Raw genomic sequence first — 54665 nt, 5'->3', positions numbered from 1 at the left:
GCCTCCCCGCAGGCCCTCGCCGCCCAGATCGTGCCGGCGGACCAGCTCGCCTCGTTCAGCCAGATCATCTCCCACGAGTCCGGCTGGAACGTGACCGCGACCAACCCGAGCTCGGGCTCGTACGGACTGGGCCAGGCGCTGCCGGCCTCCAAGATGGCCTCCGCCGGTGCCGACTGGAAGACCAACCCGTCCACCCAGATCAAGTGGGCGCTGGACTACATGAACACCCGCTACGGCAGCCCGAACGCCGCCTGGAACTTCTGGCAGTCCCACCACTGGTACTAAGCCGACCCGTCGGCCGTCGGCAACGCCCGCGACCTTGACCATCCTCCCCCTCACCCCGGGGGCCGGACAGGGACCACTGGGATGATCCGAGAGGGCCCGTGCCCGCGCGATCCGCGTGGCACGGGCCCTCTCGCGGTCGTACGGACCCTCCGAGTGGATCCCCGAGGCCGGCTTCCCTCACTGCTGATCGCCCCGCGAAGCGCGGGGAGATCAGCTTCCTTCACTGGAAGGAAGATCTGCCACCGCGGCAATAGTCCAATGATCGGACTTTAACGGGTGTGGCATGTCGACCGGCAGAAATGGCGCCGTGCTCCATATCGCGCGCATACCATTCGGGCGTGATCAAGGATGCCGATCCTCTGAAGAATTCGCAGGCTGCTGATGTCGCCGAGAATTCTCTGCCGAGTCGACGCAAGCTGCTCGGAACCGCGGTCGCGGCAGTCGGTGCCGTGGGTTTTGCCGGCGCACTTGCGAACGGGCGTGCCTACGCGGTCAATTCTCCGTCCGGTCCGGGTGCTCTTCGAGTCGGTCGGCACCATCCGCATCCTTCGCGGCCGTCGGGAGGCGCGCTCGATCCGTCGTCCGTACCCAAGTACCGGACCCCGCTGTTCCTTCTTGGTGAAATGCCCAGCGAGGGCCGGGACTCCTACCGCATCGCGATCCGTCAGTTCCGACAGCAAATGCTGCCGAGCGGGATGCCGGTCACCACGGTCTGGGGTTACGGAGCCGTGGGCCACCAGCGGTCATTCCACACGCCGGGCCTGACCGTCGAAGCCCGTGTGGATCGGCCGATCTCCGTGACATGGGTCAACGACCTCGTCACCTCGCGCGGCCTCTATCTGCCCCATCTGTGCGCTGTGGACCCCACGTTGCACTGGGCGAACCCTCCCGGCGGAAGGGCCGGACGTGATTCGCGGCCCACCTTCTCGACCACTCCCGGGCCGTACACGGGACCGGTGCCCATCGTGACCCATCTGCACGGTGGGTACAGCCGAGAAGAGAGTGACGGATATCCCGAAGCCTGGTACCTGCCGGCATCTCGTGACATCCCTCGCGACCATGCCCGCGTAGGCACCTATTACGACCGGTTCGCCGAGCAGTTCCGCGACCGTTGCGGCGTCCGCTGGCGCCCCGGGTCGGCGACATTCGCGTACAACAATGACCAGCGCCCCGCAACTCTCTGGTACCACGACCACACTCTGGGCATGACCCGGGTGAACGTCTATGCGGGCCTTGCCGGTTTCTACCTGCTGCGAGGCGGACCTGCCGATCTCCCCTCGGGAGTACTTCCCGGGCCGGCCCCGGGGCAAGGCGGTGCGCACGGTGCTCGCCCCTACGAAATCCCCCTGGTGGTTCAGGACAAGTCCTTCAATGCGGACGGGTCGATTTTCTTCCCCAGCAGTCGCGGATACTTCGGGGACACCCCGCCGGATGGCCCCTGGATCCCCGGCACCGATATTCCGCCGATCTGGAACCCGGAGTTCTTCGGCACCACGATGGTCGTCAACGGGAACACCTGGCCGGTACTCGACGTGGAACCGCGGCGGTACCGCCTGCGCATCCTCAACGCGAGCAACGCCCGTACTCTCATCCTGAAGATCGCGGCTGACGCCACAGCCCCCCGCCCCGTCAGCCCCGCATTGCCCTTCTGGCAGATCGGAAACGACCAGGGATTCCTGCCGGCCCCGGTCCAGTCGGATCGACTCCTGTTGGCCCCCGCGGAACGCGCCGACGTGGTGGTCGACTTCACCGGCACCCCGGTCGGCACCGGGCTCTACCTGATCAATGAAGGCCCGGACGAGGCGTACGGCGGCGGCGTGCCGGTCACCGACTTCACGCCGGCGGATGTCACGACCACGGGGCAGGTCATGAAATTCACTGTCCTCCCCCTTGCCTCCACCGACACCAGTGTCCCGCCGTCACGGATCGTGCTCCCTCCGATCCCGGCGCTTCCCGAGAGCCAGGCGGTCCGGAAGCTGTCACTCAACGAAGAGGACTCCGCGTACTTCACCGGCGCGCCCACGATGGCCACGCTCGGAACAGTCACGCCAAGTGGCTCGGCCACCCCGCTCCTGTGGTCGGACCCGGTCACCGAGACGCCGGTGAAGGACGACACCGAAATCTGGGAACTGCACAACTTCACCCCCGACGCGCACCCCGTCCACATCCATCAGAGCGGATTCCAGGTCCTCGACCGCCAAGCCATCACGGGCGGCGCACTGTCACCCCCGCAGCCGGGGGAAGGCGGATACAAGGACACCGTGATCGCATTGCCGGGCAATATCACCCGCGTCAAGGTTCGCTTCGGCCTTGCGGGACGGTACGTCTGGCACTGTCACATCATCGACCATGAGGACAATGAAATGATGCGGCCGTTGCAAGTACGTGATCAGAGCGGCCGTTGAGGCCCTTTCAGCGGCGGCGGGGTGAAGGAAGCGGGAGCCTGACCCACGGAAGAGGAACGCACCGCCGTCGAGGACTGCCGGAGTGCCCTCGACCGCCTGCCCGAGCGCCTCGCCGAAGTGGCCACCCAGCCGGCCGGACCCCCGCGCGAGTTCCCGCCGCCGAATCCGGTCACCCCCTGCCGACCACCCCGATCGGCAGCAGGGTGACCGCGCCGGCGGGGCGATGCCCTTGGAGTTGACGAAGGGATCGTCACCGACGTCGTGCCCGGTGGGCACCCACCGGTACAGCGGGCCGCCCTCGGCGTAGTAGGCGGCGTTGTCCAGCCGGACCGTGTACCTGATGTGCGGCTTGAGGCCGCCGTCCACGTTCGAGCTCCAGCGCGCTGAAGTCAGGCCGGCACGAAGGTCGTCGTCGCCCCATTGGCGTCGGTCAGCGCCAGCACGGTGACACCGGTGACATCAGGTCCGATCTGCCAGCTGTAGGTGCGCGGTGGTCCGGGATCCACGAACTGGGCACCGGCGTTCTCGACCCGCTGCTCTTTGATCTTGGGAACCAGCGTGATCTGGTTCTGTCCGCCTTGGACGATGCCCTTCTCGTAGGTGATGTGGCGGTCTCCGCTCTGGCCGATCGACTCCTGGAGCTCGTAGGTGCCATCCGAGCTGAATGAGTAGTGAACCGCGCTGATGCCATCCGACTGGTATCCCCAGCCGCCCACCAGCTGGTCCGGCGTGGAGCCGCCCGACAGGTCAGGAGAGGCTGGCGAAGACGGGTTGCCCCCCACGGTGCTGTTGCCCGCACTCGGCTGTTCCGTGGCGGACGCTCCCTGACCAGCAGGGGTCGAGGTTGCTGCTGTGGGTGAGCCGGCCGGGACGGTCCGAGTGGTCGGTGACGCACCTGAGGCCCCGCCCTTGCCACCACCGCAGCCGGTCAGCACGAGCGCCGCGGCGCCCAGGCCCAGCACGGAAGCGGCACGCCTGCCGGAGGTCTTCGGACGGCCGGTCACCTGCGCTCCTTCACCGGGGGTGGACCTGATCTCTCCGACCGTCTCATCCGGGCCGGGAATCGGCACGCCGCGCGGGTCTGTTCGCCGGACGGGAGCATTCGGCTGCGGTGCACAGGAATCGTCGTACGGGCAGGTCACGACTGTCCGATCGGCCACCGTCAGATCGGCCAAGTCAATGCGGAATCCGGCGGGTCGGCGCAAGCCGCCCCGCTGTGCTGCTGTGCAGGGTCAGCGGCCCCCGCCCGGCCTTGCCGGGGGCCTGGGGCCGACTTGCCGTCGTCCTGGCTGTGCTGCCCTGCCCCGCCCTGCTCGGGCTAACTGACGGTTTCAAAATGATCTGCAGCTGCAGTCAAGGAAGATCATGATGTGAGAGCACGCTGATCCTCGCAAGCGAACGGAGCCGCATGGATGGCAGGGTCCCCTGGGGCATTTCAGTCGATCACGTTCGCGGCCTGGCGTGACCGGCCTCCTGGGCAGGACCGCGCCTCCAATCGGTACTACGTCACGCTGGCGGAACTCCTCGTGCGCCTCGGGAGCTTTGGGCTCGGCCTCGCTTGGAAGGTGCGGATCGACGATGCTCGACTGGTCACCAGGTTTGCCGAGATCGAGAAGGCTTCTTCCGGTGCCGGGATCGGCACCCTGGAGCTACTGGCCCTGGTCGCGCCGGATGTTCAGTTTGTCGACGGTGACTTCGCGGGGTATGCAGGGGACGAGCTGAGAGTGGTGCTGCGGGAGTTCGACAGCACGAGTTGGGACCTCTGCACCGCGGATGCCTCGGTACTCCGGGAGATCCGCCAGCACTACCCGGACGCGGTGCCGACTCCTGAGGATGTTCTCCAGGAGATCCCCTGGCCGACCACCCGGCGGGAGACGTGATCCAACGCTCCCACCGATCGTTTCTGGGCGAGTTGAACTGTGGGTCTTGCGCTCGGCGATCTTGATCTGCAGGGTGTCCAGCTGCGCGCTGATCTTGTTCCGAACGACCTGGGGGAGCGGGTGGCTCCGCTGCTGCCACCTTCTCCCGAACGACGCCACCGCCATCCCGGACGACTTCGCATCCCGGACAGGGCGGCTCTCGCCGGCATCATGTACGTGCTGCGGACCGGCGTTGCCTGGCCGCGACGTCCCTACCGAGACCGTGGGAGTAGCCCCTCGCCCCATCGACACCACCCACTCTTCGACAGCCCGACGGGAGCCGTTCGATTCCGACCTCGTCAGGGTGCTGGGGGAGTTGGTTCGTTTCGTGTCCACCGGGTGGTGTGATGGTGGATGATCGCGGTGTGAGTATGTGGTGGGAGACGCGCCGTACGGCCAGGTTGGCGGAGGTGGCGTACGCGCTGGAGTTCTTCGGCGCAGAGCCGGTGGAGGACCCCGGTGCCGGTGAACTCGCCGCCGTAGCCGAGGTCTTGGCGGGGGAGTACCGCGCCAGCGACCGTGGCTACGCGATACACCGTGCCGGCGACCTGTTGGACCGGGCCGCCACCGCCCTCCACGCCGCCGACCGCCTGCGCGGCACCGCCGTCCCGGTGGTCAGCCACCACCTGCGGCGCGCGGCCGTGGCCCTGGACGACGCCCGCGCTCGCCTGCTCGAGCGCCCCACCCCCTCCACATCGCCCCTGCCACCCCCCTGACCCACAACGGAGTCCGCGATGCCGTCCGCAGCCGCTGGCTGCGCCGGGCCGTCGGGATGCTGTTCGCCGGCGCCTGCTTCCGCTCGCCGGCGTCGTGGGCCGGGCAGGCTGGCCTGTGCCGTCCGGGACGGTGTCCGCCGCGCCCGGCCGGCCCGGTCACTCCGCCGACCGTTCGAGGGCGGGTACAGACGACAGGCGGGCGGCCTCGGCGGCAGCACCTTCTTCGGCCTACCGCTGATGGGAGGCCACCTCGATGACCACCACCTCGCTCGCCGCGCCCGGCCCGGACGACGGCGACCAGGCCGCCGACCACCCGACCGACCGCCAGGCGAAGGCCTCGCCCGGCCAGGGCAAGGAGCCCGGCAGTGGCACCCGCCAGGGCCGGGAGACCAGCGAGGCCACCAGCTCGCGTTTGGTCGGGACCGGCAGCATCAACGGGCCCAAGTCCTCTGCGGTGCGGGCCTGTACGCACTCGGGGCACTCCAGCCGGTCCGGCCGCGTCGGCGGCGTGGCTGATGCTGACTGACCAACGCCCCTCAACGAACACACGGCGGCGTTCGTCCAGATCGGGTTCATGCGGCGGCGTCGACGAGGGCTTGGAGCAGGCGCTGGGGGTCTTCGGCGAGTCGGTTGCAGACGTAGAGCCACCATTCCGTGCCGAAGACGACGTACTCGCGGGTGGGGTGGCCCCGCTCGGCCATGGCGTCGAGGCGGTCGGGCCCGAGGCCGAGGAGGGTTTCGAACTCCCAGGGGGCGCAGTCCTGGTCCTTCCGGCCGACGTAGTGGTCGATACGGTCGATCAGATCCCAGTCGTGGGTGGCGTAGGAGCACAGGTGGCCCGAGTCGGCCAGCTGCTCCGCGTACTTCAGGTAGGCCGCGGTCAGAGCCGGGGCTTCCCGCCGGTGGGCGATGGTCTCGGGTTCGAGGAAGGCGCCCTTGACCAGGCGGATGCGGCCGGGACGGGTGAGCAGTTCCGGTAGATCGTCCGCGGTGCGGTGCAGGCGTGCCTGGACGGTGATGCCCACGTGGTCGAAGCGCTCGCACAGCGTGCGGTGCAGGGCCAGCACCGCGTCGGTACGGTCGGAGCCTTCGGCTGAGATCATCATCTCCCGCCCGGTGGCGGCGGTGGCCTGGGCGATGCGGGAGGCGTTGGCGAGGGCGAGCTCTGCGTCGACGGCGAGGCCGATGTGGGACAGGTCGAGGGAGATTGAGCACTCGGGCGGCAGGAGCCGGGCGGCGGCGAGGAACGCGTCGGTCTCTTCGATAGCGCGCTGCGGGTCGCGGCAGCTCTCGCCCATGTACTCGACGTTCACGCGGTGGCCGGCGGCCAGGATCTGCTGCGCGCGGTCCAGGGCGTCGGGGAGGGTTTCGCCGGCCACGTACCGCCGGGCGACTTTGCGGGCCAAGGGGCCCAAAACGGGGTCGCCGGGGATGCGCCACTTCAGCTCCTCGTCGAGCGCCAGTGCGCGCAGGGCCTGGGCCGCCTGTGACGAGAGGGCGGCGTTGGTGGTGTGCGTGTGCCTGGTCATCCGGTGCCTAGCTGTTCGCGTGGTGGGGGGAAACGCCTGCGAGCCTTCCAGGACGGGGCACCCGCTGGGAGTGGCAGAAACGACGGATAGGCTGAAGTTCCTGCCACCGTCGTGAGAGGAGATCGGGAGCCCGTGCTTCGCGATGTCGCCGTCCTGGCCCTCCAAGGCGCCCACGCCTTCGAGTTGGGTGTGTTCTGCGAGGTCTTCGGCATCGACCGCGGCGACGATGCGCTCCCCGTCTACGACTTCGCTCTTGTCTCAGGAACCGGCGACAACGTGCCGATGCGGCACGGCTTCGAGGTGCGGACCCGGCACGGCCTGGAGCGACTGGCCTCGGCGGACCTCATCTGCATTCCGGCCTACGACCTGCACGTGCGGCAGCCGGACCACCTGGCCGAGGAGCTACGGGCCGCCGTCGAGCGCGGCGCCCGCGTCCTGAGTATCTGCACCGGGGCCTTCCTGCTCGGCGAGGCCGGGCTGTTGGACGGGCGGCGCTGTACCACCCACTGGCGCTACACCGACGAACTCGCCCGCCGCCACCCGCGCGCCCGGGTCGAGTCGGACGTGCTCTACATCGACGAGGACCCGGTCATCACCGGCGCTGGCACAGCTGCCGGCGTCGACACCTGCCTCCATCTGATCCGCAAGGAACACGGCAGCGCCGTCGCCAACGCGATCGCCCGCCGCATGGTCGCGCCCCCGCACCGCGATGGTGGCCAGCGCCAGTACCGCGAACGCCCCCTTCCTCGGCACGGGACAGGCTCCCTCGCCCCCGTCCTGGCCTGGATCGAAGCCAACCTCGACCAGGACCTGACCGTCGGGGCAATGGCCCGCCACGCCCATCTCTCCCCGCGGACCTTCGCCCGCCGCTTCCGGCAGGAGACCGGGACCACCCCGTTGCAGTGGCTCACCGGGCAACGCGTCCTGCTCGCCCAGCACCACCTGGAGACCACGAACGAGTCGATCACCGCCGTCGCCCACCGCACGGGCTTCGGCACCATCGACACCCTCCGCCACCACTTCGCCCGGCGCCTCGGCACGACGCCGCAGGCCTACCGGCGCACCTTCGGAGCCCCACCCACCAGCGGATGACCGCCCAAGTCCACAGCTCCACAAGGCCCGCGCAGTGCTGTCGGCTCTCGTGAACACCGAACAGCGCACTCGCCCAGCGCCTCGCGGAGTGCTGAACACTCAACCGTCCAGATTCGTGAACAGAGCCACGTGGGACAGTTCGGAGCCGGCCTGGCGGGCGACGACGTCCCCGATCGCTGCGGCCGCGGCCGCGGCCGCCAGGTCGAGCAGCCGGTAGGCGGTCGAGCGGCTCACCCCGAACTCGGCGCCCGCGTACGCGGCCCAGCCGCCGTCCCGAGCGCGGTCCACACGCGCGCCTGGTGCGCGGCGCGCACCCGTGCGGCCAGGACCAGGACGGCGGAGCGGACCTCCTCGATCGCGGCGCGCAGTTCCCCGGTCAGCCGCCGGGCCGCGGCCTGCGAAGCAGGGCCGGCGGGCTCCCGGTTTCGTTCGCGGCGCTCGCCCACACCCGACCCCTTCCCCGGACCGGGCGCCGGAACCGCGCGAAGGCCAGGCCGTCGGTTGTTGCGCGGTGCCCGGGCGCCCGGCCTGCTTGGGTTTCATCTCGGCCTCGTGCCGGTTGCCGGCCTCCGCCCAGTGGGAGTGGGCGTGCAGCTCAGCGGAGACCGCGCCGCTGACGGCGGACCCGCCCGCGGTCAAACTTCGCTGAGACGGGACACCGACCGCTGTCCCCTGACAGGTGATCTTGACCGCTTGCCGGCGAGCGGCGAGGCCCCTACGCGGCCCGGCCGCCCGGCACAGTCTCCGTCTTGGGCGCGGTGAGTCGGCTGCCCGTGGCGGATGGGACAGGCTCAGGTCACCCATTAAGCCCGATCAACAGGCTTCGATGTAGCGGATGCCCGTCCAGTCGCCGTGGGGGTCGCCGTAGGGGGCGCCCGGGGTCGTGAAGACGAGCTTCTTGTCGATGTTGTACATCTTGGCTTTGGTGCTGGTGGACTGGTTGTTGTACCAGGACCCGCCGGTCCTGGCCGCGACCGGCTGCATGTAGCAGTCCTTGAACTTGAAGGCCGGGCTGGTGTAGTTCGCACCCGCGTAGCCGCAGAAGTAGCCCTTCGGGCAGTCGGCCGGCGCCGCCGTGATGCGCGGGCCCGAACCCTGCTGCCCGGCGGCCGAGGTGGTGGCCTGGGCGGTGCCGGCCGCCGAGGCGGCGACGAGCAGGGCGCCCGCCACGAGGGCGGTGTGACGGAGCCGGGCGCGGCTGGTGGTGTGCCTCATCCGTTTTCTCCCTTTCTGGTCATCCGGTGCACTCCCTGTATGTCACCGGACGTAACCCACCGTAGAAGCGATGCTCGAGGCTTGTGAGCAGGTCCAAAGAAGAATGACCATCTGACAAAAGCTGCGTGACGTCTGTCCGCTCCGCCGTGGGGCGCGGGGCTGGTTCGCATGCTGATGCTGAGTACCGTCCGAGGGGCACCCGCGTGAAGCCGACCAGTTCGCGGATTCCTGGCGGGCTATGAAGGGGAACTGGATGGCCACTCGGGGTTGGGCGGGGCTGTGCACGACGCGTTCGCTCGGTCGAAGCCGTCGCCGACCGCGCCCGCGAACGCCTCGGCCCCGGCAGCATCGGCCGCGCCGCCCTATACGGAGCCGCATGACCGATCCGGTCGAGCGAGCTGGGGGAGACAGCGCTCGTGCCGGACCGACGCTCGATCTATCGGGAGTCTGGTGGCAGCGGACCGGCCGCGGCCACCCGCTGGAGGGCGTCCCGGCAGGCCAGGATCGCGGGGTGTCGGCTATGGCCGTGCCGTACGACCGTGAAGATGCGGCGAGAGTGCTGGCCGCGAGAGAGCTTGCGCAGGGTGACGGTGGGGGGTTGACCGCTCCAGACGAGGTCGGGGAGGAAGGCAGCGGCGTGCTTCTGCTCGACGAGGCGGAGGTGGAGCAGGAGGTCGGTCGTCTCGAACCGGACGTCGGGTTCGAAGCCGGCGTCGCGGCAAAGCGTCATGGCCCAGTACCGGGCGGGGGTGCCTGCGGGCTCCATCACCCAGGGGTGGTCGGCCAGCGAGCGCAGCGCCGCCAGGGGGCCGTCGCTGTCCGAGCTCGTGCCGGGGCTTGGCAGGGCGAGGTGCAGCGGATCGTCCAGGAGGTGTTCCTGGTGGAGTTCCGCGGACCGGGGGTTGGGATTGCCGGGGTACTCCTCGGCGAGGACGAGGTCGAAATCGCGGGCCTGTAGAGCGGCAAGCGCTTGTTCGGGTTCCATATGGGTGAGGTGGACCCGGAGGTGGGGGTGCTGGTCGCGGAGCAGGCCGAGCGCGGCGGGGACCAGGGCGAGGGCGGCCGTCTGGAACGAGGCGATGCGCAGGGTGCCCGTCAGTTCGGTCAGGGAGGCGGCGATGTCCGCCTCCGCGCGCTCCAGGCGTTCGAGGACCGCTTCGGTGTGGGCGACAAGGATCTCGGCCTGCTCGGTGAGGCGCACCCGGCGTCCGACCGGTTCCAGGAGCGGGACGCCGACCTCGGCTTCCAGCTGGGAGAGCTGCTGGGAGACGGAGGAAGGGGCGTAGGACAGGGCCGCGGCGACGGCTGCCAGGGTGCCGCGGTGCTTGAGTTCCCGCAGCAGGCGCAGCCGGTGCAGGTCGAACACGGGCATCCCCTCTCCGGCGCCGGCGCAGCTGGTGGCCGAATGGTCAGTTTTCCTGATGAGTATAGGTCGGAAAGATCTGCTGGACCGATGAGAGGAGGCGGCTGATCATGGACTCATGTCTGAGCACTTCCTCTTCCCGCCCGCCGTTCCGTGGTTCACGCGGCCCGGCGCCCGTGCCTGGCGGTGCGATCCCGCCCCCGCCGAGGTGCGGGGCTTCCACGCCTCGCTGCCCGACTACGCGCCCACCCAGTTGACCGAAATTCCCTCACTGGCCCATGAGTTCGCGGTCGGCCGGGTGTTCGTCAAGGATGAGTCGCACCGGCTCGGCCTTCCTGCGTTCAAGGCGCTCGGAGCGTCCTGGGCGATCCACCGGGTCCTCGCCGCGCGCGCAGCGAGCGGCGTGCAGCCAGGAGCGGTCACCTTGGTGACCGCAACCGACGGCAACCACGGCCGGGCGGTGGCCCGCACGGCGCGACTGCTCGGGCAGGACGCCCACGTCTTCGTCGCGCAGGGCGTTCATCCGCAGGCCGTCGCCGCCATCGTCGCCGAACAAGCCAAGGTCACTGAGGTCCCGGGCACCTACGACGAGGCCGTGCGGATGGCGGCCGAGGCGGCTGCGGGGCCCGACGCGGTCCTGGTCCAGGACACCGCCTGGCCGGGCTACGAACAGATCCCGGGGTGGATCGTCGAGGGCTACTCCACCCTCTGCGCCGAGATCGACGAACAACTGGCGGGGCAGGGAATCGCCGAAGGCCCCGACCTGGTGTCCATCCCGGTGGGGGTGGGGGCCCTGGCGCAGGCCGTGATCACCCACTACCGCAGCCGCCCGTCCGGGCAGGCGCCGGCGCTGCTGTCGGTGGAGCCCGAGGCCGCGGCCTGCGTGCTGGAGAGCCTCACCCGCGGTGAACCCGTCAGCGTCACCACCGGGGACACCACCATGGCCGGGTTGAACTGCGGTACCCCGTCCAGCATCGCGTGGCCCTACCTCCACGGCGGGCTGGACGCCGCTGTCGCTGTCGCGGACCGCGACAGTGCCCGCGCGGCAGCCGATCTCGCAGCGGGTGGCGTCGCCTCGGGTCCTTGCGGCGCCGCCGCCCTCGCCGGTCTGCGCACCGCGCTCACCGGGGCGGGCGCCGAGGCACGCCGCACCGCGCTGGGGCTGGGCCCGTCCTCAGTGGTCGTGCTGCTCAGCACCGAGGGCACTGCAGCCAATCCGCGCACCGTTACCGGCCACTGAGCCCGCAGGACCTCAACTCCCCGCCCACGCCACCGTTTCCGACCAGCCCCAGGAGAAGGCACATGAACAGCCCCGCCCCCGACAGTCCCTGATGGATCTCGCCGAGTTCGGCGCCTACAGCGACGAGCGCACGGGCCATCTTCGTGCGCGGCGAGTGCGACGGCATCAGCCACAACCCCCGCGAATACTCGGCCCCGAGGCATGCGCCCACGGCGTGGACGTCCTGGCCACCACCCTCCTGCGCCTGGCGAACCAGGACCGACCGCCGCACGGCCGGCAGACGACCAGGGGGAGGACACGGTGCTCGGCAAGCACCGGGACACCCTCCACTCTCAAGGCCTCGGTGCGCACCCCAGGCAGCCTCGCCACGCCCGGAAGGACATCATGTTGCCCGAGACACCCTCCACTCCGGCAGGCCTGCTGGCCCGACTGGTCGCCATCGACTCCGTCAACCCCGACCTCGTCCCCGGCGGGGCAGGCGAGGGCATCATCGCTGACTACTGCGGCCAGTGGCTGGCCGCCCGCGGCTTCCAGGTGCATCGGCTGGAGAAGGGCCCGGGCCGGCCCTCGCTCGTGGCGGTCGTCCGCGGCACGGGCGGGGGCCGGTCCCTCATGCTCAACGGCCACCTCGACACCGTCAGTCTCGCCGACTACGACGGCGACCCGCTCGACCCGCTGGTCCGTGACGGCCAGATGCACGGCCGCGGCACCTTCGACATGAAAGGCGGCATCGCCGCCATGATGGTCGCCGCCGCCCGCGCCACCGTCCGCAGTCCGCTGCGCGGCGACGTCATCCTCGCCCTGGTCGCCGACGAGGAGCACGCCAGCTCCGGCACCGAGGAAGTCCTTCGATCGTTCACCGCCGACGCGGCCATCGTCACCGAGCCGAGCCACCTCGAAGTCACCCTCGCTCACAAGGGCTTCGCCTGGTTCGACATCGAGATCGCCGGGCGCGCGGCCCACGGCTCACGGCCCGAGCTCGGCATCGACGCCATCGCCAAGGCCGGCCACTTCTTGGTCGCCCTGGAGGAGCTGGGACAGCGCCTCGCCCGCGGCCCGGCACACCCACTCATGGGCACCGGCACCGTGCACGCCTCCATGATCCACGGCGGCGAGGAACCCTCCACCTACCCCGCACACTGCCGCATCACCCTGGAACGGCGCACTGTCCCCGGCGAGACCGCGGACAGCGTCGAACAGGAACTCACCACCGTTCTCGACCACCTGACCGCAACGGTCCCCGACTTCGGCTACCGAATTCAGCGCGGACTGCACCGCGAGCCGTTCGAGGCCGACCCCGAGGCACTCATCGTCCGGACCTTCACCCGCCACGCCGAAGCCGTGCTCGGACGCCCGCCAGTCGTGCGTGCCGAGCCGTACTGGACCGACTGCGCCCTGCTGGACCGCGCGGGCATCCCCTGCCTGCTCTTCGGGGTCGACGGCGAAGGCGCGCACGCGGCCACGGAGTACGTCGACCTCGCCTCGCTCGACCGCCTCAGCGAGATCCTCACCGCCACCATCACGGACTTCTGCTCCTGAGCCCGCCGCCGGGCCCGGGAGAACGAGCCGGCAGGCCACGTAACGCCGCGGTTTGTGCGGGACTGCGGGACCCGGACAGGCGCCGCCACCGCCACCGCCGTCTCGCAGTACGCGTACGACGAGCGGGCCGGCTGCGCGAGGTCTGGGACCCGCGGACCCTCCGGCTTCCCCCGGGCACCGTCCAGTACCTCGGCGCCGCCCTCACGCCTGCCGCAGCGATCGTGCGCATTCGACGAAGGCACGCCCTGATGCCGGGGAAGCCGGGCATCACGCGGGGGGATCACGGCGGGTCGAGTGGTGTGACGCGGGGCCGGCCCGGAAGGTGGCCCGGTAGTCCGCGGGGGAGGTGCCGACGTAGCGGTGGAAGGCCGCGCGGAAGGCGGCGGGGCTGCCCAGACCGCTGAGGTGGGCGACCTGTTCGACGGGACTGGTGGTCGTCTCCAGGAGTTCGCGGGCCCAGTCGATGCGGGCGGCGCTCAGCCAGGCCATCGGCGCGGTGCCGGTCTCCTGCTGGAAGCGGCGGATGAACGTGCGGCGGGACATGTGCGCACGCTGGGCCAGCTCGTCCACGCTCTGGCGGCGGGCGAGGTTGTCGAGCATCCAGGCGCGAAGGGGCGCGAGGCTCTCTCCGCGGGAGGCGGGCCGGAAACGCTCGATGAACTGCGCCTGGCCGCCGGAACGTTGGGGCGGCGCGACGAGCGCGCGGGCGCGGGCGTTGGCGGCCGCGGCGCCGTGGTCCCTGCGGATGACGTGCAGGCACAGGTCGACGCCCGCGGTGACCCCAGCGGAGGTGAGGACGTCACCGTCGTCGACGTAGAGCTGGTTCGGCCGGACATCGATCCTCGGGTACAGGCGTTGCAGCTCAGCGGCATCTTGCCAGTGGGTCGTCGCCGGGCGCCCGTCCAGCAGCCCGGCTGCCGCCAGGGCGAACGCCCCGGTACAGATCGACACCAGCCGCGCTCCGCGCTCGTGCGCCGACCGGATTGCCGACAGCGCGGCAGCGGGAACCGGGCCGTCCGGACCCTCGTAGCCGGGGACGACGACGGTATCGGCGTCCCGCAGCGCCTCCAGCCCGGTGGACGTGCCCACCGTGAACCCGCCGCTGCACACCGGTCCGGCCGACGGATCGGTGCAGACGGTGACCCGGTAGTGCGGGTCCGACCCGAAGATCTGCACCGGAATTCCGAGGTCGAGTGGGAGGACCCCGGGCAGGGCCAGCACCGCGACCCGGTGCCCGTCATCCGCCAACATGGCACGATCCTAGCGGTGATCGGCCTCCGTGCCACTGTCGGAGGGGAAGCGCGCTTCGTAGCCTGCGCTCATGGAACTCTCACTCGACCTGCCCACCGGCCCCCTGGCCGAGGCCGTCCTCTCCACCGCGCGTGCTTCCGAGACCGCGCCGATCGTCAACCACAGCGTGCGCAGCTTCCTCTTCGCTCAACTCCTCGCCGACCACGAAGGATGCCTGACGGACGCCGCCTACGACCGCGATCTGCTGTTCGCCGCGACCGTCCTGCACGATCTGGGCACGGGCAGCCTCGCCAAGGGCGGTGCCCGGTTCGAGGTGGAAGGCGCGGACCTCGCGGCGGACCTGCTGCGGCGACACGAGGTCCCCGAGGCGGACGTCGACCGGGTCTGGGAGGCCATCGCCCTGCACACCTCGCCCGGCATCGCCGAGCGCCGCGGCCTGCTGTGCCACCTCACGCGCGCGGGCGTGTGTGCCGACTTCGGCCGTGACGCGGAGATCACCGCCCGGTGGGAGAAGCAGATCCACGCGGCCTACCCCCGCCTGGCCATGGTCCGCTCACTCGTCGACGCGATCGTCGAGCGAGCCGCCCGGTCGGACGCCGCCGCTCCCCGCTACTCGTTCGGCGGGGAACTCCTCCGCGAACGCCGGGCCGACGGCGTGACCGGCCTGGAACTCGCCAGCACTGCCGCCTCCTGGGGAGAGTGAGCGGCCCCAGTGGGCATGCCGGCTCAGTCGGGGATGACCCCGCTGAACCGGCTCCTCCGTGGCGGGGACACGCCGGCCGTGCAGGACCCGGTCAGGGGGCTCGGCCCGGTTGGCAGTCGACCGAGCTACGACACGCTGACCGTGCACATGCTCGACAAGGTCCTTCGCGAGGAGACCGCACGCCTCGGCCTCTGGATCGACACCTCGCTCCAGACTCCCGCCGAGACCGTGGACGAGATCGTTGCCCGCGCTTGGACTGAGGCCCGCATCGGAGAACCACCAGCGTGAGGTTCCACGAACGGCTGGAGCTGGCCCTGTACAGCAGCCGACCCGCGCGACCTGGGCCGCCCGGTCCTGGACTCCCCCCTGGTGCGCGGCTCGATGTGGCTGCGCTGGAGCGGCCACGACGGTATCCGCACCCTCCATCACGGGGCAGGCCTGGCCCGGGGCTGGGTGGAGAAGGACGTGGACGGCCTGGACGGCTGGGTGGCCCTGGTCGAAAGCAGGATCGTGCGCAGTGCCCGCCAGGGCCTCGCCGTGCCGGAGCCCGTCGTGCACGCCGAGGTGTGGGAGGCCGGCACCTCCGCGTCCGTGGGCTCCGTCGCCGATTCGTACGACAACGCGATGGCAGAGGCCCTGAACGGCACGTTCAAGGCCGAACTGATCGAGCATCAAGGTACTTGGCGGGACTTCGACGAGGTCGAACGGGCCGTCTTCCGGTGGGTCGCGAGTCGCAGGGGGTGGGCGCCCATACAGGCGCCCACCCCCTGTCGTTTCCCACACCGCGGCGGCCGGCACCAACAGCCTCACGGACCGTCGGGCCGCGTTCAACGAGTTCAAGGCCCGTACCGGCCAGGACGGCGAGGAGTGCGGCATCCTCTGCAACGCCCGGCTCCTGTCGGAAGGGACCATACTGTCAGTCCGGTGATCTGCTCGACGAAGGTCGGCCCGCCCACACAACGTCGGCGCGGTGGTGGTCGGCCATCGCGTATCCGACGACCTCACGGCCGGAAGGAGCGCTACAAGGTCGAGCCGGGATCGAGGGCACGATCTCGCAGGCCGTCCAACGTTGAGGCCTGCGCAGATCCCGCTACCAGGGCCGGGCGAAGACCAGCCTCCAGCACCAGCTCACCGACGCCGCCATCAACCTCGCTCGCATCGACGCCCACCTCACCCAAACACCCCGGGCCTGCACCCGCACCAGCCACTTCGCAGCACTTCGCCCCGCCGACCAACCGGTCGGCGGGGCGAAGCAGGGCCCGAATTAATCAACAGTGTCCTGACCATCCCTTCGGGCCCCGGCTCTCTCAAGATCCGTCCCAAATTCCCAGACGCTTGAGCCGACGCTGCCGGAGCCGCTCTGAGACGGCCGTGAGACCAAAGACAAGCCCCATGAGCAGCCCGCATATCACAGCAATCAGGGGATCATCCGGCTCCTCCTCGCGCGACAGCGACAAGCCGAGAAGGGTGAAGGGCACAGCGGCACAGAGGCCGGTGCCGATCGGGTGTCGGGCCACCCACTTCTGGATCCGCGTCGGATGCCGCTGCCCACCCAGGGCCCGGTCCCAAGCCCAAAAGCCGTCCGCCAGAGACCGCCGCCAGTTCGCCACGGAAGAAGGATATGGCAGCCGATCGGCTGCCCGCTGGGCGCGCTTGCGGTGTTCAGTCTGACGTTCCGCCGTCACGCCGAGAGGGTGCCCGACGCTCCTCTGGCCTTTCGGCCCACCGGCTTTCGCTTCTTGGATCATCCTTCTCCCGCCGGGGAGTTCAGCCCTCCTTGTGGTCGGCCTACCAGGCTCATCGGCCTGGACCTCGACGGGGTTTCCACGTTCCGCACCAGTAAGACGCGACTGGGGTGGGCGCCCCCTCTACCCCGGGTCCAGCGGTGTCCTCCCTCCGGGCTCAGCTACCCGAAGGTCGCTTGGCGCCTTCCAGCACCGGGTCCTGTGACCGCCGCCAACACGCCATCGACGCGGTCTTAAAGTCACGAGGCATCATCAAGGGTTCACTTGCGTTCGCCCGTCCAGCCTTCCCCTCACCTGTTGCACCCCGATGGCCAGGACACTCTTGGGCTTGAACGCTCCGCTTCACACCCCGCCGTTGCCAGCGACGCATGGGAGCGCGGGGACGGGCCTTGGACACTGGCCCGAAGTTCAGCCGATCGATACCTCCTTCACGTGGCTGGACTTACTTACCTGGAGCGACTTCGTGTCGCACACTGAGCACTTCAGTTGGCGAGTGAGCGCATGAGCTGGCGGGGAGGGCGCTCAGTTTCCCCCTGGCACGAGCAGAGGAGACGGTGAGGGGGGTGGGATCGGGCGTTTACTCCGCTCCCTGAGGCGCACCCGAGGGACCGTCCAGCCACCCCCCTTTGCCCCGGGCCGCCCATGGCGGACACTCCGAGTCGAAGCCGGAGCGGGCGTTCCCACCTTAGCCCTCCCCACTGCCAGCACACTGCGCCCCGACCTGCGGACTGACAATCCTCCGCCCGCCAACAACAACGCTTAGTTCCGCCGGTGATCCCGGCCGCGCGCCTCGCCGGGCTGCTGACGTCGTGCCTCCGCCGTCCGGGGCCGCTCGCGCGCCGCCGCTGTTCCGGCCGCCGCCGCTGCGCTGCTGTCCGGGTGTCGACCGCTGTCTCAGTCCTCCGGGCCTGATGGCGGGTGCAACGCTGGGGTGCAACCCGGTGTTGCGCTGGGGTGCAATACGGGACCGTGTTGCGGGTCTGACCAGGCGCCATGTGGCCGGAGGCCTGGAGGGGTGGGCGTGTTGCATCCCCCGCGTTCTACGCACCCGCGACAGACCGAACCTGGGCGATCAGCTGTTCTTGAGCTTGTCCTGGAACGCCGAGTAGTCGATGACGCTGTCCGCCGGGGGCGCCGTCACGGTGACCGGCTTGTTGAAGTCGCTGAAGTCCATGCGGCCGGGGTCGCTTGCGGAGTAGCGAGTGACCCAGATCACGTACGGCTGACCCTCGGTGGCAACGTTGAGGTCGGTGTACCCGGTCCCGCTCTCGTCCGCGACCCTGATACCGAAGGTCTCGATCTTGGCCTCGTGGAGGACCCCGCCCTTGGTGACCTTGGTCGGCTTGCTGTCACCCTGGGTGAACATATCCATCAAGCCACACACGCGATTGACCATCCCCTTGAGGGCCTCATCATCCTGCGCCGCCAGATAGCGGCCCTTGAAAAGCTGAGCCATCACCGGACCGGCCTTCGGGTTGCCCGCCTTGGCGGCGATGGTCTTCCAGTAGGCGCTGTCCGGCTTGATCCAGAGCCCAGTCGTGCTGCGCAGGATCTCGACCTCCCCCTGCATGGCTATGGTCACAGAGCCGGCACAGTTCTCCTTCCTGTCCACCGCGAGGTGCTGGGGTGCCACCGTCATGCCGTCGATCACTACCTTGCCGTCGAGCTTCACCGAGGTGAGCCCGGCCATCGCACCCCTCGCCTTCTCCAGGATCTGCTCCCCGCTGAGCGCGCCGATCGCGCCCGAGGACTCGGCACCGGCGGACGGCGCAGTGGAGACGGACGGCGCAGTGGAGGCGGACGGCGCAGTGGAGGCGGGGGCCGCTGGAGCGGCGGACTTGCCCGTGCTACTGCCGCAGGCAGTGGCCCCGACGGCCAGGACCACGCAGGCGACGGCGGACTGGACAAGACGCTTGGAGAGCATGGGACTTCCCTCTTGCTGAAGTAATCAGGCACACCGGCACGCCGAGGTGTGCGGCAATGAGAGAAGTATGCAGCCAAACAGATCATAAAGTCAGACCCAACTTATAAGCATGAACCTGACCGGCCCGGGGATCGGACAACCAAAGGCTTACCCGAAACCGATGTCAAAACAATGGAATGCCACTGTTTTGAATCGACATAAGGCGATATTTACCAATGCAGGCGATCCCGATCCTGTTCCCCACCCTGGAGCTCCTGGTCCAGCGCGGCACCCCTGGGGGTTCCCACGCGGGGACTGCCCACGGCGAGGACGGCGGCGGCCAGCATGCTGGTGCTGGTCCCGGGTGGAACTGCTGATGGCGGTCACCGCCGGGCCCACGATGGCGCTGTGGGTCCTGGCCCCGGCCACCTGGCTCACCAACCTGGGCTCACTGGTGGCCTCGGCCTCGGTGGCCGAGACCATCCTCTCCCACGCCCCGCCCGGTCGGTCCGGTGCCGTCGCCTCCGTCCAGCCGGCGTTCGGAATGACCGGCTACGCCCTCGGCCCCGCCGTCTACCTCCTGCTGTTCAAGCTCTTCTTCCGACGGCAGTGGCTCAACGACCCCGATGCGCGCGGCCTGTCGGAGACTCAGGCCGCCCAGGCCGTGGACGCGACCCGAAGTGCGGTGGCCCACGCCGTAGCAGCCGGCCGACCGCGGGCGGCCCGCGCACAGGGTGACCCCACGGACGGACGGGGGCGGCCCTGGGGCGGTGCGGTGAGGGGGCCGGTGGCCTTCGGGTGCCGGTCGGGCGCGGCCCGTCGGACCGGGACGCCGCGCCTTCGCCGGCCATCCCGATCCCGACGGCCCGTCGCCGCGGTGCTCGCGAGTGCCGGATCCGTCCGGTACCGGCCCCCGGGAGACCTCGTGCGGGCGGCCCGGGCCGGCCTACCGTGACGGGGTGAGCGACGAGACGAACGGGTGCACCGGGCGGGTCCTGGTCCTGGTGCTGCCCGAGGTGAATCTGTTGGACCTCGGTGGCCCTGTGCAGGTGTTCGACGCCGCGGCGCATTTCGGCGGCGGCTACCGGCTGGAGTACGTCGGCGAGACAGACGCTCTGCGGTCCGCCCAGGGCCTGCGGCTGGCCGGTCTGGCACCGCTGCCGACGAAGCGGCCGACGGCCGGTGACCTGGTGCTCGTACCGGGGCCCCGGCTGACCGGATCCGACCGGCTGGTCGAGCCCGCCGTGGTGCGCTGGGTCCGTGAGGCCCACGACGCGGGTGCCCGGGTGGCGTCGGTGTGCAGCGGTGCCGCCGTCCTGGGGGAAGCGGGACTGCTGGACGGCAGGTGGTGCACGACCCACTGGTCGCTCACCTCGGCGATGCGCGAGCGGTACCCGCGGGCCCGGGTACGCGAGGCCGCGCTCTACGTGCACGACGGGCGGATCAGCACCAGTGCGGGGATCTCGTCGGGGATCGATCTCGCGCTGTCCCTGGTCGAGCGGGACCGCGGCCCGGAACTGGCCGCGCGGGTGGCCCGCGAACTGGTGCTGTACCTGCGGCGGGACGGGGACGCGACGCAGATCAGTCCGTTTCTGCGGCACCGCGACCACGTCCAGCCCGCGGTGCACCGGGTGCAGGACCACCTGGCCCAGCACCTGGACGCCTCCTTCACCCTGCGGGAACTCGCCGGCGTCGCCGGGCTGTCCCCGCGCGGTCTGACGCGGGCCTTCACCGCGGTCACCGGCATCACCCCGTTCGCCTACCAGCGGCGACTGCGCCTGGAGCGGGCCCGCTGCCTGCTGTCCGGCACCGATCTGACGGTGGAGGCGGTCGCGGCCCGCTGCGGCTTCCGCGACGCGCGGCAGCTGCGCCGGGTGGTCGCCGATGCCTTCGGAGTCCCTCCCTCGCGGCTGCGCGCACCGCTGCGGCCGACCGCCTGACGGACCGGCCCCGCGTCAGGGCCGTCGCCCCCTGCCTCCCCGGCCTCCTCCGCTTTCGCGTCTCCACGGGTCTCCCCGTTTCCCCGAAGCCGTTTCCACCAGGGCCGACGGCACCACACCGCCGATCGATGCCCGGATTGTCGAGGTATGTGTTGTCCGAAGTGAGTTCCGAGACGGGTTCCGGCGCCGAGGCGCGCAAGGGGCACCGGGCCCTGCGCCGTATCGGCTGGGTACTGCTGTCCGCGGCGCTGTCCGCGGCGTCCTTCGCGGGGATCGCCTTCGCGGGGGTGAGCGCGTCGATGGCCGACAGCTTCGCCGCCGCCCCCCGCGGATCCGGTGCCAGGGCGTGGCCGGCCGCCCGGCCGGTGCCACCCGGCCGGATCACGGTGGCGGTCGCGGTCTCCAACGCGGGCTCGGTGGCCACCGACGTACTCGCGCCCTACCAGGTGTTCGCCCAGTCGCGGGAGATGTTCGTCTACACGGTGGCCGCCGAACGCCGTGTCAGCCCGCTGTCCGGCGGCGCCCATCTGCTGCCCGACCACACGCTGGCCGAGGTGGCGGACGCCACCCTGCCGGAACCCGACGTGGTGGTCGTGCCCGCGGTGAGCGACCCCACCGGCGCGGGCGAGGAGGGCCTGCGCCGGTGGATCGTCGAACGCCACCGCAAGGGCGCCCGGATCCTCGGGGTGTGCGCGGGCTCCGAGCTGCTGGCCGCCTCCGGTCTGCTCGACGGCCGCGACGCCACGTCGTTCTGGTCCAACATCGGCTCCCTGGAACGCAGTTATCCCAAGGTCAACTGGAAGCGCGGGCAGCGCTACGTCGAGGACGGGCGGGTCACCACCACCGCGGGCGTCACCTCCGGCACCGTGGGCGCCCTGCGGGTGGTCGAGGAACTGGCGGGCCAGACGGAAGCGACCCGCATCGGCACCGGGCTGTCCTACCCCGGCTGGACTCCGGACGGACCGACCGCGATACCGGCCAACCACCTCGCCCTCGGCGACCTGCCGTACGCCCTCAACGCCGCGTTCCCGTGGCTGCGCCCCACCACGGCCATCGGCCTGGTCGACGGGGTCGAGGAGATCGACGCGGCCGCGGCCCTCGAAGGGTACGGCGGAGTCTCCTTCGCCACCCGCACGGTGGTGATCGGCGCCGGCGACACCGTCACCACCCGCCACGGCCTGGTCCTCGTCACCCGGCCGGCGACGGGGGACGCCCACGGCGCGGACCGCTTCGTGGTGCCCGGCGTCAAGGACGCCTCCGGCCTGGGCACCGCACTGAGCGGCTGGGCCCGCCGCAACGGGCTCACCCCCGAACTGCCCGACGGGGGACGGCGCTCCGGGGAGTTCGGCTTCGATCCCGTCCTGCGGGACCTCGCCGAGCACAGCGACCGCCGTACGGCGCTGGCCACCGCGAAGTTCTCCGAGTACCCCTCGGCCCACCTGGAACTGACGGGCGCGCCCTGGCCCTGGCGCTCCACCCTGCTGGCCGCGGCGACGGTCGTCCTGAGCGTGGGAGTGGGGCTGGCACCGACGGCCACACGCCGGGCGATGCGACGACGGCGCCTCCCACGGCGTCCCGCGGCGTAGTCCCCGAACGCCCTGAAACACGCCGGCGCCCGGCGCCGGCCTGCACATCGTCCAGCAGGTCTCGACCGCCTGGAACACCAGTCCCACGGGCCGGGGCAAGGACGTCTGCTCAGCAGCACGGGGCTGCACGGCCCCGGCCTTGTGATCAATTACCGGGTTTCTGCTTCGTGCTTGAGGTTGGTGACCCAGTGGTGCAGGGAGTTGTCCAGGGCCGTCTGCAGGGCGGCTTGGTTTGCGGTGACGGGTTCCCCGGTCCAGGACTCCTCGGTGTGGACGAGGACGCCGTCGCGGGTGGGGGTGAAGGTCCAGACGTGGACGGCGGTGATGCCCTGGGCCGGGCCGCCCCAGGCGAGGCGCTTGCCGGGCTCGACCTGCTTGACGGTGGAGGTGATGTCGAGGCCTTCGGTGCTCCAGCGGAACGTCGAGCCGGGGCGCAGTCGGCCGGGGGTGTCCTTGGTGACGGTCTCGACATTGGGCTGCCAAGTGGGCCAGTTCTCGACATCGGTCTGGATGTTCCAGACGGTGTGCAGCGGGGCGTGGATGAGGATGTCGGCGCGGGTGATGACCGGGGCCTGTTCGTTGATCTGCACGTCGGTGCGGTGGGCGGCCGCTGCGGCGGGTGTCGGGTCGGTGGTGAGGGCGGATGCGGCGGTGGGGACAGTGAGGAGTAGTGCGAGGGTGAGAGCGGTGGTGGTGGCTGCGGCGGGTGCGCGCATGGCTGTGCTCTTTCCTTGAAGTGGTCTGGCGGATCCCGGGAGCGGCGGGCGCCCCCGGGGATTCCGCTCGGGTGAAATCAGAGGGTGCTCTCGGGAATCCAGGAGCCGTGGATGCCGGCGGTGACGCGGCGAGGGAGGTGGACGGTGGCGACCTTGTCGAGGTCGGCCGCGTCCAGAACGAGCAGCTGGGAGGCGTCCTGCTTGAGGTCGGAGACGACGGTGAGCAGGTAGCCGTCGTCCTCCCGGGTGCCGCCGGTGGTGGGGACGAACACCGCCTCGCTGGGCAGTCGCGCGTCCCCAGCCTGGTGGATGCGCCGCTCACCCGTGGCACGGTCGTACTTGACGACGCCGTAGCCGCCGAAGCCGTTCCGGTCGGGGAAGGAGACCGCGTACTGGTAGCGGTTCTCGATGCCGAGGAAGTCCTCGTTGAGGGTGGGGAACTCGATGGCGAGGTCGTCGACCACTTCCTCGTCGACTCGTCCCGTGGTCAGGTCGATGGTCCAGCGGCGGTTGCAGGAGCGGTTGTTGGGCTCGCTGCCGCGGCCGGGCGAGCCGACCCACCAGTTCCAGGAGAGCTGGAAGCCCTCTCGGTCGACGGTCGGGCCCTCCAGCACGATGTGGCCTTGGCCGTCCTCGTAGGCGTTGGCGACGTGCAGCATGTTGCCGGGTTCGATCGGGAACCAGCGGATCGCGGCGGTGCCCTGCGCTCCGCGCGGCATGACGCCGATCCGGGCCGGCTGCTCGTCCTGCCAGGAGTAGGGGATGCCGGAGTGCTCGGTGGGGTCGAAGGTGACGGTGCCCTCCACGAAGACCACGTGGTTGCGGGTGATCGCGAAGTCGTGCTTGAGCGCGGCGCTGGCGCCGGGGATCTCTGCGCTGTGGGTGATCCGGCCCTTGGCGTCGGCGACGTAGTACACCAGGTAGGGCGGGAAAGGCGAGGAGCCGAAGAAGTGCAGCTCGCCGGTGACCGGGTCGCTCTTGGGATGCGCGGTCATCGCGCTGCGCAGCTTGCCGTCGAAGTCGTAGGCGCCGACGGTGTCCAGGTCAGGCGTGAGTTCGAAGGGGAAGTTCGCCTCGCAGAGGGCGAGCAGCCGGCCGGCGTGTTCGATCACGTGGGTGCCGGCGGTGGAGGCGGTCAGGTCGGGGCCGTTCTCGGTCATGTAGGGGGCGCCGTCGAGCGCGGGGGTGCGCACCCAGCGATTGCGGTACCACTCGGCGCGGCCCTCGCGCAGCCGGATGCCGTGCACCATACCGCTGCCCTTGAACCAGTGGGCGGGGGTGACGCCCGGCTTCGGGTTGTGGCTGTTGCGGACCAGCCGGCCGGTCAGCTCCGGGGGAAGGGTGCCTTCGACGGTCAGGTCGGTGGCGGTCAGTTCGTCGACGGCGGGGGTGTAGTGGCCGGTCAGATAGGGCTTGGCGGTCATGCTCGTGGTCCTCGTGTCTCCAGTGCGGAAAAGGGGGGAAGGCGGCGGGGTCAGGAAAGCTTCTCGGCGCGGTTCTTGAGGCAGGTGAGCCAGTCCTCCAGGGAGGTGCGCAGGGCGGCGGCGAGCTGGTCGGTGGCAGCGTCGACCGGCGCGCCGCTCCACGACTCCTCGGTGCGGACGACGACACGGTCACCGCTCTGTTCGAAGGCCCACACGTGGACGCCTTCGATGCCGTGGGCCGGGCCGCCCCAGACGATCCGGGCGCCGGGCACCAGCTCGTGGACGGTGGAGGTGATCTCCATTCCGTGGGTGCGCCAGGTGAACGAGGCGCCCTCGGCGAGCGGGCCCTCCAGGCGGGCCTGGTCGATGTCGGGGTTCCAGACCGGCCAGTCGTAGATGCCGGTGAGCAGTGACCAGACGCGTTCCAGGGGGGCGTTGATCTCGGTGGACAGGCGGACGATGACGGGTGCGCTCTCGTCGATGGTGAGCATGGGCGTTTCCTCTCGGCGGTCAGTGCGAAGGGTTGATGCGGGTAGGGGAGGTGAAGTGAGGGGGCGCCGGGCAGTCAGCGGCGGGCGGGGACGGCGGGCTCCTCGAGGGGCGTGCGGCGCGGCCGGTCGGCGGTGGGTGCGCGGCGCACCAGCAGGGCAGCGAGCAGGGCGGTGCCGGCCAGGACGGCTGAGCCCAGGGCGAAGGCTGCGGTAGCCGGAGGTCAGCGCCTCCAGCGGCGGCTGGTGGCCGCTGGCGCGGGAGGTGGCGGATCCGGCGAGGGTCGCCAGGACGGCGAGCCCGACAGCGCCGCCGACCTGCCGGGTGGTGTTGGCCAGGCCACCCGCCAGGCCCGCGTCCGATCCGTCGACGCCTGCCACGGACAGGCTGGTGAGCTGGACGAAGGCGACGCTCAGACCGAGGCCGACCAGGACGCTGGGGCCGAGCACGTCGGTGAGGAAGGTGCCGTCCGCGCCGATGCGGGACAGCCACAGCATCCCGGCCGCCTCGGTCAGCAGCGCGGCAACGAGCGTGGCGCGCCCGCCGGTCCGGCGGGCGAGGGCGGGGGCGAGGGCTGCGCCGAGCATGTTCGCGATGGCGAGGGGGAGTTGGCCCAGGCCGGTGTTCAGCGGGTCCTCGCCGAGGACCTGCTGCTGGTAGAGCGGCAGGAAGAAGAACAACGCGATCCACACCGAGCCGAACAGGCCCGTCAGCAGGTTGCCGACCGTCACGTCGCGGGCGGCGAACAGCCGCGGCGGCACCAGGGGGGAGGCGCTGGTGCGCTCGACCCGCCAGAACACCACGGTGAGCACGGCGGCGGCGCCGAACGCGGCCAGCACCCAGGTGTCCGTCCAGCCCGAGCGGCGGGCCGTGGTCAGGCCCCACACCAGGGCGGTCAGGGCGAGGACGCTCGCGACGGTCCCGGCCCAGTCGAACCTGGCCCGTTCCGCCCGGCCCGCAGCGGGGACGCACACGGCCGTCGCCGCCAGCACCCCGAAGCTGCCGATCGCCACCGTACGGAAGATCCACGGCCAGCCCCACGTCTGGGTCAGCAGCCCACCGAGCACCACCCCCGCCGCACCGCCCGCCCCCGACACCGCGCCCCAGACCGCCAGTGCCCGGCCGCGGGCCGGGCCCGGCGGATACAGGCCCACCGCGAGGGCGAGGGCCGCCGGGGCGACGGCCGCCGCACCCGCACCCTGGACGGCCCGCGCGGAGATCAGGACACCGGGCGAGGTTGCCAGCGCGGCAATTGCGGAGGCGACCCCGAAGACCCCCAACCCGGCCAGCAGGACGCGGCGCCGTCCCAGAAGGTCGGCGGCCCGCCCGCCGACCAGCAGCAGCGCCCCGAACGCCAGGCCGTAGGCGTTGACCACCCACGTGGTGGCGGAATCGGAGAGGCCGACGCCGTCCCGGATCTGCGGAAGGGCGACGTTCACGATCGAGGTGGCGAGCATGACGGTGAACTGGGCGGTGGCCAGCACCGCGAGGACGGTGCCACGGGACGCACTGGGCATGGGAACTCCAGGGACGGGGCTGGGGGAACAGGCCGGTGGAGCGGAACGGCGCGGTGGGCGTCAGCGCGCGGCTCGCTCGGCGGCGGACTTCAGGTGCAGCAGCCACTGCGCGAGGGACCGGTCCAGGGCCCGGGTGACGACAGCGGCGTCGGCCTGTACGGGCGCACCGTCCCAGGACTCCTCCGTGACGACGAGGGTCGCCCTGGCCGAAGGGGTGAACGTCCACTGGTGGACGGCGGTGATGCCCTGAGAGAGGCCGCCCCACAGAATCGACCGGGGCGCGTCCACCGCGTACACGGTGGAGGTGATCTCCACGCCGCCGGTGCGCCAGTGGAACACCGCGCCCGGCGTCAGCGGGGTCAGGGCGCGGGCTTCGGCGATGTCCGGCTGCCAGGTCGGCCAGCCGGGCACGTACGTCAGCAGCGCCCAGACGGCCGGGGCCGGGGCCCGGATCGGCAGCTCACGGCGGGCGAGAACCGGGGCGGCCCGGTCGACGCCCGAGGGCGTGTTCTTCATGTCCCCGAGTCTGGCCGGGCCGACCCGGTGCCCTCATCGGTGAAAGTCGCCTAGGCGGCTGCCTAAGTGAGCAGGACCGGCTTAGGCGTTCCGGCCGAGCGCGTCGGCAAGCTGGCGGCGCGAGGTGACGTCGAGCTTGCGAAACACGCTGCGCAGGTGGGCGTCGATGGTGCGCGGGCTGAGGAACAGACGGTCGGCGACCTCTCGGGAAGTCGCGCCGGTCGCCACCAGGCGGGCGATGTTCAGCTCCTGACCGGTCAGCAGCTCCACCGCTCCGAGCACGGCCGGCCGGGCCTGCTCGCCGGCGGCGGCCAGTTCCACCCGGGCCCGTTCGGCGAAGCCCTCCGCGCCCATCGCGGTGAACAGCCCGTGAGCGGTGCGCAGCGCCTCCCGGGCTTGCCCGCGGCGGCCGTCGCGGCGCAGCCATGCACCCTGGTGCAGCAGGGCGCGGCCGTGCCACACCCGCAGGCCGGCGGCGTCCAGCCGGGCGACCGCCTCGGCGTGGAGTTCCTCCGGGTCGTCCGACAGCAGGGCGGCGAGGGCGGCGCGCACGCCCAGCGCCCAGTCGGTGCCCGCCGCCGACGCGTGCCGCGACAGCTGCGCGAACGCCTCTCGGGCGGTGTCCTGCTCGCCGCATCGAACGGCCGCCTCGACGAGCTCGGGCAGGGCGAGGCTGGACATTCCCAGCTCGCCGTCGGCGACGGCCGACCGGGCCGAGGCCAGAGCTGCGCGGTGGTCGGCGGTGCCGTTGGCGTGCAGCGCCGCCGCCGCGTGGACGGTCGCCGTCAGCATGCCCTTGCGCCGGGCGTGCGACTCGGCCAGCACCCGGTCGAACAGGGGCCGCGCCTGCGCGTCCGCCCCGCGCACCGCGGCCGCGAACAGTCGGCCGTACCAGTGCGGCGGGACACCGGTCACTTCGGCTATGCCGTCGGCCTCGCTGTTCAGCGCCGCCGCCCCGAGCAGGTCTCCGCGCTGGGCCGCGGCCATCGCCTGCATCCACAGGCCCACCGGGAGGACCATCAGCGTCCCGCCGGCGCGCGCGGCGTCCACCGCCCGACCGGCGAGCCGGTCTTCCAGAGCGACGTCCCACAGTTCGACGGCGAGCAGGGCGGCCAGCGACAGCCGGCCGGCCCACAGCGGGTCGGCCACCTCCGACAGCAGTCCGTGCAGCACCGGCACCGCCGTAAGGTCCCCGTCGAGGTAGCGAACGAGCGCGTCCAGCAGCTCGTCCGCAGTCGAGCGTTCACCGGCCGCGGCGGGCGCCCGCCGGGCCGCCGCCAAGGCGTCCCGCGCCGCGGGCGAGGACCGGCCGACCACCAGGCCCGCCTGGAGTGCGTCCAGCAGGTGGATCCTGGCCCGGCCGGGATCAAGGTCGGCCGCCGCCACCAAGTGGCCGACCGCATCCGCCGCGCCGTCACCGAAAAACGCCGCGCGACCGCGCAAGAGGTGGGCCTGCACCCGCCCGGCGGTGTCGATCGGGCTGCCCTCGGCGGCCTCGACCAGCGTCAGCGCGCTCTCGAACGCACCGGCCTCCAGCGCGGCCCGCGCGGCGGCGAGACTGCGTTCGGCCCGCAGCCGCGGATCGGCCGTCAGGGCCGCGGCCTGCTCCAGGAACGCCGCCTCGGCAGCGGCCCCGCCTCGGCGCCGCGCCCGCTCCGCGCAGCGCAGCAGATCGACCGCCGCCTCCTCGTCCGGCCGGGACAGGGACTGCGCGCGGTGCCACGAACGCCGGTCGGGCGCCGTCAGCGGATCAGTGGCCTCCGCGAGCGCCCCGTGGACGCGGCGGCGCTCCGCAGGGGAGGCCGCCGTGTACACCGCCGAGCGCACCAGCGGATGCCGGAACCGTGCCTGCCCGCCCAGCTCGATCAGTTCGCTCGCCTCGGCCTCCGGCCCGGCCTGCGGCCCTATACCCAGCAGATCGGACGCCTGCCACAGCAGCCCGGGGTGGCCCAGGGGTTCGGCGGCCGCTACCAGCAGCAGGGTCCGGGCCTCCTCGGAGAGGAGGGAGATTCGCTGCTGGTAGTTCTGCTCGATCCGGTTGGCCGGGGAGACCGGCGTCGGCAATCCGAAGCCGCCCGCCAGCGCGGCGGGACCGAGGCGCGGCAGCTCCAGCAGCGCCAGCGGATTGCCCCGCGCCTCGGCGAGGATCCGCTCCCGCACCTGATCGTCCAGGGGACCGAGCAGACTGGACGCCAGCAGTCGTCGCGCTACCTGGTCGGACAGCCGAGGCAGCGTCAGCACCGGCAGGCCTTCGAGTTCCGCGACGAGGTGCGGGTCGCGCACCCCGAACACGAACGCCACCGACTCGTCCGCCACCCGCCGGGCCACGAACGCCAGCACCTGCGCCGACGCCCGATCCAGCCACTGCGCGTCGTCCACCACGCACACCACGGGCTGCTCCCCAGCAGCTTCCGACAGCAGCCCCAACAGGGCCAGGCCGACGGCGAAACGGCTCGGCGTGTCACCCTCGCCCAATCCCAGCGCCACCGCCAGCGCGTCCCGCTGTGCGGTGGGCAAGTGCTCGATCCGCTCGTGCAGCGGGCGGGTCAGTTGGTGCACGGCGGCGTACGCGAAGTCCGCTTCGAACTCGGCCCCGTTGACCCACATCAGCCTTACGTCTGTCAGGCCGTCGGTGGCGTGGCGTAGCAGCGCCGTCTTGCCGATTCCCGCCTCACCGCGTACGACCACCGCCCCGCCCCGTCCGGCTCGTACACCGGCCAACAGGTCGACGAGAGCAGCGCGCTCAGCAGGCGGTATGTACTCAGAGGCAGTCACGGGGGCCACCCCGGAATCATGCCACGCCTCTTGACCTCGGCAATTTCCCCCTCTTGCCCGGCAGCTGCGATCGCTCCTCGCTCTTGGCGCACCTCGTGATAGCAGCGAAGACGGTGCGACGTCGGGGCGCGACAGCTACGCGCGACAGCCGCCGTCGTGGTGGGTGTCGGCTCGTTCACCTGAGGTTTGACCGTGCCGTTGCCAGTCCCAGGAGCCGGGCCGGGACGGGACGGCGACCCGAGCACCGCGCTCGTGCTGTCCCGGGAGTCGAGCCGAACCCACGGCATGCCGGACGTCTCGCAGTGCGACGCCGCCGTACGCCGGCTCGTCACGGCCACCGGCTGGATACCGACGGCCGGAGGCCCTTCGGTGGGGTGCTCGTCCCGGTCTCCCGAGCAGTGGGAGCCGGGGGCTTCGGCTTTTCGGTGCGGGCTTGCGGCGTCAGTTCCGGACGGTGGGCCGCAGGGTGGTGACGGCGCTGTAGTGGCCGTCCGAGGCGCCGCCGATCTCGATCGCGACCGGCGTGGCTGCGGTGCGCTTGAGGCCGACCCGGAAGGTGTACTCGACCGGGTTGCCCTTCATCACACCGTCCAGCTGGGCCGGCGCCACCCCGAGCCGCCCGTTGCAGTCCTCGGTCACCTCGAAGGACTTCCACTCGTTGCCGACCTTCGCCTCCATCGTGACGTCCTGCCCGGTCAGGCCCTCGCTGGCGGGCAGGGAGAGGTTCACCGTCGGGCGCAGCCGGCCCGGGCCGTCGGGCGAGGTGATCTCGAAGGTGAACTCGGTGGGGGTCTTGCCGTCGCGACAGCACCCGCGTCAGCCGCGGGGCGGGTGCCGTCCGGGGGCGCCGGGCGTCGGCCGCTGTCGAGGGTTGCCGACCGCCGGATGCTGGTAGTCCTGGGGGCCGCTGTCCGGGGCGGCCGGGCACGGCGAGGACGTCGGTCGCTGTCGGGGCCGGCCTTGTGTTGGTGGTGCTCGGCGGCGGGGTGGCCGGTGGCCTGGTGGGGGAGCGGGGGTGCAACACGGGGCCGTGTTGTGGGTCTGACCAGGCGTTATGTGGCCGGGAGCGGGGGCGGGTGGGCCCTCGTGACTTTGCCAGCGGCAAGGCCGAAAGTGGAGGTGTGGGGGTTGCGACGAACGAGATGATCATCATGGAATACAGCCGGAGCGAAGTCATTGCCGCACTGCAGAGAGCCGGATACTCGGAGGAGGCGGAGGAAGCGCTGCACGAGCTGCCCGACCCCGTAGATCTGGACCGCCTCGCCGCCTGGGGCCAGGAACACGGAATAACCAGAGACGGGCTCATCAGCCGGATGGGCGGCAGCCCCTGAGCACGGAGTCAACCGATGTAGGGCTGCACCCCCTCGGGCGCGTTGCGGTGCCGTGTTGCACCGGCTGCTCGATCCGCCGGCCTCGGCGGTTCCCGCCGCCCTGCCGCCCCGACCGGCGCCGCGCCCCGCCGCTGCGCCCTGGTCGGCCGCCGAGCCGTCCCGCTGCGCCCTGGCCGTCGTCCTGGGCGGCCACCAGGCCGGTCCCGCTGCGCCCGGCTCGGCCGCCCTCCAGGCCGCGCGTCTCTTGGAGGCCCTGGTGGCCGGTCCTGGCTCCGGAGACGGCGCTGGCGGCGAGCCGGTCGCAGACCGGGGCCTTCTGTACCGCTCGGGCCGGCAGGTCTCGGCGCTCGACGTCTACCGCAACCTGCGCGCGCGGCTGATCGAGGAACTCCACGCGGAGCCCTCGCCGCAGGTGCAGCGCCTGCACCAGGCCATCCTCTCCCGTCGACCCGCAGCTCGATGTGACCGCGGGCCCCCGGCGCGGCTCGACCTTCGACCTCTACGCGGCCTGACCGGGGCCGCGCGAGCACCCGCGACCCGCCCGCCGCCGCCCGCACCGGGCGGCGGCGGTCCCGCTGCCGCATCGTCGTCGACGAGGACGCCGACCGGGGCGTGCTCCGATGCCGCGAGCCGGGTGCGCGGCGGAACCCTTCCCGGCATGGTCTACCGCTGATCGAACAGGCGTCGAGTCTCGTCGTCGGCCGGCAGGAACGTCTCCAGATGAAGCCCTTCCAGGGCGGCATCCGTGGCGGTGCTAAGGGTGGAGACGGTGCTGAAGAACCGCAGCGAGCTGCCGTTCACATCGATTTCGAGGGTGATCACCGGCCCCGCGAGGGGGGCGGCGGCATCGGGTCTGTCGAGGTAGCCGACGATCTCCGCGGCGAGATCGTAGTGGCGCTGGTCATGGGTGCGCTCGGCACGGTGGCTCACCTGCTGCAGCAGATGGCCGCCCCACTCCTTGAGATTGCCGATCCGGCCGGCCAGCCCGTCCGGATGCAGACAGACCCGGACCACATTGATCGGTGGCTCCAGCAGTTCCGGCGCGCAACCGGCCAGCAGCTGGTCAACGGCGGCGTTGGCGTCGACGATGTCCCAGTGATCGTCCAACAGCAGCGCGGGGTACGGCATATGGGCGTCGAGGAGTCGGCGTAGACCGTCCATCACCACCGCGATCGATGCGTCGTCCAGTTGGTGATCTTGATAGCGCGGTGCGTAGCCTGCGGCCAGCAGAAGCCGGTTGCGATCCCGCAGCGGCACATCCAGATTGTCGGAGAGGTGCATGAGCATCTCCGGCGTCGGGTGCGCCCTGCCGGTCTCCACTCGGCTGAGGTGTCGGGTAGAGACCCGTGATCGGTTGGACAGCTCCTGCTGGCTGAACCGGCGCCTTTCACGCCAGGTTCGCAGGAGTGCACCGACCGGCGGAGCTTCGACTGCAGTGCTCATGTCCGCGAGTCTATGGGGCCGTGTCCCGGGCCCCATGACCTGTGAGGTCATGGACCGGACGACTGGCTCGGGTCAGGATTCCCAGCATCAGCCGATTCAAGACGACTAAGGAGTAACGGTGAGTGACCTGACCGACCTGGCCGGCCGCTACATCGCCATCTGGAACGAGGCGGACGACGACAAGCGCGCCGCAGCGATCGCCGAACTGTTCACCGCGGACGCCACGTACACCGACCCGCTGGCCGACGTGGCGGGGCACCAGGACATCGGCGCCGTCATCGCCGGCGCCCGTGACCAGTTCAAGGGCCTGGAGTTCAAGGTGTTCGGCGCGGCCGACTCCAACCACAACATCACGCGCTTCCAGTGGGAGTTGGTGCCCGCCGGCGGTGGCGAGAACATCGTCATCGGTTTCGACGTGCTGGCGACCGACGCGGCCGGGAAGGTCAAGAGCGTCTTCGGCTTCCTCGACAAGGTGCCTGCGGGCGCCTGAGCGCCCTAGGTGTACTGACCACGGAGGTTGGTGACAGGGCTCACGGCGGGAGCGCATCGAAGGAGGAAGCGTCAGGCTGGAGCCACACCGCGCACGCAGAGACCCCGGGTTGTCATGGCAGGGCCGGGGTCTCGCGTGCAACGACACGTCACCGAAGGCGAAACACGATGCGAAGCCGTCCGGCGTTTCCGAGGTGATGTGAGGGAGGGGTCAGTGGGAGGAGAGAGAGCGAAGTGCTCCCCAGGCGGTCAACAGAGTCACCGTGCACACGGTGATGTTACCGATGCTGTGGGGATATTCACCTCGGGTGATATGCACGACCGCGCCGCCGGCCATGACGCAGGCAAGGCCGGCGGCGGCGGCCGGGGTGAGCACTGGGGCGATGTTCGTGGCGCGGGGAAGGATCAGCCCCACCGCGCCAAGTACCTCCAGTGCTCCGATCGCTTTGATCGTCTCGGGACGGAAGTCGACGACCCACGGCATGAGTGGGACCAGCGCGTCCGGAGACATGACCAGCTTCATCCCGCCGGCGGCGGTGAACAGTACGGCGAGGAGGGCCTGGGCGACCCACAGGACGACGGGCACAGCACACTCCATAAATGAAGGGACCCCTGCGGTTTAGTGGTCACTCAAGCTACCAGAAACCGCAGTGTCACCTTCACTTGTAAGATCCGGGCCATGGGATCCGAGCAGGGCCGAGGGCTGCGCAGGGACGCCGAGGTCAACCGGCAACGCATCATGGCGGCTGCCCGCACCGTGTTCGCCGAGCGCGGGCTGAGTGCGCCCCTGGAGGACGTGGCGCGACAGGCCGAAGTCAACATCGCCACGCTCTACCGACGTTTCCCCGAACGGGAGGCCCTGATCGAGGCGGTGCTGACCGACCGGATGACCGAACTGGCCCGCCTCGCCGAGAACGCGACGCTCATCCCCGACCCCTGGGAAGGCTTCAAGGGCTTCGTCGAGCGCATCTGCGCCATGCAAGCCGCCGACCGCGCCGTGACCGAGGGCTTCACCGCGTGCTTCCCCGACTCACCGGCCATGGAAGAGCCACGTTCCCGCGCCATAGAAGCCCTTGACACACTGATCCGCCGCGCACAGCAACAACACCGCCTGCGCCCCGAGATCACCAGCAGCGACGTCATCCTGTTCCTGATGGCCAACGCCGGCGTACTGTCCTCCACCCGCCACGCCGCCCCCGGCGCCTGGCAGCGCCTGGTCTCCCTGCTGCTCGACTCCTGCCGCCCCGACAGGCCCACGTCGCCGCTGCCGCCCGTTCCCGGCCCCGAGGAACTTCACGACGCGATGCTCGCAGCACGGCCGCGTAGATGATCGAAGTCCGTACGGCGCAGCGCCTTACGGACAGCTCTTGACCTGCGAGAGACCCCGGGTGTTAAAAACGCTGACCGCGCAACGGTCCAGCCGTGGACGACGAGGTCGGCCACTTCTGAACCGGGTGGCCGCCTTGGGGAACTCCCAGGGGCGCTTCAAAGTCCAGGTGATCGTGTAAGCGGTCCGGTCAGGGGATGTTCAGCAGGTCCGGCGGCCGGTTGAAGAGGTCGTAGGCGGTACCTGGCGCTCCGCCCGTGTCCGGAACGGTCCTCAGAGGACGTCAAGTCCGTTTCTGGTAGCGGCCGCGTCCGGGTTGGTCGAGGAATCCCTGACGGACGAGTCGTCCCTGGCGCCGTCGTTCTTCGTCATCGCAGGGGTGCCCCTTCGGCTGAGCGCGGAGCCGGGTGCTCCGCGCGGTCGCCGAAGGGAAGCCCGCGAACCTTGGTGAATACCTTGGTGAACAGCCCCCTTGGCTGCAACGATCACGTAACGGCCGACACCAACGTTGGTGGCGTGACGGCCGCCAACGTTGGCGGACTCCTTGACGGCCCGCCTCCGGGCACCTTGGAGACTGCCGGACACCTTGATGCCCGGGGCGGACACCTTGATGGCGGGCCCGGATCCCTTGATGGCCCGGACGGACACCTTGATGCCGTCCCCGGACCGACCGCTGCGCCCTACAGCTGCCAGGCCCCGCACCGGGCCCGGTCGCGGTCGCGGTCGGCGAGCGTGTGCCACACCGCCGCGCTGGTGCCGTGCTGCTCGAGGTCGGCCAGGACGAACAGCAACCGGGGGAAGACGATGTAGTGCTGCTGCCAGGCCGGCCGTTGGGTGAAGTAGGTGCCGCCGAGTTCCTGGTAGGCGACGTGGTCGGTGACCATGTGCCAAATCGCGGTGATGATCGAGTGCTCGACGGACAAGAAGGGCGTCCCGCTCACGCTGCGGTTGACCGCGCGGGACCAGCCCTACACCTGCGCACCCCTGACGCGTAAATAGATGCAGGTCAGGGTGGGTGTGGGCAGGGCTGGGTGCCCGCTGGCCGTTGAGGCTCTGCCGCCGCTGACGCCGGAGATGGGGCCGATGCCCATACTCTTGACGCCCGACTATTCTGAAATTCATACTAGTCGTGATCTCGGAAGGGTTGATGCATGGGCGACATCCAGCCCGCATGGCTCCGCGCCGTCCTGCCGCTGTGCCTTCTGGCCACGTTGGAGCGCGGAGAGAGTTACGGATACGCGCTGTTCCAGCAGCTCGAAGAGTCGGGACTCGGCACCGTCAAGGGAGCCGTGCTGTACCCGGCGCTGACACGGCTCGCCGATGACGGCGCGGTCGAGGTCCGGTGGGCCCCCGGAGAGGGCGGGCCCGGCCGGAAGTACTACCGGCTGACCGACACGGGGCGGGAGCGGCTGGCGCGGGAGCGCCGGGCGTGGCAGGAGTTCCGCACGGCAGTCGACACGACGGCGACGATCCCGGCAGCGGCCCCTGCCACACCCCACGAACAGGAGAACCCATGACGAAGACCACGGCCGGGACCCGGACGGGCAACAGCGGCCGCACTGCCTGGACCGACAAGCTGGAATTAGAGCTCACCCTCGTCCACCGCGTGCCGCGCGAGCTCGTGAACCGTGTGCTGGGGGAGGTTGCCGAGGCGGTGACCGAGACGGGGGAGTCGGCGGAGGAACTCTTCGGCCCCGCCGAGGAGTACGCCACCGCGGTGGCCACCGAGCGGGTCGACCCCAGGCACCGCAGCACACGCGACTTCGAAGGAAGAGCACCGTTCACGCACTTCCAGCAGGGCATGGTGGCAGGAAGCATCGCCGTCCTGATCATGGCCGCGGTGGGGACCTTCGGCTACAAGGGGCACGCCGGCGCCTCGGTTCTCCTCTCGTCCCTTTCCGCCACCGTGCTCGTGGCCGCCGCCTTCGCAGTCCTCCCCGCCCTGCGCGCGGCCGGACGGACTCGGACGGCCTGGCTCTTTGGCAGCGGTGCCGGCGTCATCGCCGCGGCCGGCATCGGTTCGGCGTCGCTCCCCGCGGTCCGGGATGCGCACTCCTTCCCGTTCCCGCCTTCCGCGGCAGTCGGGTTCGCGCTGCTTCTCGCGACCCTGGGGCTGGCCATACCCGAGCGGATCGTGAGCCGGTGGTTCTCCCCGAGCGAGGGCCGACGGCTCGACGACGAGCAATGGCTGCGCCGACTGGGCGAGTTGCTGTACGGGCGGCACGGCTATCCCAGGCACACGGCCCAGCAGCACGTGACCGAAGCACGGGAGCACCTGGCAGCCACCGGGCGCGCCGCACAGCAGGAACTCGGCCAGGTGGAGATCTACGCCATGAACCTGGCCGACGGCCCAGTGCGCGAACGCAACCGGATCCGCCGCCGGTTCCTGGGCGCCCTTTCCTTTACGGCCGTCTTCGCCGTGCTGCTCACCCTCAAACTGACGGACTCGGACAGCGGCGGTGCGCCGCCCTGGGTCCCCGCAGTACTGCTCGTCTACAACGGCGCCCTGGCTGTCACCTGTCTCCGGAAGATGAGGGCCCGGTGAACGACGCCGGCACCAGCGTCGGGCCGGCCAGTCCCCACCCTCGATCGGTCGGCCGTGCGCCCTCAGCCGTGCCGCGACGGCGGGCGCGGCGAGGCACACCCCAGGCCCGCACGGTCCGGCCGTCACGTCCCCGCCCCCGCCTCCGTCCCTGAGTCGGACGCCGGGCCGGTGCCGGCCCAGCGATCGACGGCTGTCACGGCTGAGCAGGCCCGCAGGGAGGCCTGCACCGACCCGGAGATCCGCTTCGACTTCCCCGACCTCCTCGACGACCTGGAGCCCGCCTTCGGCCGGCTGGGAACTCGACTCCTGGCTCACCCCCCACGCCCGGGGCGTCCTCCAGTTGCGCCTCGACAGCACGCCGGTCGGCTGGACCGCGCCCCTGCCCGACGGGCCGTGGGGACAGGCCGGCTGGATCGCCCTCCTCTACCAGCCGCCCGGCGCCCGGCTCCTCGTCGACACCCTCTCCCGCCCCAAGACCCACCCCACCGCGGACCTCGCGCTGGACGCCATCCTGCGCGCCCACCAGACCAGGGCGGCCTCCGCCCGCTGACCCGGCCTCACCAGGGCGCAGGGCCACCGTGGTGGTGCCGGGCAACAGCCTCCAGCAGCGCTTGCCGCGCGCCCCACAGCCGGCCCTGCTCGGCGGCCAGGGCATCGGCCGCCCACACCAGCAACGGCCGCCCGAGCGCCGCCTCGTTCAGCGCCTTCGCCAGCGCGGTGTCGGCCTGCCTCCAGTCCTCCAGCTGCCGGACCAGACCCCGCACGAACACATCGACGGCCCAGGCCGGGTCCTGCCCGTCCCGGCGGGCCTCCTGGGCCACCTCGCCGAGAACGTCCTCGTCCAGGTCCTCGAACGCCGCCCCACCGCGCGGCCACCAGCTGCTGATGGCCGGCCAGCACGCCCTGCAGCCCATCGTCGACCGACTCCTGCGACCAGGGAAGCGGGGACCGCGGAGCCCGGCCCACGACGGCGAAGGCCCGGGCGGCGACGCCCGGTCCCAACCCGGCGCCGCGCCGCGGGCGGGGAGAGGAAGTGCTGCTCACCCCCGCTCCAACGCCGCCGCCACCGGATTCGTCACCCCGGCCGCTTGAACCGGCGCTCCGGGCCCGCGATCAAGCGCAGGCGGGCCGGCCCGGTTTCTCAGCTCGGGTCCCTGCGCATGCACCAGGTGCGGGGGCCGCCGTCGGAGGACGGGATGTCGGCCGTGACCTTGAAGCCGAGCCGCTCGTAGAACCGCACGTTGTCCTCGCTGGAGGTCTCCAGGAACGCGGGGTACCCGGCGCGTTCGGCCTCCTCGATGCCGGGGAGCAGTACCGCTCGGCCCAGGCCGCGCCCCTGCGCGTGCGGAGCGACGCCGACGGTGCTGAGGAACCACACCGGCTCCTGGGGCCGGTACGGTTCCACGTCCTGCTCGGCGGTGTCGAACGCGCTCTGCCGGTCGCCGATGAGCTCGCCGAGCAGTGGGCCGATCTCGGCGAAGGCGGGCGAGGGGTCCCGGTCCGGAACGGTCCAGGCGGCCACGGCCAGGCCGTCCTCGGCGACCCACACGCGGCCGTAGGGCACGGCGATGCGGGTGAGGCAGAGCTCCTGGAAGCGCCGGACCCGTGCCTCGTGGTCGTCGGCGGCGATCACGTGCCGGGTGAAGGGATAGTCGGCGAAGGCCCGGCCGAGAGTGTCGACCGCGACGGGGATGTCGGCATCCGTGATGGGACGCACGGTGAGGGCGTTTTGAGCCAGTTCGTCGTTCACGTACCGACCCTGTCACCGGGACAACCCTCCGACAAGGCATTTCGTGCCGGGGGAGACCCCGGGCCTTGAGGAACCCACACCAACCTGCTCTTCTGGAAGCCGCTGTCACCCCGCCACCGCCCGCCGCCCGCTAGGGCGTGTTTGAGAAGGCGTCGAACGTGCGCCTGGTCGGCCGTCCGGGGAAGGGCGGCCAACCAGAGGATGAGGTCGCGAGCGATTGTGCCGATGCTGGTCTCGGTGACCACGTCGTGTTCCCTGCGACTCGCGTCACGGCGGACGATCTCGTAGCCGCCCTCGTCCAGCACCGCGACGGAGGCGAACCAGGCTGGATCGTCCTCGTCGGGCTGGATGCGGGCTGGAGCGGCCGGCCAACGCCGGCTCGCCGACGATCTCTCGGACTGGGAGAAGAGCACCATCGAACGGCTTTGACAGCTAGAAGTTTGCTGAAGATCTTGCTGGCGGAGGGGCTGTCCCGTTTAGGGACAGCCCCTCCTGCGCCATGTGGTTGCGGGGGTGATGGTCCAGGTGTGGGTCTGTACGGTCTTCGGTGTAACTCCTGATCTTGAGAGAACACCTGATGAGTGACGTGATCGTCTCCGCTGAGGCGGTTGAAGAGGTCCGGCCGGTCGAGCTCGCGCCGGACGTGCTGGACGAGCAGTTGATCGGGCAGTCGACCGGGCTCGCTCCGGAGGCATCAAGCTGACCGGTGAGGGCGGTCTCCTGCAGCAGCTGACCAAGCGGGTCCTGGAGGCCGCCCTGGAGGGCGAGATCACCGACCACCTCGGCTACGAGAAGCACGACCCGGCCGGTGCCGGCTCCGGAAACTCCCGCAACGGCACCCGGTCCAAGACCGTGGTCACCGATGTCGGCCCGGTCGAGATCGACGTGCCCCGCGACTACCGAGTACCCTCTTCCGGCCTTGACCTTGGAAACGGCGGGCGAGGTCACCGCCGACCTCACCGCCCCCGCACAGGACTCCGCACCCCGGTCGTTCTCTACGCCCTCCCCGCCTGGGCCCTGAGGGCCCTGCGGGACGTCCTCGCGGCGCTGCGCGCCGCGGCCGGGGACGAGGCGGAGCCGTCCCGGCTGCGGTCGACACTGATGCTGCTGGGAGAGAGCCTGGACTACCCAGCGCGCGCCGGTCGGCGTCGTTGAGGCGCCGAGCCCGGACCCGAGCGCCGACCCGGCCGCCTCGTCCACACGGTCACCAAGGGGCGGCCGGGAGGTTGAGCCGTACCTCACCCCGGCCAGCGGACGAGGCGACCACCGGGTCGACCGGAGTCAGCGCCCCGCGTTCTTCTCATCGGCCTCCATGCGGGCCAACCGGGCATCGAGGACCGAGTATTCCGCCTCTTCGATGGCGGCCAACGCGAACTCGACCGCGGCGGCTGCGTCCGCCTCGGCGCGGTCGGCCGCGCGGGTCGCGCGGGCCGCGTCGTGCTCCTGCTTGCGGGCCTCGATGTCGCTGCTCACCTTGGCCGTGTGGTCGCGCCAGTTCTGCTGCATCTCGGCCCACCACTGCGACATCTTCGCTTCGGTGCCGCGCGCGGACCCCTGCAGCTTGGCGGCTTGGTTCTGGGCGTCCCTGCGAGCCCTCTCGACCTCGGCTCGCAACTGCTCGCGGCTCTGGGCTGCGGCTTTGGCTGCGTGATCCTCGGCGACCTTGGCCCGCTCAGCCAGGGTGGTGAGGGTGTCGGACAGAGCCATTGGCTGCCTCCTCTGCTGGAGAACCCCCACCAGACACGATCTCTCCCGGATCTCCGCCCGGCAACTCTTCCGGCAAGCCGCCCGCTACCCGCAGATCCCAAGCTCATGGCCCTGGCCTCGCCGGTCCTCCACGGACTCATGGGATCGTCTCTCGCCCCGCCGCCGGGTGTGGGGGCGAAACCCGGGGAGTGTCGAGCCCGGCGGTTACGATCCCGCCTATGAACAGCGCCCCGCCGACCGCCGCCACCGACCGGCCGGCCACCGGCGAGGAACCGGCCCGGAGCTGCGCCCGTCCCGACTTGCGGTACGACACCCCGCAGCGCATTGCTGCTATCGCACGGGCCGGCTTCAATCCCACCCCAGCGAAGCGGCGGCTTGTCGGCGGCGCGCCCGCCGCCCACTACGCGGTCGTCAACGGCGCCCCCGCCATCCTCTTCGTGCTCGGCGACCACGTCGTCGGCGCGGTCACGTCCGACATCGTCGGCGGCAGGATCGCTACCGTGCGCGGCATCGCCGCCCCTACCCGTCTCACACGCATCGCCGAAGCCTGGCGAAAGCACGACACGGACGCGCCGCTGATCACCACTGGTGACCCGGCACCGGGCGGCCTGCCCGCTCCAGAACCTGAGGCAGGAGCGGGTGCGGCTGCCCCGCAGCAGTGGTGAGGAGCCCGGCGAGCAGCGGCTCATCGGGCGGGGTGTCCCGGGTCTACGAGCGCCAGAAGATCGAGCAGGTCGGCCCCGGGCGGGCCTTCGAGGTGTTGTGGTCGGGGTTTTCCGCTGGTCACGGCGCCTTTCGGTGTTCGGGGGAGGAGTCGCGGAAAAAACTTCGAACCCGGCTGCAACCCCCGGGCGGGATGGACGTCTATCAGGGTGAGAGGCGGGGAGAGCGAGCCGGCGGGGCCGGGGCTCGGGCCGGCTCCTCGGGGCGCGACGGTAGGCGCCCGTGCATCCGATCACCATCACCATGTCCTTTGGGGGGACTGTCACATGAACGCGTCCGTTATCGCCCGTATTGCGAAGATCGTCCCGCTGGCCGTCGTCGCCGCCGTCGGTGTCGCCGCCTGCGGCCCGACCAACGGCGGGTCGTCCGTCGCCGCCTCCGCCCCCTCGGCCACCTCCTCGGCCACCCCCGGCGCGGGCGCCGTTGCGGCCCCCACCACCCCGGCCGCGCCAACCACCCCGGCCGCGCCGACCACCGAGGCGGCCCCGACCACCGCCACGGCCGCCGCCGAGACCCCCGCGGCCACCGGGACGGCGGCCAAGCCCGCCGCGAAGGCCCCAGCCAAGCCCGCTCTGGCCGAGCCCGCCGCCACCCCCGTCAAGGCCGGCGGCATCGGGATCACTTTCAACGGTCTGCGCGAGGGCCAGAAGATCCAGGTCGGCGACCAGGTCTCGTTCTCGGTGACCTGGAAGAACAACGACGCCACGGGCAGCCGCGCGGTGGCGCCGGTGGTCGCGACCCAGCAGTACGAGGGCGCGCAGTGCCAGCGGATGCTCTCCATGGCGCAGGGCACCCTGGAGCGCAAGGACGCCTCCGGCTGGAAGGCCCTGCCGGCGCTGAGCCAGGGCGGTGGCATGGACTACGCCGGCACCGGCAACGACGCGGCCTTCACCCTGGCCGCGGGTGAGAGCCGCACCGTCGAGTACCGGATGGCTCTCGACGCGGGCAACCAGCCGGGCAGCCTCACCGTCGAGGCGGACGCCCCGGCCCCGCACACCACGTCGTACACGGACATGACGAAGAGCGTGGTGACCACGAAGGTCGTCGACCGCCACCGCCCGACGCTGGCCTCGGCCTCCAAGCCGACCCCGCTCACCGTCGGCAAGACCCCGACCGAGTTCACCTTCAAGGTCGCCTCGCCCGACGGACCTCACCTGCTGCGCCCGGTGGTGCGGCTGTCCTCCTCCGCGAGCGAGGGCCTGTCCGCGTCGGACGTCACGATGGAGGCGAAGGTCGGCGGCGAGTGGAAGTCCTTCGAGGTGACCGAGGACTGCAACGGGAACCTCGGGGTGGCGCCGGCCCAGCTGGTGGGCGTGATGAAGGGCAACCCGGTCGAGTACACCTTCCGGGTCGGCCTGAAGCGGACCGGTGCCGCGCCGGTGCGGATCGAGGTCGGCGGCGCCTCGGACGGCCACTACGGCGCCGTCACCACCCTGCGGCCCACCGTCCAGCGCTGACGCCAGCGGCCCGCACCGAAGGCCGAAGGGGCCGGTCTCCCACTGCTCGGGAGGCCGGCCCCTTCGTCGTGTCCATGGTGCGACGGCTCAGAAAGTGTTGGGTTAACAGATCACTACTGGTTGTTGAGGTCGTCGGCGAGGCGGCGGGCTGCTTCGGTTTCGACGGGGCCGCGTGGTCCGATCTCCTCGCCGGCGAGGCGGTCGGCGTGATCGAGGTCGTCGAATCGGTATTCGTCACCGTCCGGCTCCACACCGAGGTCACCACGGACGCAGGCGGTTGGCCCCCTGGCCTCTACGCTCGGGGGTCACCACGATGCCCCGGTGCCGCAGCAGACGGCGGATCGCCCGGCTGGCGCAGGTCTTGTCGTCAGCCCATGCCCTGGCTTCGTCGTCGAGCCGCCGGCTGCTCCGACGGACGCGGGCGCCGGAGCCGTCCCGGTAGTGTCCGGATGCAAAGGATCAAGCGATTCCACCGGGCCGCACCGCTGCTGGCGGACAAGGGGAGGCCAACGTGATCACGGGTACCGGCCGGAGGATCGTTCTGATCCGTCATGCACAGGCCGAGCGGGAGACGACGGTCGACGAGGAACGGCGGCTCGACGGGCGAGGGCAGGAGGAGGCGTCCCGGGCCGGGCGGTGGCTGGCGGGTTCCGGCATCACGCCCGATCTCGCGCGGGTGTCCGGAGCTCACCGGACCACGGAGACCTGGGAACGCGTGGGCGCCACGCTGGCACGGCTCCCCGAGACGGTCCACGAACGGGGGCTCTACGACCTGAGCGTGGACATCCATCGGCGGGAGGCGGGGATCGCCGGATTGGTCGCGATGGTGCGGGAGACCTCGGACGACGTGGGCAACCTCGTCCTCGTCGGACACAATCCGAGCTTGCCCGAGCTGGTCGGGTTCCTCACCGGAAAAGCCGACGACGGCCTCTCCCGGCGGGTGGAGGAGTCCGGGTTCCCGACCGCCTCCGTGGCCGTCCTCGATTTCGATGGTTCCTGGCAGGGGCTCGGGCCCGGCGTCGCGAGGATCACCGCGTTCTGGACCCCCTCGCAGGGCTGAGAAAGTGTTGGGCAAGTGATCAACTCCGTGGCGCGATGTACTGGCGGTGATCTTCGCGTTTGAGGCATCCGCGAAGATCACCGTCATGTGTGTCTGCTCGTGCGAGCGCTCCTGACTCGTCGTTGACGGATGCTCGATGGGCAGTGATCGAGCCGCTGCTGCCGGAGCGGGATCCGCGACGGCGCGGTCGTCCGCTGAAGTTCCCGCGTCGGCTGGTCGTGGACACCGTGCTGTACGTGCTGGTCAGCGGATGGGCCTGGCGGCTGGTGCCGCACGATCTGGCACCGTGGGACGCGGCCTTACCGATGGTTCCGGGCCTGGACGGCGGACGGCACCTGGGACCGGGTCCACGACGCGCTGCGCACAGCTCGACGCGGTTCTTGGCCGCCCAGCGCCTGATCTGCTGGCCCTTGTGGGCCGACAGGTTGTCCAGGATGACGTGGATCGGGGCGCCGTCCGGGCGGGCCGCCCGGATCGACCTCACAGTACGGGCACATGCGCACGGTCCTGGACGCCCGCGTCGCCGGCGGGTACGGGACCCGCAGCCGGCGCGGCATCCACAGCGTGCTCGACGTCGAGACGGCTCTCGCCGCCGCCGACACCGCGGCTCGCCTGCACGAGCGGATCGCCGCCGGTGAGAAGATCTCCGGCCCGGCTGCCCGCCGTGCCCTGACCGCCGCCGCGACCACACCCCGCTTCGAAGGCCGCACCGTCCACAAGGCGTTCGCGAAGAAGGCCGCCGCGTTCCTCGCTCGCGACGGAATGGTCCTGTTCGACAACCCCGACGCCCACCTGATCTGCGTGTTCAAACGGGACACGGCTCTGTGCGACCCGGATACCGATGTGACCGCGCCCAACCAGTACGCCTGCCAGCCGGGCTGCGGCAACGCCGTCCGCACCGATACCCACGCTGCCGGCCTGCGCGAGCGGGCCGGCGAGCTGGATATCCTGGCGGCCGCCGCCCCCGAACCGGTCGGTTGGCGGCTGAAGCGCAACGCGGACCGTTTGCGGGAGGTCGCCGACATCCACGACGCCACCGCCCAGCCAGCCGAGGCCCTGACTCGACTGCCAAGCACCTCGTCACCGCGGTCGTACGCGTGCCGCCCTGACGCCGGGTTCACTGTGCGAGCTCAGGAAGGCGGTCTGCGGACCGATGGCCTGAGCGACAACTTCTGGGTGCGTCAGCTGAGGATGGTGCCCCGCGCCGGCAACCACTGTCACGGTGGCGTGCGGGAGAGTGTCCAGCAGCGACTGTCCCTCGACGGTGAGCGGATCGTCGGAGCCCAGGACGATGTGGACACGCCCTGGGTAGTGCTGCAGCTTGGCCTGGAGGTCAGCACGCCACTGCGGGTTCGCCGTGGCGGCCAGAAGCCCGGCGGCGGTAGCCCCAACGGTGCCCCGGCGGAGATCCGCGACAGCCGACCGGAGCGCGGCCGCGTGGCCCGTGGTGCCGGTCAGCCGCTCGGCCAGCGCCTCGGGGGGTGTCCGCCTCAGGTACCAGCGGGTCAGGGCCGTCCGCCTGACGGTGCGGGGCGGGTGCCCCTGCAGGAAGAACGGTGACACCAGCGTGAGTTGATCCACCGCATCGGGGTGGGCGGTCGCGGCGTCGACGGCGGCCGCGGCGCCGATGGAGTGACCCACCAAGTGACGGGCACCGGTCTCGGTGACCAGCGCGGTCAGCCAGGACTGCCAGTCCTCGCGGCATCCGGCGCTCATGCCCAGCCCCGGCAGGTCGACGGCGCGCGCGTGCCCGACCGCCGTGACGACCGGCGCCCAGGTGTCGGCGTTGACCGGCAGACCGGGCAGCACCACCGTGGGTGCGCCTGCCTTGCCGAGCTCGAAAGTCCGTATCCCGCCCAGCTTGGTGAATCGTCTGTCACCTGCGGGGGCGTCGCCGAAGCGGTGGGCTGCAAGGTGGTCGGCCCAGCGGCGGATCGTCGTGGCGGTGTCCGGCATGGCCAGCCCGTGCCGGGCGGCGAAGGCACGGGCCGAATCGGTCGGGTAGCGGTCGGTCGACAAAAACGTCAGGGTCTCCGGGTCGGCCTTGGTGAGCCACTGGGGCAGCCGCTTGAGCAGGGACACCGGGACCCGTGTCCTGGGTGCCTTGACACCGTAGTGCTCCGCTATGAGCGTGAGCAGGTCGGGCAGTGCGGGCGTGTCGTCGTCCAGCGTCCAGTACGCAGTGCGGTGGGTGGCCTCGTCCATCGGAAGCAGCGTCATGAAACGGGCGAGGTAATCGACCGCGACCACGGGGACGAACGTGTGCCCGTTGCCCGGGAGCGCGGGAAGCGAGCCGTGCCAGAGGTCTTTCATATTGGAGGCGAGTCCGAGGTACTGGTCGGACTCCCCGGTGGCGCTGTCGCCGATCACGCTGGCCGGGTTGACGATGGACCAGGGAACGCCCAACTGCCCTGCCAGGTCCTGGAAGACGGCGTCCGCCTCGGCCCTGGACGCCTCGTAGGCGCCCAGGGCCCGGTAGGCCTCCTGTCGATACTCCTCGCTCCACGGGGCGGCGTCCTGCCCGCCCACGCGGTATCCGGAGACCTGAACCAGGCGGCGCAGGTTCGGCAGCCGCGCCGCGAACGCGACGACCGCGCGGACGCTGTCCACGTTGGCGCGACGCGCCTCATCCACCGACATGCCGAACCGGTAGGCGCCGGCGCAGTTGTAGATCTCGGTGATGTGGTCGCACTCGCCGTCGATCAGTGACGCCTTGGCGAAGTTGACCCGGAGGTCGGCCGGGCTCTGGTCGTACCCGCGCCCGGCCAGCCAGCGAGTCAGCCGCTGGTAGGACTCATGGCTCCGGCTGGCCGTGCTGACTCGAACGCCGGCCTGGCCGAGCGCGAGTACCAGGTGGCGCCCGATCAAGCCGCTTGCACCCAGCACCAGTGCATGCCGGTCCTCCGCGCTCATGCCGAAGCCTCCGCGCTCTGTTCCAGCAGCACGGTGATCGCCTGGGCGGCACAGTGCAGCGGCTCGGTGGACCGCTGGGCACGCGAGACGATCACCGCTCCTTCCACCATGCTGACCACGGCTGTCGCCAGGGCCCGGGCGGCGGGACGAGGGCGGCCGTGCGCACTGAGCAGGTCGCTGACCGGCGCGATCCATGACTCGAAGGCACGGGCGCAGGCGTCTCGCAGACGTTCGCTCTGCGCACCCATCTCCAGTGTCACCACCGAGACCGGGCATCCCAGCTGGAAGTCGCTGTCGTCGAGCATCCCGGCCAGTTCGTCGATCACACGGCGTACCACCTCACCCGGCGTGGCCGACCCTCGCGCCGAGTCGGCGACGAGAGAGCCGAATCGCGCGGCCGCCAGCTCGACGGCCTTCTCTCCGAGGGCCTCCTTCCCTTGAGGGAAGTGGAAGTAGAGCGACCCTTTCGGGGCGCCCGCGTGCTCCACCACCGTGTTGAGTCCCGTGCCGCTGTAGCCGTGCCGCTGGATCAGTTCCAGCATCGATTCCGCCAGTCGCGAGCTGGTCCTGGCTCCCTTGGTTCCATCCATGACTCAAAAATAGACTGGTCTATAGATTTTGTGAAGTGCCTCAAGCTTGTCGCAGCGATGTCCACCTCGGTGCCGACCGCACCCGGCCGGGCGGCCCTCCCGCCCCGAGAGGCGGTCCGTCTGCGGGTGGGCCGCAAGAACCCGGGGAGCGCGGCTGGCCTTGCCGAGCCAGTCGGCGACATTCCGGTCGATGCTCCCTTCCGCGAGCGCTCCTACCGCCTGACCGAAGTACGCGGGTTCGGCTTCCGCCTCGCCGACAAGGTCGCCCTGTCGCTCGGCTGGCCCGAGACCGGCGAGGACCGGCTCCAGGCCGGCCTGACGGGCGCCGCAGCGCCGGCAGGTGTACTGCTGTGCCACTTCGGCGATGGCTAGAACTCGACCCGTGGGCAGTCGTGGCAGCCGAGTACCAGTCCGCGCGGCGTAGGAGCCCGCAGGCGCTCCACGCGTCGATCCGCGCCCGAAGCCGGCGCTGTCTGCCGGAAGGGCTGAGCGGTTGTGGCCGGGCAGCCAGTGCGACAGCAGCGCCCACGAAGCCGGTGCGGCCAGTGCTTCGACGGTCAGGCTCACCCGGGTGAATGACGGCCTCTCCACGTGGTTCCACCTGTGAGCCGGGACAGGGGTGGGGCGCCGACGGCGGGCGCGGAAGCCCGTTCTGGCCGTCCCAGGGGATGCGCTCTGCGGCCGTCCGGGGGCGCTTCAGCCGGGGGCCTGGGTGGTCTGGGTGAGCTGGGCGACGGCCTTGGCCGCCGGGGGTGGGACCGGTGACGAGTTCCAGAAGGGACGGGCTGGTGGCGGGGACGGTCAGCAGGGTGGCGAGGACGGCGGCGGTGTCGGCCCGGTCGATCTCGCCCGGCCGGTGGTGGCGGCGAGGTGGACTCGGCCGGTGCCGGGGCCCTCGCGGAACCAGGCTGGCCGTACCACGGTGCAGTCAAGGGGGCTGCGTGCCACGAGCGGGTCGGCCGGGCAGGACCCGGTCGGACTGGCGCCCATTGCGGAGAGCATGACGAAGCGGCGCACCCCGGCGGTCCGTGTGGCGTCGGCGAAGGCGAGATCGCGTCGTGGTCGACCCGGTTGGGCTGCCCGGGGGCGTCGCCGAGTCCTGCACCGGCGGCGTAGAGCACCGCCCGGACCTCGCCCGCTTCGGCGATGAGCGCCGCGAGGGGGGTCGGGCCATCGGCGGTGTGGTTGCCTCGGCCCTGCGGCCGGGATGCAGCGGCCGGACGTAGTCGCGCAGGGTGCTGTAGCTGCAGCGTGCGCCGCGTTCGCGCAGCTCGCGGTGGGAGGGATGACGCCTACACGCTTACGGTCTGCCCAAGGTTTCCCCGCCAGAACGCGGTTACTTCAGGTCAGCCAGGCCGCTCTCGGTCAGAAGAAGTCGTGTGAAGTGATGTTGTGGCCGCAGCCGGGCCTTGCGCAGTCCAATCCTCTCGTCGCAGTTTTTGGAAATTCGAAGTCCGGACACCTGTGGCAGACGTGGCAGGGGAAGACGTCGGGGCCGGGATCGGAGTCACCGTCCGACAGTAGGGATCGTGCCTCCCCATGGAGCGACTGGAGCCGCTCTCTGACTTGACCGAGGTCGCCCGCAATCCGCTCCAGGGCCTTCTTCTGGGAATCTGTCAGGTCGTCGGCAGAACGCATCGCCACACTCCGTTGCCATTGACGGCCTCTCAATGGCCGCCAGCGATGCCCTTATGGTGACTCCAGATACGCATGTGTGCACTTTGGCTGCCTTTACCTCCACCACATCCGCATGGGCGAGCTGCGCGACGCAAAGCACTGGTTCCACCAGGCCGCCCGCCTCGACGAAGACGCCCCCGCCCCGCTTCCGCCCGCCCTGCCGAACCTACCTGGATATCCCGACCTCGCGGCACTCATGGCCCCGCCGATGCCCGACACCACCGGCCTGCCCAGCCCCGACTACGCCCTGCGGGTGGCCATCGACGGCCTGCCCGCCACCAGCGACGGGATGTGCGGGCCGTTCAGCCTGCCCACCGGCGACATCGCCCACCAGCTCCAGGAGCTGGCCACCCACTGAACTGCCACGCCGGGCCCGCACCGCGCGGGCCCGGCCCCGCCGACCACGGCGAAGCCCGAACTCTCCCGCCACGCTGTGCACGCTCACGAACCGCCTGGATGCACCCGCACCACGGTCCTCGCGCTGCGCCGAGCTGCCGGTGCGCAGCCGGCTGCGCCGGATCGGGCGGTGCGGTGCAATCCGGCGGCGTCCGGGCCGGTGGTGGGCGGATGGGGTAGTGCCCCGCCCGGGCTGGCCCGGGCGGGGCGAACGCGCCTGGCCGGAGGGGTTGTCCCCTCCAGGTCCTGGGGCGTCAGCTAATGCAGTGAACTTTTGCCGAGTCGCGCACCGGCTCCGGGTTTCCCTTCGGACAGCCGCCGCCCGCCGTCCCGGCGAGCCGGGAGGAGCGCAGCGATCGTCCGGTGTCCCCGCACTGAGAATCGCGGTGACATGCGTTCAGACGGGTCAGACGTTAAGCGGTGTTAAGCCGCAGGGCCCGGATCGCAGTGTGATCTGGTTCACGCAGGTTCGTCACGGTGTGTCGCTGAGTGGCCCCGGCTCTGCGGGGGCCCCTCAGCGCATGGGACTCCTCTTGTCGTACGACGCCTCCGGCGCGGACGAGGGTGAAGGGCGTGCGCAAGCGCGGGCCGCGCCGAAGCTACACCGGGATCTTCACTGACGGAGGTGAACGACCGCATCCACCGCGAGACCCACCGGATCCCGGCCGAGCTGCTGGCCGAGGAACGGCTGCGCCTGCACCCGGTGCCCGAGCAGCTGTTCACCGCCGCGTTCGGCGAGGCCCGAAGGGTCGCCAAGGACTCCACCTCCCAGCTTCACGGCCAGGCGCACCGAGGGGTCGTTGGCGGCCTGGGTGCACAGCACCACTGGCTCTGCGGATAGCGCCCCGGCGAACCAGCGCAGGGCCGCTGCGCATGCCTCGGCTGCGTATCCCCGTCCCCACGCTGTCGGCAGGAACATGTAGCTGAGCTCGGCGTCGTTGCCGTGCGGGTGGATGCGGCCGGGTCGCGCCGTGTCGCGCCGGTCGAACGTCACCAGGCCGATCATCTGCCCGCTGTGGTCGACGACGAAGGTACCGGGACGCCGCCCCGGTACTTCGGGAAGCGCATGTTCGACGTCCTCACGGGGCCGCGGACCGCCGAGGTAGGTGCGCACCTGAGAGGAGGTCAGCAGCTCGACATACGCCGCCCGGTCCCGGGCCTCGGACTCGCGGAGCACGAGCCGAGGCGTCCTGAGCGGAGCGGACGGCCACACCACAGGTCCAAGCTCAGCCATGCCAGCAACCTACCCGGCCGAGCCCGAGGCCCGGTTGGAGGCGGCCCGCGGCCAACGCCGCGCTGCCTCCGTGTCGGACGTGCCGGGGTCCGATCGGTGAGAAGGCCGACGCCGGACTGGAGCTGCGGGAGCCGGCCGGCCCGGACCGGCTGGAATACCCGCAGCGCCCTGCCGGGCGCCATCGCCGCACCGACCAGCGCCAGGAAAACCCCGGCGGGCCCTGCGGGCGCTGACGTAGGATCCGGCCCCGTGCAGAGTGACAGGACGACCGATTCCGACGGCGCCCGGGAGGCCGGGAAGCCCAGCGGCCTCCAGGCGATCTGGGCGAACACCCTGGTGCCGGTGGCTCCACTGCCCTGGTACCGGCGGGTGCCCCGCAAGGCCGTGATCATGGGGGTCGTGGTCGTCGGCCTGTTCGCCGCGCTGACCGTCGCGGCGGTGACCGGGGCCGGCGCCCCGACGCGGCACCGGATCGTGCTCGCGGACCGGATCGGCGACCAGGTGCGGCTCCCGGACGAGGGCAGCACCCTGGCCCTGCGCGCCGACTACGAGCGGCGGATGACGACCCTGCGGCCGTACCGGGAGCTAACGGTGGCCGGCTACGGCGCCGCCGGGTCGGTCAGGACCACGCTGACCGTGGTCGGGCTGACCGGCAGCTACCCGGACGTCCGGCGGGAGCTGGACAAGTACTTCGGCAGGCTGGCGGTGAACGACCTGTCGGGCGAGGTGGTGGCCGAGCGCCAGGACTACCCGGCCGGCCCCCTCGGAGGCGCGCTGGACTGCGCGGTGCTCGACTACCCGGCCGTCTCCCAGACCACCTGCGCCTGGGCGGACGGCACCACCGTCGGCATCGTCGTCGACGAGACGGGCGCCAGCGAGCCCGAGGAACTCGCCCGGCGCACGCTGGACATCCGGGCCGCCGTCGAGGTCGAGGCGAAGGACTGACCGGCGGCCCGGTGCCCGATCATCCCGGTTGTGGCCCCGGACGGGGGCGATGGCGCCGTCTTCCGGGTGAGCGGCATGCCTGTCGTCGGTCCCGGTACCTGCCGGTCGTAGGGCGATGGTGCCGGTGTTGATGGTCGAGGTCGACCGCTCGACCATGGCCCCGGCCGACGTCGCCGCGAAGTTCCCCCCGGCTATCGCGAGCTGTTCCGCACCAAGGTCCGCGACAACGACCCGGCCCTCGCCGACCGGGAGCCGGCCGACCGTACGGTGCACTGGTGGCGCCGTACCTGGCCCGGCCACACGCCGCCCGGGTACCCGCCGTGGTCGTCGCCGACGCCGGACCGGTCGCGCTGGCCAACCGGCAGCAGGCCGTCGCGGATCTGTCCGCCGACTGCTGGCGCGGCCGGTGGTGCAGAGAGGTCCGCGACGACAACGACGACGGCTGGCGCGAGTACGACGACGCCGTGCCCATCGTCGCGACCACCCTGGAGCTGCCGGCCGCCCGCGGGCCGCTCGGGCGGGTGTGGTGGCGCTTCGGCCGCGCGGGCCGGCACTCCCTCATCGAGTCGCTGGACAACCCGAACAACCGGGCCGCCTACGACCTGCGCCAGGCCGCCCGCGAGGACGAGCAGCACAAGGCCCACCAGGAGCTGATGGACTCCCTGGTCTGCATCGACTGCGGCGACGTTCCCGAGGAGGAGAGCACCTGGGAGTACGGCCCCAAGGGACAGGTCGAGTGGAGCCGCCGGCCGGGTAGCCGCTGCTGGTCCTGCCACGAGAGGGAGCAGGAGCGGCGCGAGGAGGAGCGGGAGGCCGCGGCCCAGGCGCGGCTGGAGGCGGCTCGCGCGGCCAACGCCGCGCTGCGCCCGTGCTGGACGTGCCGGGGCTCGATCGGGGGGAAGGAGGGTTCGGAGCTGGAGCGCGAGAAAACCGCATCTGATGCGAGTCGACGGACAAACCGCAGGTCAGTCAGCCAGACGAGTGACACAGGCTGGCGCCGTCACCACGTCCATCGCTACCGTCGACACCAGCAGGCCGAGCCAAATTCCATGGTCAGCACGCTGGTTGGCGCCGTTGACTACGGCGATTCGCGAAGCGTCGCGAGTTCGCATCAGATGCAATTGGCGGCGCTTGGAACATCGGTACAGCGGTTATCGGTGAGAACGATCGCACCCGCTGCATTCTCCGCCCGGAGTGCAGCACGCCCCGGGACAACCTGGCCGGGCGTGCTGCAGAACCCTCTTGTCCCGCACACCGGGCTCGGGGTTTGTTCACGAGAACCGGCTCTGGCGCGAGCTTTGTGGAGCCGTCACGACGGGTGCTGGCTCTACGGCGGAGGAATCGGGCCCGGGAACGGCCCACAGACCCCGGCGGGAGGCCAGAGTCCCGAGGGGAGGTCCTGGCGAGCTCCGAGGAAGTAGTCCACCCCCTCCTCGAACAGCGCCGTCTCGACGACTGCCCGTAGCGGGCCCTGGGCCTCGACGGGAACCGGGTACCCACCGGCCATCATCCATTCGTCATCACTGAGAGGACGTTAAGTCCGTTTCTGGATGATCTGGTGTCACCCGTTCGTGTGTACGGAGTCGTTCAGGCTGACTCGCGTGTCGTGTGCATGATGCTGTTGGGGCATGGAACGGATGCCGTACTCAACGGACTTGTCCGACGGGCAGTGGGCCCTGATCGAGCCGCTGGTCACCGCCTGGAAGCAGGAGCGGGTATCGCGCTCGGCGACCGGGGACCCGGGCTCCTGCGACCTGCGCGAGGTCGTGAACGCGCTGCTGTACCAGAACCGGACGGGCTGCCAGTGGCGGCTCCTGCCGCACGACTTCCCGGCCTGGTCTGCCGTGTTCTATTACTTCAGTCTGTGGCGCCAGGACGGCCTTGACCAGCGGATACAGGAGATCCTGCGCTGCCAGGTGCGGGAGCGGGCCAGACGATTAGAGGACCCGTCCCTGGTGATCATCGACACCCAGTCCGTGCGCGTGGCGGCCGGGGTGCCGAAGGAGACCACGGGACTGGACGCGAACAAGAAGACGCCCGGCAGGAAGCGGGGACTCGCCGTCGATGTGCTGGGCCTGATCATCGGTGTGGTGATCCTCGCCGCGAGCGCGCACGACAACGAGGCCGGCATCGCCCTGCTGGACCAGGCAGCCGAACGATGCGGGATGCGCCTGGAGAAGGTCCTGGTCGACCAGGGCTTCAAGGACGCCGTCATCATTCACGGGGCGGTGAAGGACATCACCGTCGAGGTGGTCCGCCGCAACCCCGCCACCCAGGGCAAGGGCTTCGTTCCGCAACCGAAGCGGTGGGTGGTCGAGCAGGTCAACGGCACCCTCATGCTCCACCGGCGCCTCGCCCGTGACTACGACCACCGGCTGGACAACGCCGCCTCCCGCGTCTATTGGGCCTCCACCGCGGTCATGCTCCGCCGCCTCACCACCCCCAGCCCCGCCTGGCGCGACGAGGTGGGGCTGGCCGCGTGAACGTCGCCGAACTCCTGCGGCTGTTGCAAGCCGAACACGACGAGACCACCGCACGCGCCGACGGCCTGCGAGAACAGATCGAGCAACTCATCCGTGTCCTGGCCGAAGTCGAGGCCCGCCTCGCCGAGATCGTCACCACCCGCAAGGTCATCGACAGCCTCGTCCTGCCCGACCACGCACAGGCTTCCGAGGAGACCGCCACCGTCTACCAGCGCATCGTGACCGCCTTCAACGAGTACCCCGGGCGGGTCTTCCAGGTTCGCGACCTTCACGAACTCCTCGGACTGCCCACCGACGAGCCCTCGATCAACGTCACCCGCTCCCGCCTGGGACGACTCGTTCGTCAGGGACTCCTCGACCAACCCGGACGCGGCCGCTACCAGAAACGGACTTAACGTCCTCTGAGATCGAACAGGTCCCTCACCTGCAGGAACTGCTCTCGCGTCACCGTGACGGACGAGCAGAGCCACTCGTCGGGGCCGAATCCTTCCAGCTCCCATGCAAGGTTGCGGCCGTCCTCGAACGGATAGTCCTCACGCATCGGCCGATCGTACAGCGCTCCCGACTCGACCGGACCCGAGCAAACCTGCCGAACTCCCCACCCCATGTCACAGCGGTGGCCCGCCCCCAAGCCCTTGGGTTCTAGGAGTCGTTGCAACACCCCAGTTCAGGGGATGCATTGGACTTCGAGATCCGCGAGGACCGGACGGCTCAGGGGCCTGTGAAG

The 54665-nt window shown here is 71.0% G+C and carries 53 protein-coding genes and 8 pseudogenes; 34 read left to right on the top strand and 27 right to left on the bottom strand.

Annotated features, from left to right (window positions below):
- Positions 1–285, top strand: a 285-nt coding sequence (locus ACWDBE_RS35485) for an aggregation-promoting factor C-terminal-like domain-containing protein (protein ID WP_449809997.1), incomplete at its 5' end; no start/stop codon positions are given.
- Between the two features lie 338 nt (positions 286–623).
- Positions 624–2690, top strand: coding sequence for a multicopper oxidase family protein (locus ACWDBE_RS35480; protein WP_449809996.1), 2067 nt, complete (start codon positions 624–626; stop codon positions 2688–2690).
- 389 nt (positions 2691–3079) lie between these two features.
- Here the strand turns inward: ACWDBE_RS35480 and ACWDBE_RS35475 are convergent, their stop codons facing one another.
- A complete protein-coding gene (locus tag ACWDBE_RS35475) occupies positions 3080–3865 on the bottom strand; it encodes a hypothetical protein (protein ID WP_449792991.1) in 786 nt (261 codons plus the stop codon).
- Between the two features lie 237 nt (positions 3866–4102).
- On the opposite strand from ACWDBE_RS35475, the gene ACWDBE_RS35470 reads away from it, so the two are divergent.
- The 4 genes and pseudogenes from ACWDBE_RS35470 (at position 4103) to ACWDBE_RS35455 (ending at position 5851) form a co-directional block, all read left to right on the top strand.
- Positions 4103–4570: a hypothetical protein gene (locus ACWDBE_RS35470; protein WP_449792992.1), complete on the top strand. Its 468-nt coding sequence runs from the start codon at positions 4103–4105 to the stop codon at positions 4568–4570.
- A gap of 81 nt (positions 4571–4651) precedes the next feature.
- Positions 4652–4822: pseudogene (locus ACWDBE_RS35465) on the top strand (transposase); the annotation flags it as partial.
- Positions 4823–4974: 152 nt separating this feature from the next.
- The gene (locus ACWDBE_RS35460; protein WP_449809995.1) at positions 4975–5325 is read left to right on the top strand and encodes a hypothetical protein; all 351 of its coding nucleotides are present in this window, start codon (positions 4975–4977) and stop codon (positions 5323–5325) included.
- A 253-nt stretch (positions 5326–5578) separates the two neighbouring features.
- Entirely contained in the window at positions 5579–5851 is a 273-nt protein-coding gene (locus tag ACWDBE_RS35455) for a hypothetical protein (protein WP_449809994.1), read from the top strand.
- A gap of 46 nt (positions 5852–5897) precedes the next feature.
- Here the strand turns inward: ACWDBE_RS35455 and ACWDBE_RS35450 are convergent, their stop codons facing one another.
- Positions 5898–6854 (bottom strand): proline dehydrogenase family protein, encoded by a 957-nt coding sequence (locus ACWDBE_RS35450; RefSeq protein ID WP_449809993.1) that lies wholly within the window; start codon positions 6852–6854, stop codon positions 5898–5900.
- 132 nt (positions 6855–6986) lie between these two features.
- Between ACWDBE_RS35450 and ACWDBE_RS35445 the strand changes: the two genes are divergently transcribed.
- On the top strand, positions 6987–7946 hold the full coding sequence (locus ACWDBE_RS35445) for a GlxA family transcriptional regulator (protein WP_449809992.1): 960 nt from the start codon (positions 6987–6989) through the stop codon (positions 7944–7946).
- A gap of 99 nt (positions 7947–8045) precedes the next feature.
- Here the strand turns inward: ACWDBE_RS35445 and ACWDBE_RS35440 are convergent, their stop codons facing one another.
- The 3 genes from ACWDBE_RS35440 to ACWDBE_RS35430 form a co-directional block, all read right to left on the bottom strand.
- Positions 8046–8234, bottom strand: a complete 189-nt coding sequence (locus ACWDBE_RS35440; protein WP_449792997.1) for a hypothetical protein — start codon at positions 8232–8234, stop codon at positions 8046–8048.
- A 525-nt stretch (positions 8235–8759) separates the two neighbouring features.
- Positions 8760–9161 carry a peptidase inhibitor family I36 protein gene (locus tag ACWDBE_RS35435; RefSeq protein WP_449792998.1) on the bottom strand — a complete coding sequence of 134 codons (402 nt, stop codon included), beginning with the start codon at positions 9159–9161 and terminating at the stop codon, positions 8760–8762.
- Between the two features lie 436 nt (positions 9162–9597).
- The gene (locus tag ACWDBE_RS35430) at positions 9598–10527 is read right to left on the bottom strand and encodes a LysR family transcriptional regulator (RefSeq protein WP_449793028.1); all 930 of its coding nucleotides are present in this window, start codon (positions 10525–10527) and stop codon (positions 9598–9600) included.
- Positions 10528–10642: 115 nt separating this feature from the next.
- Here ACWDBE_RS35430 and ACWDBE_RS35425 point away from each other — a divergent pair, with 115 nt between their 5' ends.
- Together ACWDBE_RS35425 and ACWDBE_RS35420 are read left to right on the top strand one after the other, a co-directional pair.
- Positions 10643–11764 (top strand): diaminopropionate ammonia-lyase, encoded by a 1122-nt coding sequence (locus tag ACWDBE_RS35425; protein WP_449792999.1) that lies wholly within the window; start codon positions 10643–10645, stop codon positions 11762–11764.
- A 384-nt stretch (positions 11765–12148) separates the two neighbouring features.
- Positions 12149–13303, top strand: coding sequence for an ArgE/DapE family deacylase (locus tag ACWDBE_RS35420; RefSeq protein WP_449809991.1), 1155 nt, complete (start codon positions 12149–12151; stop codon positions 13301–13303).
- A gap of 267 nt (positions 13304–13570) precedes the next feature.
- Here the strand turns inward: ACWDBE_RS35420 and ACWDBE_RS35415 are convergent, their stop codons facing one another.
- Positions 13571–14554: a GlxA family transcriptional regulator gene (locus tag ACWDBE_RS35415; protein ID WP_449793001.1), complete on the bottom strand. Its 984-nt coding sequence runs from the start codon at positions 14552–14554 to the stop codon at positions 13571–13573.
- A gap of 70 nt (positions 14555–14624) precedes the next feature.
- On the opposite strand from ACWDBE_RS35415, the gene ACWDBE_RS35410 reads away from it, so the two are divergent.
- The 4 genes and pseudogenes from ACWDBE_RS35410 to ACWDBE_RS35395 form a co-directional block, all read left to right on the top strand.
- A complete protein-coding gene (locus ACWDBE_RS35410; RefSeq protein ID WP_449809990.1) occupies positions 14625–15257 on the top strand; it encodes an HD domain-containing protein in 633 nt (210 codons plus the stop codon).
- 33 nt (positions 15258–15290) lie between these two features.
- Entirely contained in the window at positions 15291–15545 is a 255-nt protein-coding gene (locus ACWDBE_RS35405) for a hypothetical protein (protein ID WP_449809989.1), read from the top strand.
- A gap of 282 nt (positions 15546–15827) precedes the next feature.
- Positions 15828–15983 (top strand): annotated as a pseudogene (locus tag ACWDBE_RS35400) (IS3 family transposase); the annotation flags it as partial.
- A 285-nt stretch (positions 15984–16268) separates the two neighbouring features.
- Positions 16269–16525: pseudogene (locus ACWDBE_RS35395) on the top strand (transposase); the annotation flags it as partial.
- A 1549-nt stretch (positions 16526–18074) separates the two neighbouring features.
- On the opposite strand, the gene ACWDBE_RS35390 reads toward ACWDBE_RS35395, so the two are convergent.
- Positions 18075–18926, bottom strand: coding sequence for a hypothetical protein (locus ACWDBE_RS35390; RefSeq protein ID WP_449809988.1), 852 nt, complete (start codon positions 18924–18926; stop codon positions 18075–18077).
- Positions 18927–19281: 355 nt separating this feature from the next.
- On the opposite strand from ACWDBE_RS35390, the gene ACWDBE_RS35385 reads away from it, so the two are divergent.
- The 3 genes from ACWDBE_RS35385 to ACWDBE_RS35375 all read left to right on the top strand — a co-directional run bounded on the left by ACWDBE_RS35385 (position 19282) and on the right by ACWDBE_RS35375 (position 22431).
- Positions 19282–19860, top strand: coding sequence for a hypothetical protein (locus ACWDBE_RS35385; protein WP_449809987.1), 579 nt, complete (start codon positions 19282–19284; stop codon positions 19858–19860).
- 4 nt (positions 19861–19864) lie between these two features.
- A complete protein-coding gene (locus ACWDBE_RS35380; protein WP_449793006.1) occupies positions 19865–20845 on the top strand; it encodes a GlxA family transcriptional regulator in 981 nt (326 codons plus the stop codon).
- A gap of 161 nt (positions 20846–21006) precedes the next feature.
- Complete coding sequence (locus ACWDBE_RS35375; RefSeq protein WP_449793007.1) at positions 21007–22431, top strand: DJ-1/PfpI family protein; 1425 nt, start codon at positions 21007–21009, stop codon at positions 22429–22431.
- Positions 22432–22580: 149 nt separating this feature from the next.
- Here the strand turns inward: ACWDBE_RS35375 and ACWDBE_RS35370 are convergent, their stop codons facing one another.
- The 6 genes from ACWDBE_RS35370 to ACWDBE_RS35345 all read right to left on the bottom strand — a co-directional run bounded on the left by ACWDBE_RS35370 (position 22581) and on the right by ACWDBE_RS35345 (position 30597).
- Entirely contained in the window at positions 22581–23147 is a 567-nt protein-coding gene (locus tag ACWDBE_RS35370) for an SRPBCC family protein (protein WP_449793008.1), read from the bottom strand.
- 77 nt (positions 23148–23224) lie between these two features.
- On the bottom strand, positions 23225–24571 hold the full coding sequence (locus ACWDBE_RS35365) for a carotenoid oxygenase family protein (protein WP_449809986.1): 1347 nt from the start codon (positions 24569–24571) through the stop codon (positions 23225–23227).
- A 50-nt stretch (positions 24572–24621) separates the two neighbouring features.
- Positions 24622–26577: an MFS transporter gene (locus tag ACWDBE_RS35360; protein ID WP_449809985.1), complete on the bottom strand. Its 1956-nt coding sequence runs from the start codon at positions 26575–26577 to the stop codon at positions 24622–24624.
- Between the two features lie 60 nt (positions 26578–26637).
- A complete protein-coding gene (locus ACWDBE_RS35355; RefSeq protein ID WP_449809984.1) occupies positions 26638–27093 on the bottom strand; it encodes an SRPBCC family protein in 456 nt (151 codons plus the stop codon).
- Between the two features lie 81 nt (positions 27094–27174).
- Positions 27175–29868: an AAA family ATPase gene (locus ACWDBE_RS35350; protein WP_449793013.1), complete on the bottom strand. Its 2694-nt coding sequence runs from the start codon at positions 29866–29868 to the stop codon at positions 27175–27177.
- A gap of 441 nt (positions 29869–30309) precedes the next feature.
- Positions 30310–30597, bottom strand: a complete 288-nt coding sequence (locus ACWDBE_RS35345; RefSeq protein ID WP_449809983.1) for a hypothetical protein — start codon at positions 30595–30597, stop codon at positions 30310–30312.
- A gap of 413 nt (positions 30598–31010) precedes the next feature.
- On the opposite strand from ACWDBE_RS35345, the gene ACWDBE_RS35340 reads away from it, so the two are divergent.
- Together ACWDBE_RS35340 and ACWDBE_RS35335 are read left to right on the top strand one after the other, a co-directional pair.
- Positions 31011–31199: a hypothetical protein gene (locus ACWDBE_RS35340; RefSeq protein WP_392924946.1), complete on the top strand. Its 189-nt coding sequence runs from the start codon at positions 31011–31013 to the stop codon at positions 31197–31199.
- A gap of 316 nt (positions 31200–31515) precedes the next feature.
- Positions 31516–31711: pseudogene (locus ACWDBE_RS35335) on the top strand (BTAD domain-containing putative transcriptional regulator); the annotation flags it as partial.
- Positions 31712–31862: 151 nt separating this feature from the next.
- Here ACWDBE_RS35335 and ACWDBE_RS35330 read toward each other — a convergent pair.
- Complete coding sequence (locus tag ACWDBE_RS35330; protein ID WP_449793015.1) at positions 31863–32642, bottom strand: helix-turn-helix domain-containing protein; 780 nt, start codon at positions 32640–32642, stop codon at positions 31863–31865.
- 118 nt (positions 32643–32760) lie between these two features.
- On the opposite strand from ACWDBE_RS35330, the gene ACWDBE_RS35325 reads away from it, so the two are divergent.
- The gene (locus ACWDBE_RS35325) at positions 32761–33132 is read left to right on the top strand and encodes a nuclear transport factor 2 family protein (RefSeq protein WP_449793016.1); all 372 of its coding nucleotides are present in this window, start codon (positions 32761–32763) and stop codon (positions 33130–33132) included.
- A gap of 210 nt (positions 33133–33342) precedes the next feature.
- On the opposite strand, the gene ACWDBE_RS35320 is transcribed toward ACWDBE_RS35325, so the two are convergent.
- On the bottom strand, positions 33343–33717 hold the full coding sequence (locus tag ACWDBE_RS35320) for a DoxX family protein (protein ID WP_449793017.1): 375 nt from the start codon (positions 33715–33717) through the stop codon (positions 33343–33345).
- A 93-nt stretch (positions 33718–33810) separates the two neighbouring features.
- On the opposite strand from ACWDBE_RS35320, the gene ACWDBE_RS35315 reads away from it, so the two are divergent.
- A complete protein-coding gene (locus ACWDBE_RS35315) occupies positions 33811–34461 on the top strand; it encodes a TetR/AcrR family transcriptional regulator (RefSeq protein WP_449793018.1) in 651 nt (216 codons plus the stop codon).
- A gap of 677 nt (positions 34462–35138) precedes the next feature.
- On the opposite strand, the gene ACWDBE_RS35310 is transcribed toward ACWDBE_RS35315, so the two are convergent.
- Positions 35139–35381, bottom strand: coding sequence for a hypothetical protein (locus tag ACWDBE_RS35310; RefSeq protein WP_449793019.1), 243 nt, complete (start codon positions 35379–35381; stop codon positions 35139–35141).
- A 228-nt stretch (positions 35382–35609) separates the two neighbouring features.
- Between ACWDBE_RS35310 and ACWDBE_RS35305 the strand changes: the two genes are divergently transcribed.
- The 3 genes from ACWDBE_RS35305 to ACWDBE_RS35295 all read left to right on the top strand — a co-directional run bounded on the left by ACWDBE_RS35305 (position 35610) and on the right by ACWDBE_RS35295 (position 37553).
- Entirely contained in the window at positions 35610–35975 is a 366-nt protein-coding gene (locus ACWDBE_RS35305) for a PadR family transcriptional regulator (protein WP_449793020.1), read from the top strand.
- A complete protein-coding gene (locus ACWDBE_RS35300) occupies positions 35972–37003 on the top strand; it encodes a hypothetical protein (RefSeq protein WP_449793021.1) in 1032 nt (343 codons plus the stop codon). Before ACWDBE_RS35305 ends, ACWDBE_RS35300 begins: the two co-directional genes overlap by 4 nt.
- Before the next feature lie 340 nt (positions 37004–37343).
- Complete coding sequence (locus ACWDBE_RS35295) at positions 37344–37553, top strand: hypothetical protein (RefSeq protein ID WP_449793022.1); 210 nt, start codon at positions 37344–37346, stop codon at positions 37551–37553.
- A gap of 7 nt (positions 37554–37560) precedes the next feature.
- Here ACWDBE_RS35295 and ACWDBE_RS35290 read toward each other — a convergent pair whose 3' ends face one another.
- The 3 genes and pseudogenes from ACWDBE_RS35290 to ACWDBE_RS35280 form a co-directional block, all read right to left on the bottom strand.
- A complete protein-coding gene (locus tag ACWDBE_RS35290; protein WP_449793023.1) occupies positions 37561–37917 on the bottom strand; it encodes a hypothetical protein in 357 nt (118 codons plus the stop codon).
- Positions 37918–38144: 227 nt separating this feature from the next.
- Positions 38145–38753, bottom strand: coding sequence for a GNAT family N-acetyltransferase (locus tag ACWDBE_RS35285; protein ID WP_449793024.1), 609 nt, complete (start codon positions 38751–38753; stop codon positions 38145–38147).
- A gap of 130 nt (positions 38754–38883) precedes the next feature.
- Positions 38884–39103: pseudogene (locus ACWDBE_RS35280) on the bottom strand (hypothetical protein); the annotation flags it as partial.
- A gap of 227 nt (positions 39104–39330) precedes the next feature.
- Between ACWDBE_RS35280 and ACWDBE_RS35275 the strand changes: the two are divergent.
- Positions 39331–39650: pseudogene (locus ACWDBE_RS35275) on the top strand (transposase); the annotation flags it as partial.
- Positions 39651–40034: 384 nt separating this feature from the next.
- Here ACWDBE_RS35275 and ACWDBE_RS35270 read toward each other — a convergent pair.
- Positions 40035–40460 (bottom strand): hypothetical protein, encoded by a 426-nt coding sequence (locus tag ACWDBE_RS35270; protein WP_449793025.1) that lies wholly within the window; start codon positions 40458–40460, stop codon positions 40035–40037.
- A 218-nt stretch (positions 40461–40678) separates the two neighbouring features.
- On the opposite strand from ACWDBE_RS35270, the gene ACWDBE_RS35265 reads away from it, so the two are divergent.
- Positions 40679–41125, top strand: coding sequence for a hypothetical protein (locus ACWDBE_RS35265; protein WP_449793026.1), 447 nt, complete (start codon positions 40679–40681; stop codon positions 41123–41125).
- Positions 41126–41449: 324 nt separating this feature from the next.
- Positions 41450–42640 (top strand): hypothetical protein, encoded by a 1191-nt coding sequence (locus ACWDBE_RS35260; protein ID WP_449809982.1) that lies wholly within the window; start codon positions 41450–41452, stop codon positions 42638–42640.
- A gap of 113 nt (positions 42641–42753) precedes the next feature.
- Here the strand turns inward: ACWDBE_RS35260 and ACWDBE_RS35255 are convergent, their stop codons facing one another.
- Positions 42754–42891, bottom strand: coding sequence for a hypothetical protein (locus tag ACWDBE_RS35255; RefSeq protein WP_449809981.1), 138 nt, complete (start codon positions 42889–42891; stop codon positions 42754–42756).
- A 260-nt stretch (positions 42892–43151) separates the two neighbouring features.
- On the opposite strand from ACWDBE_RS35255, the gene ACWDBE_RS35250 reads away from it, so the two are divergent.
- The gene (locus tag ACWDBE_RS35250; RefSeq protein ID WP_449809980.1) at positions 43152–43700 is read left to right on the top strand and encodes a SixA phosphatase family protein; all 549 of its coding nucleotides are present in this window, start codon (positions 43152–43154) and stop codon (positions 43698–43700) included.
- Between the two features lie 89 nt (positions 43701–43789).
- Positions 43790–43936, top strand: a pseudogene (locus ACWDBE_RS35245) (transposase); the annotation flags it as partial.
- Between the two features lie 125 nt (positions 43937–44061).
- Here ACWDBE_RS35245 and ACWDBE_RS35240 read toward each other — a convergent pair.
- From ACWDBE_RS35240 to ACWDBE_RS35225, 4 genes and pseudogenes are all read right to left on the bottom strand, one after another.
- A pseudogene (locus ACWDBE_RS35240) lies at positions 44062–44229 on the bottom strand (IS630 family transposase); the annotation flags it as partial.
- A complete protein-coding gene (locus ACWDBE_RS35235; protein ID WP_449809998.1) occupies positions 44181–44729 on the bottom strand; it encodes a hypothetical protein in 549 nt (182 codons plus the stop codon). The pseudogene ACWDBE_RS35240 and the gene ACWDBE_RS35235, both read right to left, overlap by 49 nt.
- A gap of 51 nt (positions 44730–44780) precedes the next feature.
- Positions 44781–46613: an alpha/beta fold hydrolase gene (locus ACWDBE_RS35230; RefSeq protein WP_449809979.1), complete on the bottom strand. Its 1833-nt coding sequence runs from the start codon at positions 46611–46613 to the stop codon at positions 44781–44783.
- Entirely contained in the window at positions 46610–47203 is a 594-nt protein-coding gene (locus tag ACWDBE_RS35225) for a TetR/AcrR family transcriptional regulator (protein ID WP_449793523.1), read from the bottom strand. The genes ACWDBE_RS35230 and ACWDBE_RS35225 overlap by 4 nt, the downstream gene beginning before the upstream one ends.
- A gap of 57 nt (positions 47204–47260) precedes the next feature.
- Here ACWDBE_RS35225 and ACWDBE_RS35220 point away from each other — a divergent pair, with 57 nt between their 5' ends.
- Positions 47261–47575, top strand: coding sequence for a helix-hairpin-helix domain-containing protein (locus ACWDBE_RS35220; protein ID WP_449809978.1), 315 nt, complete (start codon positions 47261–47263; stop codon positions 47573–47575).
- A 1378-nt stretch (positions 47576–48953) separates the two neighbouring features.
- The gene (locus tag ACWDBE_RS35215) at positions 48954–49238 is read left to right on the top strand and encodes a hypothetical protein (RefSeq protein WP_449809977.1); all 285 of its coding nucleotides are present in this window, start codon (positions 48954–48956) and stop codon (positions 49236–49238) included.
- Between the two features lie 651 nt (positions 49239–49889).
- Here the strand turns inward: ACWDBE_RS35215 and ACWDBE_RS35210 are convergent.
- Positions 49890–50510, bottom strand: coding sequence for a GNAT family N-acetyltransferase (locus ACWDBE_RS35210; RefSeq protein WP_449793519.1), 621 nt, complete (start codon positions 50508–50510; stop codon positions 49890–49892).
- Positions 50511–50759: 249 nt separating this feature from the next.
- Here ACWDBE_RS35210 and ACWDBE_RS35205 point away from each other — a divergent pair, with 249 nt between their 5' ends.
- From ACWDBE_RS35205 to ACWDBE_RS35190, 4 genes are all read left to right on the top strand, one after another.
- Entirely contained in the window at positions 50760–51455 is a 696-nt protein-coding gene (locus ACWDBE_RS35205; RefSeq protein ID WP_449793518.1) for a hypothetical protein, read from the top strand.
- Positions 51456–51730: 275 nt separating this feature from the next.
- Positions 51731–52876, top strand: coding sequence for a hypothetical protein (locus ACWDBE_RS35200; protein WP_449809976.1), 1146 nt, complete (start codon positions 51731–51733; stop codon positions 52874–52876).
- Positions 52877–53083: 207 nt separating this feature from the next.
- The gene (locus tag ACWDBE_RS35195; RefSeq protein ID WP_449809975.1) at positions 53084–53938 is read left to right on the top strand and encodes an IS5 family transposase; all 855 of its coding nucleotides are present in this window, start codon (positions 53084–53086) and stop codon (positions 53936–53938) included.
- Positions 53935–54333: a hypothetical protein gene (locus tag ACWDBE_RS35190; RefSeq protein ID WP_449809974.1), complete on the top strand. Its 399-nt coding sequence runs from the start codon at positions 53935–53937 to the stop codon at positions 54331–54333. Before ACWDBE_RS35195 ends, ACWDBE_RS35190 begins: the two co-directional genes overlap by 4 nt.
- Here ACWDBE_RS35190 and ACWDBE_RS35185 read toward each other — a convergent pair.
- Positions 54330–54479: a hypothetical protein gene (locus ACWDBE_RS35185; protein WP_449809973.1), complete on the bottom strand. Its 150-nt coding sequence runs from the start codon at positions 54477–54479 to the stop codon at positions 54330–54332. The two genes, ACWDBE_RS35190 and ACWDBE_RS35185, sit on opposite strands and share 4 nt — an antisense overlap.
- Positions 54480–54665: the final 186 nt, after the last annotated feature.

It is taken from the genome of Kitasatospora sp. NPDC001132 (assembly GCF_053598415.1).
The sequence above is the reverse complement of the archived record's forward strand: the minus strand, read 5'-3'. Positions and strand labels throughout refer to the sequence as shown.

Bases quoted from the DNA above. Each gene is read 5' to 3' on its own strand.
- ACWDBE_RS35470 (WP_449792992.1), top strand. From the start codon at position 4,103: ATGGCAGGGTCCCCTGGGGCATTTCAGTCGATCACGTTCGCGGCCTGG.
- ACWDBE_RS35455 (WP_449809994.1), top strand. From the start codon at position 5,579: ATGACCACCACCTCGCTCGCCGCGCCCGGCCCGGACGACGGCGACCAG.
- ACWDBE_RS35450 (WP_449809993.1), bottom strand. From the start codon at position 6,854: ATGACCAGGCACACGCACACCACCAACGCCGCCCTCTCGTCACAGGCG.
- ACWDBE_RS35435 (WP_449792998.1), bottom strand. From the start codon at position 9,161: ATGAGGCACACCACCAGCCGCGCCCGGCTCCGTCACACCGCCCTCGTG.
- ACWDBE_RS35425 (WP_449792999.1), top strand. From the start codon at position 10,643: ATGTCTGAGCACTTCCTCTTCCCGCCCGCCGTTCCGTGGTTCACGCGG.
- ACWDBE_RS35420 (WP_449809991.1), top strand. From the start codon at position 12,149: ATGTTGCCCGAGACACCCTCCACTCCGGCAGGCCTGCTGGCCCGACTG.
- ACWDBE_RS35415 (WP_449793001.1), bottom strand. From the start codon at position 14,554: ATGTTGGCGGATGACGGGCACCGGGTCGCGGTGCTGGCCCTGCCCGGG.
- ACWDBE_RS35410 (WP_449809990.1), top strand. From the start codon at position 14,625: ATGGAACTCTCACTCGACCTGCCCACCGGCCCCCTGGCCGAGGCCGTC.
- ACWDBE_RS35405 (WP_449809989.1), top strand. From the start codon at position 15,291: ATGACCCCGCTGAACCGGCTCCTCCGTGGCGGGGACACGCCGGCCGTG.
- ACWDBE_RS35390 (WP_449809988.1), bottom strand. From the start codon at position 18,926: ATGCTCTCCAAGCGTCTTGTCCAGTCCGCCGTCGCCTGCGTGGTCCTG.
- ACWDBE_RS35385 (WP_449809987.1), top strand. From the start codon at position 19,282: ATGGCGGTCACCGCCGGGCCCACGATGGCGCTGTGGGTCCTGGCCCCG.
- ACWDBE_RS35370 (WP_449793008.1), bottom strand. From the start codon at position 23,147: ATGCGCGCACCCGCCGCAGCCACCACCACCGCTCTCACCCTCGCACTA.
- ACWDBE_RS35365 (WP_449809986.1), bottom strand. From the start codon at position 24,571: ATGACCGCCAAGCCCTATCTGACCGGCCACTACACCCCCGCCGTCGAC.
- ACWDBE_RS35360 (WP_449809985.1), bottom strand. From the start codon at position 26,577: ATGCCCAGTGCGTCCCGTGGCACCGTCCTCGCGGTGCTGGCCACCGCC.
- ACWDBE_RS35355 (WP_449809984.1), bottom strand. From the start codon at position 27,093: ATGAAGAACACGCCCTCGGGCGTCGACCGGGCCGCCCCGGTTCTCGCC.
- ACWDBE_RS35340 (WP_392924946.1), top strand. From the start codon at position 31,011: ATGATCATCATGGAATACAGCCGGAGCGAAGTCATTGCCGCACTGCAG.
- ACWDBE_RS35330 (WP_449793015.1), bottom strand. From the start codon at position 32,642: ATGAGCACTGCAGTCGAAGCTCCGCCGGTCGGTGCACTCCTGCGAACC.
- ACWDBE_RS35315 (WP_449793018.1), top strand. From the start codon at position 33,811: ATGGGATCCGAGCAGGGCCGAGGGCTGCGCAGGGACGCCGAGGTCAAC.
- ACWDBE_RS35305 (WP_449793020.1), top strand. From the start codon at position 35,610: ATGGGCGACATCCAGCCCGCATGGCTCCGCGCCGTCCTGCCGCTGTGC.
- ACWDBE_RS35300 (WP_449793021.1), top strand. From the start codon at position 35,972: ATGACGAAGACCACGGCCGGGACCCGGACGGGCAACAGCGGCCGCACT.
- ACWDBE_RS35290 (WP_449793023.1), bottom strand. From the start codon at position 37,917: ATGGGCTGCAGGGCGTGCTGGCCGGCCATCAGCAGCTGGTGGCCGCGC.
- ACWDBE_RS35270 (WP_449793025.1), bottom strand. From the start codon at position 40,460: ATGGCTCTGTCCGACACCCTCACCACCCTGGCTGAGCGGGCCAAGGTC.
- ACWDBE_RS35265 (WP_449793026.1), top strand. From the start codon at position 40,679: ATGAACAGCGCCCCGCCGACCGCCGCCACCGACCGGCCGGCCACCGGC.
- ACWDBE_RS35260 (WP_449809982.1), top strand. From the start codon at position 41,450: ATGAACGCGTCCGTTATCGCCCGTATTGCGAAGATCGTCCCGCTGGCC.
- ACWDBE_RS35230 (WP_449809979.1), bottom strand. From the start codon at position 46,613: ATGAGCGCGGAGGACCGGCATGCACTGGTGCTGGGTGCAAGCGGCTTG.
- ACWDBE_RS35225 (WP_449793523.1), bottom strand. From the start codon at position 47,203: ATGGATGGAACCAAGGGAGCCAGGACCAGCTCGCGACTGGCGGAATCG.
- ACWDBE_RS35220 (WP_449809978.1), top strand. From the start codon at position 47,261: ATGTCCACCTCGGTGCCGACCGCACCCGGCCGGGCGGCCCTCCCGCCC.
- ACWDBE_RS35215 (WP_449809977.1), top strand. From the start codon at position 48,954: ATGGGCGAGCTGCGCGACGCAAAGCACTGGTTCCACCAGGCCGCCCGC.
- ACWDBE_RS35210 (WP_449793519.1), bottom strand. From the start codon at position 50,510: ATGGCTGAGCTTGGACCTGTGGTGTGGCCGTCCGCTCCGCTCAGGACG.
- ACWDBE_RS35195 (WP_449809975.1), top strand. From the start codon at position 53,084: ATGGAACGGATGCCGTACTCAACGGACTTGTCCGACGGGCAGTGGGCC.
- ACWDBE_RS35185 (WP_449809973.1), bottom strand. From the start codon at position 54,479: ATGCGTGAGGACTATCCGTTCGAGGACGGCCGCAACCTTGCATGGGAG.